Origin of the sequence: Tautonia sociabilis (assembly GCF_003977685.1) — a bacterium.
GTDB classification, from domain to species: domain Bacteria; phylum Planctomycetota; class Planctomycetia; order Isosphaerales; family Isosphaeraceae; genus Tautonia; species Tautonia sociabilis.
On sequence record NZ_RYZH01000005.1, the window covers coordinates 113,446 to 171,116 of the forward strand.

The 57,671-nt window shown below is 69.8% G+C and carries 40 protein-coding genes and 2 pseudogenes (1 of these 42 running past the window's edge); 15 read left to right on the plus strand and 27 right to left on the minus strand.

Annotation, left to right across the window (positions count from 1 at the left end; genetic code table 11):
- Nucleotides 1-1,486 carry the 3' end of an efflux RND transporter permease subunit gene (locus TsocGM_RS04135; protein WP_126724044.1) on the plus strand. The gene continues 1,961 nt to the left of window position 1, outside the view, so only the last 1,486 of its 3,447 coding nucleotides appear in the window; the start codon falls outside the window, past its left edge; it ends in the stop codon at nucleotides 1,484-1,486.
- Between the two features lie 95 nt (nucleotides 1,487-1,581).
- Nucleotides 1,582-1,815, plus strand: coding sequence for a LapA family protein (locus tag TsocGM_RS04140; RefSeq protein WP_126724045.1), 234 nt, complete (start codon nucleotides 1,582-1,584; stop codon nucleotides 1,813-1,815).
- 240 nt (nucleotides 1,816-2,055) lie between these two features.
- On the opposite strand, the gene TsocGM_RS04145 is transcribed toward TsocGM_RS04140, so the two are convergent.
- Nucleotides 2,056-3,651, minus strand: coding sequence for an ATP-binding protein (locus TsocGM_RS04145; protein WP_126724046.1), 1,596 nt, complete (start codon nucleotides 3,649-3,651; stop codon nucleotides 2,056-2,058).
- Nucleotides 3,652-4,045: 394 nt separating this feature from the next.
- On the opposite strand from TsocGM_RS04145, the gene TsocGM_RS04150 reads away from it, so the two are divergent.
- The 3 genes from TsocGM_RS04150 to TsocGM_RS04160 all read left to right on the plus strand — a co-directional run bounded on the left by TsocGM_RS04150 (nucleotide 4,046) and on the right by TsocGM_RS04160 (nucleotide 8,913).
- Nucleotides 4,046-6,331, plus strand: a complete 2,286-nt coding sequence (locus tag TsocGM_RS04150; RefSeq protein ID WP_126724047.1) for an OPT family oligopeptide transporter — start codon at nucleotides 4,046-4,048, stop codon at nucleotides 6,329-6,331.
- Nucleotides 6,332-6,435: 104 nt separating this feature from the next.
- Nucleotides 6,436-8,421 carry a bifunctional serine/threonine-protein kinase/formylglycine-generating enzyme family protein gene (locus TsocGM_RS04155; protein ID WP_126724048.1) on the plus strand — a complete coding sequence of 662 codons (1,986 nt, stop codon included), beginning with the start codon at nucleotides 6,436-6,438 and terminating at the stop codon, nucleotides 8,419-8,421.
- 3 nt (nucleotides 8,422-8,424) lie between these two features.
- Nucleotides 8,425-8,913 (plus strand): formylglycine-generating enzyme family protein, encoded by a 489-nt coding sequence (locus tag TsocGM_RS04160; RefSeq protein WP_126724049.1) that lies wholly within the window; start codon nucleotides 8,425-8,427, stop codon nucleotides 8,911-8,913.
- Here the strand turns inward: TsocGM_RS04160 and TsocGM_RS04165 are convergent.
- Nucleotides 8,882-9,493, minus strand: coding sequence for a hypothetical protein (locus TsocGM_RS04165; protein WP_126724050.1), 612 nt, complete (start codon nucleotides 9,491-9,493; stop codon nucleotides 8,882-8,884). The genes TsocGM_RS04160 and TsocGM_RS04165 overlap by 32 nt on opposite strands.
- 213 nt (nucleotides 9,494-9,706) lie before the next feature.
- On the opposite strand from TsocGM_RS04165, the gene TsocGM_RS04170 reads away from it, so the two are divergent.
- The 5 genes and pseudogenes from TsocGM_RS04170 (at nucleotide 9,707) to TsocGM_RS04190 (ending at nucleotide 15,929) form a co-directional block, all read left to right on the plus strand.
- On the plus strand, nucleotides 9,707-11,800 hold the full coding sequence (locus TsocGM_RS04170; protein ID WP_126724051.1) for a S46 family peptidase: 2,094 nt from the start codon (nucleotides 9,707-9,709) through the stop codon (nucleotides 11,798-11,800).
- 229 nt (nucleotides 11,801-12,029) lie between these two features.
- Nucleotides 12,030-12,323 (plus strand): redoxin domain-containing protein, encoded by a 294-nt coding sequence (locus TsocGM_RS04175; RefSeq protein ID WP_126724052.1) that lies wholly within the window; start codon nucleotides 12,030-12,032, stop codon nucleotides 12,321-12,323.
- Between the two features lie 12 nt (nucleotides 12,324-12,335).
- A pseudogene (locus tag TsocGM_RS04180) lies at nucleotides 12,336-12,890 on the plus strand (redoxin domain-containing protein); the annotation flags it as partial.
- A 53-nt stretch (nucleotides 12,891-12,943) separates the two neighbouring features.
- Nucleotides 12,944-14,194 (plus strand): hypothetical protein, encoded by a 1,251-nt coding sequence (locus tag TsocGM_RS04185; RefSeq protein ID WP_233578277.1) that lies wholly within the window; start codon nucleotides 12,944-12,946, stop codon nucleotides 14,192-14,194.
- A 388-nt stretch (nucleotides 14,195-14,582) separates the two neighbouring features.
- A complete protein-coding gene (locus TsocGM_RS04190) occupies nucleotides 14,583-15,929 on the plus strand; it encodes a Gfo/Idh/MocA family protein (RefSeq protein ID WP_126724054.1) in 1,347 nt (448 codons plus the stop codon).
- Nucleotides 15,930-16,022: 93 nt separating this feature from the next.
- Here TsocGM_RS04190 and TsocGM_RS04195 read toward each other — a convergent pair whose 3' ends face one another.
- The 7 genes from TsocGM_RS04195 to TsocGM_RS04225 all read right to left on the minus strand — a co-directional run bounded on the left by TsocGM_RS04195 (nucleotide 16,023) and on the right by TsocGM_RS04225 (nucleotide 22,900).
- Nucleotides 16,023-17,018, minus strand: coding sequence for a methyltransferase domain-containing protein (locus TsocGM_RS04195; protein WP_126724055.1), 996 nt, complete (start codon nucleotides 17,016-17,018; stop codon nucleotides 16,023-16,025).
- 26 nt (nucleotides 17,019-17,044) lie between these two features.
- Entirely contained in the window at nucleotides 17,045-17,989 is a 945-nt protein-coding gene (locus TsocGM_RS04200) for an FkbM family methyltransferase (RefSeq protein WP_126724056.1), read from the minus strand.
- Entirely contained in the window at nucleotides 17,970-19,235 is a 1,266-nt protein-coding gene (locus tag TsocGM_RS04205) for a glycosyltransferase family 4 protein (protein ID WP_126724057.1), read from the minus strand. Before TsocGM_RS04205 ends, TsocGM_RS04200 begins: the two co-directional genes overlap by 20 nt.
- Nucleotides 19,232-19,639: a hypothetical protein gene (locus TsocGM_RS04210; RefSeq protein WP_158633372.1), complete on the minus strand. Its 408-nt coding sequence runs from the start codon at nucleotides 19,637-19,639 to the stop codon at nucleotides 19,232-19,234. The genes TsocGM_RS04205 and TsocGM_RS04210 overlap by 4 nt, the downstream gene beginning before the upstream one ends.
- Before the next feature lie 90 nt (nucleotides 19,640-19,729).
- The gene (locus TsocGM_RS04215; protein WP_126724059.1) at nucleotides 19,730-21,004 is read right to left on the minus strand and encodes a glycosyltransferase family 4 protein; all 1,275 of its coding nucleotides are present in this window, start codon (nucleotides 21,002-21,004) and stop codon (nucleotides 19,730-19,732) included.
- Nucleotides 21,001-22,125 carry a glycosyltransferase family 4 protein gene (locus TsocGM_RS04220; protein WP_126724060.1) on the minus strand — a complete coding sequence of 375 codons (1,125 nt, stop codon included), beginning with the start codon at nucleotides 22,123-22,125 and terminating at the stop codon, nucleotides 21,001-21,003. Before TsocGM_RS04220 ends, TsocGM_RS04215 begins: the two co-directional genes overlap by 4 nt.
- A 100-nt stretch (nucleotides 22,126-22,225) precedes the next feature.
- A complete protein-coding gene (locus TsocGM_RS04225) occupies nucleotides 22,226-22,900 on the minus strand; it encodes an adenylate kinase family protein (protein ID WP_126724061.1) in 675 nt (224 codons plus the stop codon).
- Between the two features lie 159 nt (nucleotides 22,901-23,059).
- On the opposite strand from TsocGM_RS04225, the gene TsocGM_RS04230 reads away from it, so the two are divergent.
- The gene (locus TsocGM_RS04230; RefSeq protein ID WP_126724062.1) at nucleotides 23,060-23,719 is read left to right on the plus strand and encodes a histidine phosphatase family protein; all 660 of its coding nucleotides are present in this window, start codon (nucleotides 23,060-23,062) and stop codon (nucleotides 23,717-23,719) included.
- Between the two features lie 95 nt (nucleotides 23,720-23,814).
- Here TsocGM_RS04230 and TsocGM_RS04235 read toward each other — a convergent pair whose 3' ends face one another.
- Both TsocGM_RS04235 and TsocGM_RS04240 read right to left on the minus strand, forming a co-directional pair.
- Entirely contained in the window at nucleotides 23,815-25,023 is a 1,209-nt protein-coding gene (locus TsocGM_RS04235) for a M28 family metallopeptidase (RefSeq protein WP_158633373.1), read from the minus strand.
- Nucleotides 25,024-25,299: 276 nt separating this feature from the next.
- Nucleotides 25,300-33,351 carry a tetratricopeptide repeat protein gene (locus tag TsocGM_RS04240; RefSeq protein ID WP_148114864.1) on the minus strand — a complete coding sequence of 2,684 codons (8,052 nt, stop codon included), beginning with the start codon at nucleotides 33,349-33,351 and terminating at the stop codon, nucleotides 25,300-25,302.
- Between the two features lie 439 nt (nucleotides 33,352-33,790).
- Here TsocGM_RS04240 and TsocGM_RS04245 point away from each other — a divergent pair, with 439 nt between their 5' ends.
- Nucleotides 33,791-34,840: an alpha/beta hydrolase family protein gene (locus tag TsocGM_RS04245; RefSeq protein WP_126724065.1), complete on the plus strand. Its 1,050-nt coding sequence runs from the start codon at nucleotides 33,791-33,793 to the stop codon at nucleotides 34,838-34,840.
- A 210-nt stretch (nucleotides 34,841-35,050) separates the two neighbouring features.
- Complete coding sequence (locus TsocGM_RS04250) at nucleotides 35,051-36,487, plus strand: sigma-54-dependent transcriptional regulator (protein ID WP_126724066.1); 1,437 nt, start codon at nucleotides 35,051-35,053, stop codon at nucleotides 36,485-36,487.
- Nucleotides 36,488-36,575: 88 nt separating this feature from the next.
- Here the strand turns inward: TsocGM_RS04250 and TsocGM_RS04255 are convergent, their stop codons facing one another.
- From TsocGM_RS04255 to dnaK, 16 genes are all read right to left on the minus strand, one after another.
- Nucleotides 36,576-37,478: a DUF3179 domain-containing (seleno)protein gene (locus tag TsocGM_RS04255; protein WP_126724067.1), complete on the minus strand. Its 903-nt coding sequence runs from the start codon at nucleotides 37,476-37,478 to the stop codon at nucleotides 36,576-36,578.
- The gene (locus TsocGM_RS04260; RefSeq protein ID WP_126724068.1) at nucleotides 37,475-39,283 is read right to left on the minus strand and encodes a CRTAC1 family protein; all 1,809 of its coding nucleotides are present in this window, start codon (nucleotides 39,281-39,283) and stop codon (nucleotides 37,475-37,477) included. Before TsocGM_RS04260 ends, TsocGM_RS04255 begins: the two co-directional genes overlap by 4 nt.
- A 294-nt stretch (nucleotides 39,284-39,577) precedes the next feature.
- Entirely contained in the window at nucleotides 39,578-39,745 is a 168-nt protein-coding gene (locus TsocGM_RS25775) for a hypothetical protein (protein WP_158633374.1), read from the minus strand.
- A 192-nt stretch (nucleotides 39,746-39,937) separates the two neighbouring features.
- Nucleotides 39,938-40,951 (minus strand): DUF1559 domain-containing protein, encoded by a 1,014-nt coding sequence (locus TsocGM_RS04265; protein WP_233578281.1) that lies wholly within the window; start codon nucleotides 40,949-40,951, stop codon nucleotides 39,938-39,940.
- 425 nt (nucleotides 40,952-41,376) lie between these two features.
- Nucleotides 41,377-43,494 (minus strand): fused MFS/spermidine synthase, encoded by a 2,118-nt coding sequence (locus tag TsocGM_RS04270; protein WP_126724069.1) that lies wholly within the window; start codon nucleotides 43,492-43,494, stop codon nucleotides 41,377-41,379.
- A complete protein-coding gene (locus tag TsocGM_RS04275) occupies nucleotides 43,494-43,832 on the minus strand; it encodes a spermidine synthase family protein (protein ID WP_126724070.1) in 339 nt (112 codons plus the stop codon). Before TsocGM_RS04275 ends, TsocGM_RS04270 begins: the two co-directional genes overlap by 1 nt.
- A gap of 118 nt (nucleotides 43,833-43,950) precedes the next feature.
- On the minus strand, nucleotides 43,951-44,943 hold the full coding sequence (locus TsocGM_RS04280) for a DUF1559 domain-containing protein (RefSeq protein ID WP_126724071.1): 993 nt from the start codon (nucleotides 44,941-44,943) through the stop codon (nucleotides 43,951-43,953).
- A 179-nt stretch (nucleotides 44,944-45,122) separates the two neighbouring features.
- On the minus strand, nucleotides 45,123-45,932 hold the full coding sequence (locus TsocGM_RS04285; protein ID WP_126724072.1) for a choice-of-anchor M domain-containing protein: 810 nt from the start codon (nucleotides 45,930-45,932) through the stop codon (nucleotides 45,123-45,125).
- Nucleotides 45,933-46,016: 84 nt separating this feature from the next.
- Complete coding sequence (locus TsocGM_RS04290; RefSeq protein ID WP_126724073.1) at nucleotides 46,017-46,469, minus strand: hypothetical protein; 453 nt, start codon at nucleotides 46,467-46,469, stop codon at nucleotides 46,017-46,019.
- A complete protein-coding gene (locus TsocGM_RS04295) occupies nucleotides 46,453-47,580 on the minus strand; it encodes a DUF1559 domain-containing protein (protein ID WP_126724074.1) in 1,128 nt (375 codons plus the stop codon). The genes TsocGM_RS04290 and TsocGM_RS04295 overlap by 17 nt, the downstream gene beginning before the upstream one ends.
- A gap of 355 nt (nucleotides 47,581-47,935) precedes the next feature.
- The gene (locus TsocGM_RS04300; protein ID WP_126724075.1) at nucleotides 47,936-48,313 is read right to left on the minus strand and encodes a hypothetical protein; all 378 of its coding nucleotides are present in this window, start codon (nucleotides 48,311-48,313) and stop codon (nucleotides 47,936-47,938) included.
- Nucleotides 48,314-48,566: 253 nt separating this feature from the next.
- A complete protein-coding gene (gene clpB / locus TsocGM_RS04305; protein WP_126724076.1) occupies nucleotides 48,567-51,227 on the minus strand; it encodes an ATP-dependent chaperone ClpB in 2,661 nt (886 codons plus the stop codon).
- A gap of 133 nt (nucleotides 51,228-51,360) precedes the next feature.
- Nucleotides 51,361-51,720, minus strand: coding sequence for a hypothetical protein (locus TsocGM_RS04310; protein ID WP_126724077.1), 360 nt, complete (start codon nucleotides 51,718-51,720; stop codon nucleotides 51,361-51,363).
- A gap of 51 nt (nucleotides 51,721-51,771) precedes the next feature.
- Complete coding sequence (locus TsocGM_RS04315) at nucleotides 51,772-52,467, minus strand: Uma2 family endonuclease (RefSeq protein WP_126724078.1); 696 nt, start codon at nucleotides 52,465-52,467, stop codon at nucleotides 51,772-51,774.
- 58 nt (nucleotides 52,468-52,525) lie between these two features.
- Nucleotides 52,526-52,933, minus strand: coding sequence for a hypothetical protein (locus tag TsocGM_RS04320; RefSeq protein ID WP_126724079.1), 408 nt, complete (start codon nucleotides 52,931-52,933; stop codon nucleotides 52,526-52,528).
- A 417-nt stretch (nucleotides 52,934-53,350) separates the two neighbouring features.
- A complete protein-coding gene (gene dnaK / locus TsocGM_RS04325) occupies nucleotides 53,351-55,318 on the minus strand; it encodes a molecular chaperone DnaK (RefSeq protein ID WP_261341619.1) in 1,968 nt (655 codons plus the stop codon).
- Nucleotides 55,319-55,780: 462 nt separating this feature from the next.
- Here dnaK and pheA point away from each other — a divergent pair, with 462 nt between their 5' ends.
- Entirely contained in the window at nucleotides 55,781-56,959 is a 1,179-nt protein-coding gene (pheA, locus tag TsocGM_RS04330; protein WP_126724080.1) for a prephenate dehydratase, read from the plus strand.
- 291 nt (nucleotides 56,960-57,250) lie between these two features.
- Nucleotides 57,251-57,595 (plus strand): annotated as a pseudogene (locus tag TsocGM_RS04340) (DUF4058 family protein); the annotation flags it as partial.
- Nucleotides 57,596-57,671 lie beyond the last annotated feature (76 nt).

Sequence of the window (57,671 nt, forward strand, 5' to 3'; positions counted from 1 at the left end):
GGCCGTCGTTCGCCGCCTCTCCAAGATCGCCCGAGAGATCCCCGGCGTCGCCCACACGATCGACATGGTCGGCTACTCGGCGCTCAACGGCACGAATCTCTCCAACGTCGGCTCCATGTTCATCGTCCTGGAGCCCTTCGAGGAGCGGGCCGGCCGCCCCGAGCTCTCCGCCGACGCCGTCCTGCGCACCTTCGCCGCGAAGTCGTCCCAGGAGCAGGAGGCCATCGTCAGCGTCTTCGGCGCCCCGCCGGTCGACGGCCTCGGCAGCGTCGGCGGCTTCAAGCTGATGATCCAGGACCGGGGCGACCTCGGCCCCGACGCGCTCCAGGGGGCCGTCGCCAAACTCGTCGACGCCGGGAGCGAGCAGCCGATGCTCGCCGGCCTCTTCTCCAGCTACCGGGCCGACGTCCCCCAGTACTTCATCGACATTGACCGCGACATGGCCCGCTCCATGGGCGTCCCGCTCAACAACATCTTCGAGACGCTCCAGATCCAGCTTGGCTCCCTCTATGTGAACCAGTTCACGAGATTCGGCCGCAACTGGCAGGTCAACGTCCAGGCCGATGCCCCCTACCGCCTCCGCCCGGAGCAGATCGCCCGCCTCAAGACCCGAGGCGCCGACGGCAAGATGGTCCCCCTCGGGGCCCTGGCCTCCGTCCAGGAGATCGGCGCCCCCACGATCGTCGAACGCTACAACATGTTCCCCGCCGCCGCCCTCAACGGCGCTCCCGCCCCCGGAGCCAGCTCCGGCCAGGCGGTCTTCCTCCTCGAGCAGCTCTCCGACCGGGAGCTGCCCCAGGGCATGGGCTCGTCCTGGACCGAGCTGACCCTCCTGCAGAAGATGGAGGGAGACACCGCCCTGTTCGTCTTCCCCTTCTGCGTGCTCTGCGTCTTCCTCGTGCTCGCCTTCCAGTACGAGAGCTGGAGCCTGCCGCTGGCGATCATCCTCATCGTGCCGATGTGCCTGCTCTGCGCGATCGCCGGCGTCTCTCTCGCAGGGATGGATAACAACATCTTCACGCAGATCGGCCTCGTCGTGCTCGTCGCCCTGGCCTCGAAGAACGCCATCCTCATCGTCGAGTTCGCCCGGGAGAAGGAATCCGGCGGCATGCCGCGCCGGGAGGCCGCCATCACCGCCTCGGTGCTTCGCCTTCGGCCGATTCTGATGACCTCCTTCGCCTTCATCCTCGGCGTCGTCCCGCTCGTCCGGGCCGTCGGCGCCGGGGCCGAGATGCGCCGGGCGCTGGGCACCGCCGTCTTCTCCGGGATGCTCGGCGTCACCGCCTTCGGCATCCTGCTGACCCCGGTCTTCTACGTCGTCATCCGGATGCTGACCTCCGGCCGAAGTCCCTCGTCCCCCTCCCCGGCCTCCGGATCGGTGGCGACGGTCCCCGCCGCCCCGGTCCCGACCGACGCGAACGGAGTCGGCGACGGCGACCGCGACGGAGACGGCGACGGCAACCGCGGTCTCCTCCCTTCCCCTTAAGCCTCTCCCCTCCCCGGGTCGATCCGACCCGGGGACCCGTCCCCGGCGCTCGTCCCGGGGCCCTTCGCACTGGAACCGGATCCGGAGCCGGATCGATGCGCCACGTCGATCTCGCGATCGTCATCCTGCTGCTCGTCGTCTTCGTCGCCTTCGCCCTGGTCAACCGGGAGACGGTCGACGTCCAACTGCCGTTCGTCGAGGCTCGCCTCGCGGCGCCGCTGTTTCTCGTGATGCTGGGCGTCTCCGTGCTCGGCATGTTCACCGGGGGCACGGTCTTCGGGTTCGTCCGCCACTCGATCCAGCGAACATCGAACCGGCGTCGGGATTGATCGGGGAAGGATCCGAATTCGGACAATGAGTTGTCAAGGCCTGGGCCTTGGATACGCCGCAAGGTTCGTGGCAACAATTCCTTGCTTGCGAAGCGGGATCCAGGACCGTTCATCGGTGAAGCATCGAACGGCGTGGAACAGCCAGCCGGGGCGCTCGGGACCGGCGCTCGACTGGCCGACCGCCCGAGTCCCTGGGATGGAGGGCGGGGACCATTCGTTGCGTTCCGGCGTCCCTCGTGATCACGACGGGGGGCGGGGAGACAACAGGGCGAGGGCGTCGGCGAGGGCGTCGTCGGAAAGGGGCTTGGTAAGGAACAGGTCGAAGCGGGGGTCGGAGGAGGAGGAGGGGGGGGAGCCGGGGCGCTGGGCGGGAGAGAATCCGGTGAGGGCGACGATGCGGGGCAGGCCGGCGCGGGGAGGGGCACCGTCTTCTCCGGCCCGAGGGCGGAGGAGAGAAGCGACTTCAGCGCCGTCGATGTCGGGGAGGTCCAGGTCCAGCAGGACAAGGTCGGGGGGATGGGAGGCGGCCTCGGCGAGCGCGGAGGCGCCATCGAAGGCGACGCGGACCTCGTGGCCTCGCTGCTCCAGCAGAGAGGCGAGCAGGCGGGCGGCGTCGGGCTGGTCGTCAACGACGAGGATTCGGCGAGGGGAGCAGGTGATGGCCGGCGAGGAAGCGTCCGGAACGGGAAGGGCCGGAGAGTCGGCCAGGGGGAGGCGGACGGTGAACGTGCTGCCGGCGCCGGGGCCGTCGCTCTGGGCGGTGATCGTGCCTCCGTGACGTTCGACCAGGATTCGGACTAGCGCCAGGCCGATCCCCAGCCCCTGGGCGCGATTGCCAGGGGCCTGGGCGAAGAGATCGAAGAGGTGGGGGAGGAACTCGGGGTCGATGCCGGCGCCGTTGTCCCGCACCTGGATCACGGCGGAGTCCCCCTCTCGGCCGGCCGAGAGGTCGATCCTGCCGCCGGTCGGGGTGTACTTGGCGGCGTTGGTGACGAGATTGACGATGACCTGCTGCAGCCGAGTCGGATCGGCCTCGATGGCGAGGTCGGCGGGGGGAGGGGAGACAGTGAGCGAGTGCCGGCGCTCGGCGACGATCGGTCGAGTGGCCTCGACCGCCGAGGCGATCGCCTCGGAGAGCAAAACGCGACGGGGCCGGATCTCCAGGTCTCCTCGGGTGATCCGGGCGACGTCGAGCATGTCGTCCATCAGCCGGGTCATGGTGTCGACGCCTCGGCCGATGACCTCGATGGCGTCGGCCAGGTCTTCGTCGTCCGGGCGGGTCATGCGGGCCAGTTGCAGGGCGACGGCGATCGTGCCGAGCGGGTTGCGCAGCTCGTGACCAAGGACGCCGAGGAACTCGTTGAGCCTGCGGTGCGCCAGGCCGAGCTGCTCGGCCTGGTCGGCGACGAAGGCGGAGACGGCGGCCGAGACGGCGTCGTCGAAGTGGACGCCCAGGGCCACGATCTCCTCAAGGCTGGGGTCGCGGCCGAAGGCGTCGCGGAGGTGTTCCAGGACGACGACGCGGAGCAACTGGTAGTCGGCGACGACCTCCCCCAGCTCCCAGCCGGCCTGCCAGCGGAAGCGGCCGTGTTCAGAGGCTCGGCGGCGGGGGTCGTCGGGCTGGACGGGGTCGGGGGCGGAGAGTTCCTCGCCGAGGGCTCGGAGGAAGGCGGGGAGGTGGTCGCGCAGCTCGGCCCGATGGGCGCCAGGGCGGCCGTGCCCCTGGGCCGTGGCGCGGTCGGACCAGCTCTCAATGATGGCGTCGGCGTCCCGGACCAGGAGCAGGCCGACCTCGACATGGTTGCGGTCGCGGATCGCCTCGGTGCTCGCCGCCATCGAGTCGTTGGCCTCATTGAAGGGAGCGAAGAGCCCCTCCGTGGGCGTCGACGCTCGGGATCGGGCAGGAGGGTGCCGGCCGGGACCGACACAACGGAGTCGGTATGAGCTGGGCGACCTCGACATCGACACGTCGTCGCCCGGCCTCGACCGAGATCTGGAGTCGTTTCATCGTACTCTGATCGGCCAGCCCTGGGAATACCCCCTGGGTCGATCAGGCCGGACGGCCTCGGCGGGGCCGAGGACTGGGCGGAGAGGGAGGGCACCGGGTAGACTCAGCCGAGCGCGGAGGCCCTCGACGGCCCCCCTCTCCGCCGCGAGCCTCGAGCTCGCCCCCATCGATCGAGCCGATCGCGACCCCGCCCTCCTTTCGACCTCGCAGCGGAGCCCCCCGATGGCAGTCCAGCCCCCCCCCGAGGCCCTCCCCGGAGGCCCGATCGGCCCCGAGCCGGCCGGTGACGGCGTGCGGCCGTATGTGCCCGACGAGGCAAGGATGCCCGAACTGACGATCTCCGCCGTGCTGCTGGGCACCGTGCTGGGGATCATCTTCGGGGCGTCGTCGCTGTACCTGGTGCTTCGGGTGGGGATGACGGTCTCGGCCTCGATCCCGGTGGCCGTGCTGTCGATCACCCTCTTCCGGGCCTTCTCCCGGGCGTTCGGCACCAGGAGGGCGACGATCCTTGAGAACAACGTGGTGCAGACCGCCGGCTCGGCGGGGGAGTCGATCGCCTTCGGCGTCGGCGTGACGATGCCAGCGCTGCTGATCCTCGGCTACGACATGGAACTGGCTCACGTCATGCTCGTGGCCGGCCTCGGAGGATTGCTGGGGATCCTGATGATGATCCCGCTGCGCCGGGCGTTCATCGTCCGCAAGCATCGGGAGCTGAAGTACCCGGAGGGGACGGCCTGCGCGAAGGTGCTGATCGTCGGCGAGCAGGGGGGGGCCAGCGCCCGCACCGTGTTCGCCGGGTTCGGGCTGGCGGCGGCGTACCAGTTCCTGATGCAGGCGATGCGGCTCTGGGTCGACATCCCGAGCCGGGCGATCACCGGGTTCAAGGGAGCGGTGGCGGCGATCGAGGTCTCGCCGGCCCTGCTGGGAGTGGGCTACATCATCGGGCCGAGGATCGCCAGCATCATGGTGGCCGGCGGCGTGCTCTCGGCCCTGGTGCTGACGCCGACGATCGCCTACTTCGGCGACGCCTCCCCCACGGCGATCGCCCCCGCCGTGGCGCCCATCTCGGCCATGGAGGCAGGGGACATCCAGCGAGACTACATTCTCTACATCGGCGCCGGCGCCGTGGCGACCGGCGGAATCATCAGCGTCTTCCAGGTCTTACCGATGATTCTCGGCTCGTTCGCCGCCGCCTTCCGGGACATGACCGCCCGGGGGAAATCGGCCGAGGGGAACGGCGCGCCGTCGGGGGCCGGCCGGAGGAGAACCGAGCACGACCTGCCGATGTGGCTGGTGCTGCTCGGGTCGATCGGGCTGGTGGGGGCGATCTCGGCCTCGACGCTGATCCCCACCGACACGACGGGACGGGTCGCCGGGGCGGTCCTGGTGGTCCTCTTCGGCTTCCTGTTCGTGACGGTGTCGTCGCGCTTGACGGGCGAGATCGGCTCGTCGTCGAACCCGATCAGCGGGATGACGGTGGCGACCCTGCTGCTGACCTGCCTAGCGTTCGTGCTCCGGGGTTGGGTCGGGGCCGAGTACCAGTTCGCGGCCCTGTCCATCGCGGCGGTGGTCTGCATCGCCGCCTCGAACGGAGGGACGACCTCGCAGGACTTGAAGACGGGATTCCTCGTCGGAGGCACGCCGAGCAAGCAGCAGTGGGCGATCCTCGTCGGGGCGTTGACCTCGGCGATGGTCATCGGCGGCACATTGCTGGTGCTCAACGACGCGGGGACGATCTACTCAACCAAGGCCGAGTACCAGCGGGAGATCACCGTCGACCCGAGCACGCTGGACGAGACGGCCACGGTCGATGGCACCGAGTACAAGGTCTGGAGGCTCCGGGACGGCATCCAGGGCGGCAAGTACCTAGTGGCGATGGACGCGACGCGGGGGGACCAGACACGCATCTACGTCGACCCGGCGATCAACGGCCGGGTGGACCAGACCGACGACGGTCGGCGGGTGTCGAAGTACAACGCCCCAAAGGCAACGTTGATGGCGACGATCATCGACGGGATCATGGGAAACACCCTGCCCTGGGGCCTGGTGCTGATCGGCGTCTTCATCGCGATCGTCCTTCAACTGGCGGGGGTGCCTGCCTTGCCGTTCGCGGTGGGGGTGTACCTGCCGCTGTCGGCCTCGGCGCCGATCTTCGTCGGGGGCATGGCTCGGGGGCTGGTCGACTGGCTCCGGGGGGCATCGCCGGAGGAATCCGACAGCAGCCCGGCGGTGCTCATGTCCAGCGGCTACATCGCGGGGGGGACGATCACCGCAATCGTGATCACGATCATGCTCACCTTCATTCCCGGCGTGGGAGGCCTGCTCGACGTCCCCGGCCGCTTCCAGACGCCCCCCTCCTGGGCGGAGGAGCCGTGGCTTGCGCTGGGGGCGTTCGGGGTGATGGCGGGCTTGCTGGTGCTGGTCGGTCTGGGCGTCATCCTCAGGGACCGCGAGCCGAAGGCGGTCGAGGAGGGAACGACCGGGAGGTTCGAGGCACCGGAGGGGTGATCGCCCGATCGTGCCCCCTGGGCCGGCCGTCGCCGCCTCCGGGGGCGGCCCGACGGCCAGCCGGTCGCCGAGCACGACCGGCCGCTCGGTGAGAGAGGAAGGCGATGGACGAGACGAGCAGCGATTGCCGCTTCGAACCCTTGAGCTCCCTCTTCAACCGCGTCAGCGAGGCCTGCGAGCGCTTCCGATCCCGCTGGGAGGCCGGCGAGCGGCCGGCCCTGGAGCAGTACCTGCACCTCGCCGACGAGCCGGAGCGTCGCGCCCTGTTCTCCAACCTGCTCGACCTGGAGTTGGAGCTCCGCCGATCGGCGGGAGAGCGGCCGTCGGTGGCGGACTATCAAGACCGGTTCCCCGACCTGCTCGACCTGATCCTGCTCCTCTTCGGCGACGGGTCCTCATCGACCGGGCCGGAACCCACCCCCGCCACGACCGCCGGGAATCTCCCCTGGGCCGACGCCAGCCCGGCCGACTTCGATCAGTTCGAGTTGATCGAGGAGATCGGCCGGGGGGGCATGGGCGTCGTCTACCGCGCCAGGCAGTCGGGCCTCGACCGGGAGGTCGCCGTCAAGCTCCTGCTGCCTGCGGTGGGGGCCGACCCCGCCCGGCTCAAGCGGTTCATCAACGAGGCCCGGATCGCCTCCCGGCTGACCGATTCGCTCATCCTGCCGGTGTACGATGTGCGGGAGATTGGTGGGAACCCGGCCCTGATCATGCCTTTGGTCGACGGCAGCGACCTCGGGCGGCTCGTCTCGGGAACCGCGTCGGAGGTCGAGAACGGCGGCCTGCCACTTCCCCGGTTGCTGGCGATCCTCGACCAGGTCGTCGACGCGGTGGCGACGCTGCACGACCGGGGCGTCTTGCATCGCGACCTGAAGCCTTCGAACGTCCTGGTCGACCGCCGAGATCGGGTCCTCCTCAGCGACTTCGGCCTGGCCCGGCTCGGGCTCGACTCCGACCTCACCTCCCCCGGCATGAGCCTGGGCACCCCCGGCTACATGAGCCCCGAACAGTGGGACGGCTCTCCGGATCTCGACGGCCGGAGCGACGTCTTCGGCCTGGCGGCCACCCTCTACGCATCGCTGACGGGGAAGCTGCCCTTCGGCAGGCAACGCCCCTCCGGCGACGGCCCATTCCCCCCCTCCCCGAGCTCGATCGCCCCGAGGGTGCCGGAGGCGCTCGACCCCGTGCTGCTGAAGGCGCTGGACCCCGACCGCTCCCGCCGTCACGAGTCGGCCCGAGCCTTCCGGGAGGACTGGCGACGGGCCCGGGCTGGGCTCCCCCCGGCCGATCCTCCCCCCGCACCATCGCCGGCCTCGGCCCCGTCGGACGGCCGGGACGGCCGGAGGCGGGAGCGACGGCGGTGGCACCGAGCGCTGCGGACGGCGATCGTCGCGGTCGGGCTCGTCGTGTTGGTGGTCGCCGCCTTCTGGATCGTCGACCGGCTCAACCGTCCGACGACCGTGGCCGAGTCTCCGCTTCCCGCTCCGGATCCGGCTCCGGCCTGGACGATCGAGGTCCGCCTCCAGACCGATCCGCCCGCCGACCGGGCCGTGTTCGTGCCGATCGATCCCGAGACCGGCGTGATCCGGGTCGACCGAGCCGTCTGGGACGAGCCGCGGGGAGGGGCCCCGGCCCGAGCGGCGCTCACCCCCGGGGAGTACATCGTCGAGGTCGCCGCCGGCGATCGCTTCCACGAGGTCCGGCGCCGGGTGCCGAACCGCCAGGAATTCGAGGACCGGATCGTTCGGCCCTACCGCATCGACTGGTGGGGCAAGAACGACGACGGCTCCATTTTCTGGCAACCTGTCGTCATCCCGGGCCCCGAGGTGACCGACGGCATGGCCCGGTTCGACGGCAGCGACCGCTTCCGCATGGGGCAGGACGGGCTCGGCACCTTCTCGACGCCGCACGAGGTGGCCGTCGGCCCCTTCTTCCTCGACACCACCGAGGTCACTCTCGAAGACGTCCGGGCCGTCCTCCGATTCCACCGGCTGTCGGACCGCTGCGTCCCGGATGGCCTGCGCGAGGTCGACCCCGTCTGCTGCATCAACCTCTACCAGGCGATGCAGTACGCGGAGATCGTCGGCTAACGCCTGCCGGACGAGGCCGAGTACGAATTCGCCGCCACCAACGGCGGCACGACCGCCTTCCCCTGGGGCGATTCCCGGGAGGAGCTGGCCGACGGGGCCTGGCCCTTCGGCCCGGCCGGCGAGCCGAGCTTCGACCGGACGGCCACCGACCCGCCGGTCTTCGGCCTTTACTCCAACGTGGCCGAATGGACGGGGTCCCGATACCTGCCCTATCCGGGGGATCCCGTCTTCATGCCCCGCGAGAACTACATCGAGCCCTTCGTCATCCGAGGCGCCCCCGGCCCCGTGATCGATCGGAAACCACCGACGCCACGCGTCGCCCTGCAAGGGCCGCGCTATCGGGCCGCCGCCCGTCCCGAGCAGACCTTCCCGGGGCTCGGCTTTCGGTGCGCCCGCAGCGCCCGGCCCCGGTTCCTCGACCGGCTGGGCCGAGGAACCGGGCCGCTCCCGAGCCGTCGGCTCAATCGGCCGCCGGCCGAGGAAGCTCGCTGACCGTCAGGACGTCGATCGGCAGGCCCTCCTGCCTCGGCTCGGCGATCACCATGTCCGCGTACCGGGCTCCTCCCCAGTGATAGATGTCCAGGATCGGCTCGTCGGCCGCCTCTCGGGCGAGCTCCCGGCCGATCCCCCGCGGTTGCGGCCAGGGCTGGCCCGGTGCCCGGAACAGGACCCAGAAGACCCGGATCGGGATGAACCTCCCATCCGCCGCGAGGGTCCGGAAGTCCTGGCAATAGAGGAAGAAGACGTCGTCGCCGACGACCTCGGGCTCCGTGACGCCGGGGTCGAGGCGGCCGTTGGGCATCCCCTGTTCGTGCCGCATCGACCCAGCCCCGAAGCCGGCTCGGCCGGGCCTCGGGTTGTGGCGGTAGGGCGGCCATTCCTCCTCATCGAGGAACGCATCCTCGCAGAACCCCTGGCCGTCGCACCCGAGCGGGGTTTCCGGGTCGAGCTGGGTGTCGGACATGATCGTCCCCGGCTGGTGGAACAGGCAGTGTTCCGCCGGGTACTCCCAGACGCCGCCCACCTGGGTCCCCGACGTGCTGGTCGCGCAGAGAAAGTTGCCGTGGCTCATAACGTCACCCTCACGTTCTCAGATGCCAAACCGGACGGCCGAGCGTATTCGATCACAACGCCCGCCACAAGCGCCCCGCCCCCGGGTCGGTGGGCAAGGCAAGGCCTCCTTTCGCACCCCTCGGTCGGCATGCGACAATCGGCCGCACGGGCCGGGCCGATCCCCCCGGCCCCTCGCGGCCCCGACCGACGCCGAACGGAAAGGACCCGTCCCATGATCCGGCTCCGACGAAGGATGGCCCTGATCGGCCTGCTCTCGCTCATGACGACAACACCGAGGCTCTCGGCCGACGAGGGCATGTGGGTCTTCAACAACCTGCCCCTGGAGCAACTGAAGGCGACGTACGGCTTCGAGCCCTCCGAGGAGTGGATCTCCCGCCTGCGTTCCTCGGCCGTCCGATTCAACAACGGCGGCTCGGGCTCGTTCGTCTCGGCCGACGGCCTGGTGATGACCAACCACCACGTCGCGGCCGACACGCTCCAGAAGCTGAGCACCGCGGCGGAGGACTACTACCGAGTCGGCTTCCTCGCCCGCTCTCGGGAGGCCGAGCTGCCGGCCCCCGACCTGGAGCTGAACGTCACCTCGGCGATCCGGGACGTGTCCGACCGCGTCAACGCCGCGGTCACGCCGGAGATGTCCGACGCCGAGGCCGCCACCGCCCGCCGAGCCGCCATGGCCGCCATCGAGCAGGAGGCAACAGCCGAGAACGGCATGCGCAACGACGTGGTCACGCTCTACCAGGGCGGCCAGTATCACCTCTACACCTACAAGACGTATACCGACGTCCGTCTCGTCTTCGCCCCCGAGTTCGACATCGCCTTCTTCGGCGGCGACGAGGACAACTTCGAGTACCCGCGCTACTGCCTCGACGTCGCCTTCTTCCGAGCCTATGAGAACGGCCAGCCCGCCCACCCCGAGCACTTCCTGCGCTGGAGCGACGCCGGCTCGAAGCCCGGAGACCTCGTCTTCGTCGCCGGGCACCCCGGCCGCACCAGCCGGCTGAACACGATGGCCCACCTGGAGTACTTCCGGGAGACCGGCTTCCCGTTCCTGCTCGACTTGATCCGCCAGCGCGAGGCCTTCCTCTCGGAGTACAGCCGCCGGGGAGAGGAGCAGGCCCGTCAGGCCAAGGAAGACCTGTTCAGCTACCAGAACAGCCGCAAGGCCCGGCTGGGAGGCTATCAGGGGTTGCAGGACGAGGCGTTCATGCGCCGCAAGGCGGAGCGGGAACGCGCCCTGCGCGACCAGGTTTCCGCCGACCCCGAGATGGCCGCCTCCTACGGGGACGCCTGGGAGAAGATCGCCGGCTCTCGGGCCGTCGCGGCCGAGAACCTCGCCTCCTACAACATGCTGGAGCGCGGCCTGGCCTTCGAGTCCCGCCTCTTCCAGATCGCCCGAACCGTCGCCCGCCTGGTCGCCGAGGACCGGAAGCCGAACGAGGAGCGCCTGCGCGAGTACCGAGCGTCGAACCGCCCCTCGCTGGAGCTGGACCTCTATTCCGAGGCCCCCATCTACCCCGAGTTCGAGGCCGCCAAGCTCGCCAACGCCCTCGACTACTGGCGGCGGACGATGGGGGCCGACGACCCGGTCGTGCACCGGGTCCTCGGCGGCCGGGAACCGGAGCAGGTCGCCCGAGAACTGGTGGAGGGGACCAGGCTCGCCGACGTCTCCTTCCGCAAGCAACTCGTCGAGGGCGGCCTCGAGGCGGTCCAGGAGAGCGACGATCCGATGATCCGACTGGCCCTGGCCGTCGACCCCGAGGCGAGGGCGATCCGAAAAACCTGGGAGGACCGGGTCGAGGGGGTCGAGACCGCCCAGTACGCCCGGATCGCCGAGGCCATGTTCAAAACGCAGGGCGACTCGGTCTACCCCGACGCCACCTTCACGCTCCGCCTGGCCTTCGGCACGGTCAAGGGCTGGGAAGAGGACGGGAAGACGATCCCGCCCTACACGGTGGTCGAGGGCCTGTTCGAGCGGGCCGAGTCGCACGGCAACGTCGAGCCGTACCGCGTGCCCGAGTCGTGGGTCGAGGCGAAGGAAGACGGCCGGCTGGACCTGCAAACGCCGATGAACTTCGTCTCCACGGCCGACATCATCGGCGGCAACTCCGGCAGCCCGGTCGTCGACCGCGACGGCCAGGTCGTCGGCCTGATCTTCGACGGCAACATCCACTCGCTGATCCTCGACTTCGGCTACGACGACACGCTCGCCCGGGCCGTCGCGGTCGACTCCCGGGTCATCGCCGAGGCGTTGCGGTCGGTCTACGGGGCCGAAGCGCTGCTCCGAGAACTGACGGAAGGCCGCTGACCCCCCCCCGGCGGGCCTCCTCCTCCCGGCCCGGCTCCCCTCGGAGAATCAGGTGATCGCAGGCCGGGAGGGGGGGAGACTCGGCGAGGAGGGCCGCCCCGGCTGGTCGGCCCCGGTTCGATCCTGCCGAATAGGGGGGGCCTTCCGGGCGTCCCTGGACCGCTCGGTCTCTTCTCGGGCACGGGTCGCATGGCCCCCCTTCGCGGCACCACGATCAGGAGCGTTTCGCATGATGGATCGGATCGGGCCCGCCGGGCTGGCGGGATTCCTGGCCATCGCCTGGGCGGGAGCCTGCTCGGAAGGGCAAGTCGGGGGCTCGCCCTCCGCGCCGGCCGTCCCGGCTCCGGCCGCCGAGCCCAACGCGCAGGACACCCTCGAGGACGAGGACACCGGCCTGCCGGTCGGGGCCCTCGCCCCGAGCTTCTCGCTCAAGGATCAGGAGGGCAAGCAGCGCTCGCTCGACGAATTCCTGATCGAGGGGAAGACCGTCGCCCTGGTCTTCTTCCGATCGGCCGACTGGTGACCGTTCTGCCAGCGGCAGCTGGTCCAGCTGCAACGCGACCTGGAGGCGATCGAAACCGCCGGCATCCAGGTCATTGGCATCAGTTATGATGACGTGGAGATCCTGAAGGGATTCGCCGAGCGATCGGGGATCACCTTCCCGCTGCTCTCCGACCCGGAGAGCGTCTCGATCGTGGCCGACAACGTCCTCAACGAGCAAGCCCAGGGACGGCTCAAGGGCATCCCTCGCCCCGGCACCTTCCTCCTGGACTCCGACGGCGTGATCCGCACCAAGCTCTTCCTCGAAAGCAACAAGTCGACGATACTTCAACTATGGATCAATAATCCCGAGGGCTGGGCGGTCGCCTCGCCGCTGCTGGAGGCGCCGCCGGGCGAGGGCGTGGAGTCGACGGAAGTCCGGCACCTGGACTTCGAGGTCAAGGTACCCGCCTCCTCCTCCGGGACGACGACGATTCCGGCCGATGCCCTTTACAACGTCTGCGAGCAGCGCCAGGGGGCATGCCTCTTCCTCCGGAAGGACATCCCGATCATCATCGAGGTCGAGGGCCGGGAGGAACCGGGCCGCTGATCGACTCCGGGGAGCGGTGCCGCGCCCGGAGTCGAAAATCTCGGAGCATCGGCATGAATCGATCGCGGACGATCTCCCGGCGCGACTGGCTGGGGGCCGTGGCCGCGGCCCCCTGGCTCGCGAGCAAGGCGGGCGGGGCCAGGACGGACCGGGGGACGAAGTCGGTGGCGGCGGTGGTGACGGTCTACCGCCCGAACAGCCATGCCGACGTGCTGGTGTCCCGCATCCTCAACGGCTGGCGGAACGACGGCGGCCCGGGGCCGGACCTGAGGCTGGCCTCGCTCTACATCGACCAGCCCGAGGCCAGCGATCTCGGCAAGGCGCTGGCCGATCAGCACGGCGTGCCGGTGGTCGAGACGATCGAGGAGGCGATCACCCTCGGCTCGGGAGGCGTGGCGGTCGACGGCGTGCTCTGCATCGGCGAGCACGGCGACTACCCGCACAACGCCAAGGGGCAGCACCTGTACCCGAGGCGGCGGTTCTTCGAGGCAGTGGCGCGCGCCTTCCAGGAGTCCGGGAGCGTGGTGCCCGTCTTCAACGACAAGCACCTCGGCCCGGTCTGGGAGGATGCGCTCTGGATGTACGAAACCAGCCGAGAGCTGGGCATCCCCTTCATGGCCGGCTCGTCGCTGCCGGTGACGTACCGCAAGCCGGAGCTGATTCTCCCAATCGGCGCCGAGCTGGACGCAGCGGTGGCGATCGGCTACGGTCCACTCGAAGCCTATGGCTTCCACGCGATCGAGGCGCTCCAGGCGATCGTCGAGCGCCGACGGGGGGGCGAGGTCGGCGTCCGTCGCGTCTCCTGCCTGGCCGGCGAGGCGATGTGGCGGGCGGTCGATGACGGTTCGATCCCGGCCGATCTGCTCAACGCCGCCATCCGGGCCACGCCGAAGCGATCGGGCCTCGACTGGCGAGCAATCTCCGGGCCTGACGTTGCGCTCTTCCGCATCGATTACGCGGATGGATTCTCGGCAACTGTGCTCATGCTCCAGGGATTCGCGACGGGAATGGGTGTCGCCGTCTCGCCCGCCGGCGGCGAACCGAGGGCGGCGGAGTTCGAGCTACGCGACGATCCGCATTTCCCGCACTTCGCGTTCCTGCTGCACGCGATCGAGCGGATGATCCACTCGGGACGGCCAAGCTACCCGGTCGAGCGGACGTTGCTGACCTCCGGGATCCTGGACCGGGCCCTCTCCTCCGCCTCGGAGGGAGGCCGGGCGATCGAGACCCCCGAACTGGCGATTCGCTACACGCCCGCCGATTACCCGCACGCTCCGGAGCCGCCGATCCCGATGGAAACCTAAGCGAACTCACATTCGCAAACGTTCCCAGCGGACAGGGAGCCCCGCCTCCGGCCCCGGAGCTCGGAGCGCTGTCGGACGGCCGCCGAAGTCGCGGCCGGCGTCGAGGGAACCCAGGCGAGCCCGATCCGCTCGGGCTCGAGGACGGGGAGCTGGCGGGAGCCGGAGGAACCAACCTCGGTGGAGTGAACGAGGCGGCCGGCAAGGATGCGCTTCCCCGAGCCGACGGGTCCGACTCGGACGACCTGGTCGAGCCTCAGGGGCGTCAAAATCACCCCGGTTCTCCCCCCGAGTCGGCCCGGCTCGACGCTTGACGGGCCGGCCAAGGGCGGTTCTGATGATGCCAACGGCCCCTCCTATCCTGACTCGAATCCGAGCGGAGTCCTGCACGATGCGTTCGATCCAGCGCCGCGACTTCCTCCAGGCGTCGGCCGCCAGCCTGGCCACCCTGGGGGCCTCGACCGCCGCCCGAGCCGCCGCCGAACCCCGCCCGTCCGCCGGCCCGAAGGTGAAAAGCCCCAACGACTCGCTGAACGTGGCGGTCGTGGGCGTCAACGGCCGGGGCAAGGACCACGTGCGCGGCTTCCTCGGCCTGAAGGAGCAGGGGGTCCGCCTGGCGGCGATCTGCGACGTGGACGAGGACGTGGTCGGCGGCGTGATGCGGGCCATCGAGTCATCGGAGGGCTCGGCGCCGCAGTATGTCAAGGACGTGCGCCGGCTGCTCGACGACCCCGGCATCGACGTCATCTCCGTGGCCACCCCCAACCACTGGCACAGCCTGATGGGCATCTGGGCCTGCCAGGCGGGCAAGGATGCCTACATCGAGAAGCCGGTCAGCCACAACGTCTGGGAGGGCCGCAAGCTCGTCGAGGCCGCCCGCAAGTACGACCGGATCGTCCAGTGCGGAACCCAGTGCCGCAGCCACAAGGGCATCCAGGACGCGATGGAGTTCCTCCGCTCCGGGAAGCTCGGCACGATCTACATGGCCAAGGGCCTCTGCTACAAGCCGCGCGGGTCGATCGGCCACGGCTCGTTCCAGCCGGTGCCGAAGAACCTGGACTACGACCTCTGGACCGGCCCCGCCCAGTTCCACAAGCCCGGGGACCCCACCGTCTACAACCCGAACATCCTGCACTACAACTGGCACTGGGTCTGGAACACCGGCAACGGCGACCTGGGCAACCAGGGCATCCACCAGATGGACCTGGCCCGCTGGGGGATCGGCAAGGACCACTTCCCCAACACCGTGCAGTCGGCCGGCGGCCGCTACGGCTACGACGACGACGGCGAGACGGCCAACACCCAGACCGTCAACTTCGAGTACGACGACGTCCTGCTCCAGTTCGAGGTCCGCGGCCTACCCACCAACGACGAGATGGGCGTCAAGATCGGCGACATCTTCTACGGTACCGAGGGCATCCTCACCATCACCAGCTACACCAACTGGCAAACCTATTTCGGCCACAAGATGGAGCCCGGCCCCAGCGGCTCCGGCGGCGGCGACCACTACGCCAACTTCATCGAGGCCGTCCGCACCCGAGACCGCTCGATCCTCAACGCCGAGATCGAGCAAGGCCACCTCTCCAGCGCCTTCTGCCACCTGGGCAACATCGCCCTGCGGCTGGGCCGCAAGCTGCACATCGACCCGGCCACCGAGTCGTTCGTTGACGACGAGGAGGCGAACGTGATGCTCCGGCGCGACTACCGAGAGCCCTACGTCGTGCCCGAGACCGTCTGACCCGGTCGCTCGAACCAACCATCGATCCGGCCGGCTCCGCCCTCCCGTCCCGGGCGGGGCCGGCTCATCCGGGATCGGCTCCGGAACGGGCGATCAGGCCGCCCGCACAACCCGGCGCAGCACCGCCTTCAGTCCAGGGTGGCGGTCGGAGAGCCGTTGCAGCCGGCGGGCGATGCCGATCGCCTTCGGCCCAACCCCATCGAGTTCCCGAAGCCGGGCTCGGGCCTCGTCCAGCTCGGCCGAGGTCGCGTGCAGAGCGGCCAGGGCTCGCTCAACCTGGGACTCAACCACCCGCAGGGACTGCTGCGAGGCGTGCCACTGCTGCTCGGCGTGCTCGAGCCGGGCTCGAAGCTCCCAGATCAGTGCGCGAGCCTCCTCGTTGGCCCGAGACAGCGCGAAGACGCGGGCATCCGGGCCGGCGACTCCGGTCGGCTCCGCCTCGGGGAACGGCCCGAACGAGGCGACGAAACGACCGACCAGCTCGGGATGCAGCCAACCCTCCCGGGCCTCGAAGTCTCCCTCCCAGAAGAGCCAGGAGACGAGCGCCTCGGGAGGCAGCGAGGCGCCGACCTCGGGCGGCAGGCTCAGGCCCGGATCACCGTGCAGGCTGTGCAGCTTCGGGTGGAAGGTGATGGTCGATCCCTCGACCTCGACCACCCAGAAGTGGTGCGACAGCCCGACCGGAACCCCGGCCTCGCGCCCTCGGGTCAGCTCAAACGCCATCGACGGCGTCTCGATGTAGCCGGCTCGGGCCACGCGACGCATCTCGGAACACACCCAGATCGGATCGCGCAAATCTTCGAGCGTGTGAGAGCAGGTGCAGAAGTCGAAGTACCCATCGGGGAAGGGCCAGGGCTCTCGGTCGCAGAGGTCTCGGCAGATCCAGGTGGCTTCCGAGAAGCGCTCAAGGGTACCCCCCTGGGGTCCGAGGCCGAGACGGTCGCCGTAGCGGGAACCTCTCGTCTCGTAAGGGAACTTGTCGATCACATAATCGGCCCGGTTGAAGCAGCGGGCCCAGCCCCCCACGTCGAGCACTCGGGCTTCCGGGGCGATCCGGCGGAGGACCTCGGGGACGTTGGCATCGAACATGGGCCGAACCTCGACTCGATCTCGTGTCAGCCGGCGCGACGGCTCGACAGGAACCGGGCGACTCGGAGAGCGCCGCGCCCCAGCCGGGACCGACCGGCCTCGGCCCTCCGGAGGCGATCGAGTTCCTCTCGGAGCGCTCGCTCCCGGGCCTCGGCTCGGGCCAGCAGCTCCCGGGCCTCCCAGGCGACGAAGCGGGCATGCTCCAGGCCGTCCCGGGTGCCGAGCAATTCGTGTTCGAGGGCGCGGCGGGCCTCGGCGACCTCGAAGGGGATGAATCGATCCGAGGTCCATCGCGGCGCGGCCAGGCGGGGGAGCAGCGCGGCGTCCTCCTCGCGGAGGTAGTAGCGGTTCACGCCGTCGAAGGCGGCGAACCGATAATTCGAGGCCAGGAGGACCGGCTCCCAGGCTTCGGGGATCACGGTCGCCTCAACAACGACGGCTCGGGGACGCCAGCGTTTCCAGTCTCCCCCCCGGATGACGGCGGCCTCGTGGCCCTCGGCGTCGATCTTGAGGAAGTCGATCGTGCGATCGCCGACATAACGCTCGCAGAGATGAGCAAGCGTAACTACAGTTACCGGGCGCTCGACGCAGGAATAGCCGTCGGCGCGGAGGCCGATGGCGAAGTCGACGTTCAGCGTCGCCATCCCCAGGGATTCGATCGGCTCAACGAGGGTCATCGTGCCCTCCCGATCGGAGACGGCGATCGGGAGGTTCACGTCCCGGACTCGCTCCGCCGCGAGGCGATCAAAGACCTGGGCGACGGGCTCGACATTCACGCCGCTCCAGCCTCGGTCATAAAAATGCCGGGTGACGGAGTGCAGGGTGGGGTGGTTGGCGCCGATGTCGACGTAGAAGCCGTCTACCACCCCGGGGAAGAGGCGGTGCAGCAGGATGTCCTCGCCGTACTGGGCGTAGGAGATCCAGAACGGCCCCTCGGACTGGATCGAGGGATCAGCAGGCGTTTCGGGCATCGTCTCGCCTCCAGTCCCAGGCGTTGCGTCGGGCCCAGGCGGCCGAGAGGGCCTGCCACTTGCGATCCGCCAAGGGGGCCCAGTCGAAGCAGGATCGCAGGCGAGGGCGGTCGGCCCGGGCGGAGGCGACGGCGGATCGCCAGTCGGCCAGCAGTCGGTCGGCGACGGCGAAGGTCCCCTCCGGGTCGTCGAGCGGGCAGAAGTGGGCGCCGGGGCAGTCGGAGAACAGGCTCGCCGTCGTCTCCAACCGGCCGAGCAGCACCGGGGTTCCGCTGGCGAGCGCCTCGAGGATCGGCAAGCCGAACGCCTCGACATCGGAGAGCAGAACGAGCGCCCGGCTGGAGGCATAGGCGGCCCGCAATTCGGATTCGCTCACATATCCGCGCAACTCAACGGCATGCCGGATCGCCTCGGGGATCAGACCGGCCGAGGCGTCGCTCCGGTTGCCGATGACGACGAGCCGGTACTCGGGCCGGCGTTCGAGGATCCGGGAGAATAGGTCGATCACCCGATCGAACCGCTTGCGAATCTCGGCTAGATCGCCCACGAACAGCAGCCGAGGGGGGCGGTCGGCCGGGCCGGCGGCGAAGGCGTCGAAGTCGCAGCCCAGGGGGAGCGTGACGCAGTTCAGGCGGCCGGGGGCAAGGCGCCGGAGGGCGGCGCGCTCGGCCTCGGAGTCGGCCAGCACGACATCGGCCCGGTCGAGCACTCGGCGGTGGACGGCGGCGACATTGCCCTCCTGCTCGGGAGACATGGGGACGGTCCAGAGCGGCTGATCGTGCGGGGTGTAGCAGAGTGCGGTGCGATCGTCGAGGTGGTCGAGCACCGCCCGGCCGGTGGCGGCGTTGGCAAAGCCGACGAGCTCGACCGCATCCCATCGATCATTCGAGAGAATCTCAGGCAATTGTACATTCAGGGGCTCGATACAATCCGGCTCGAACCGATGGGGGCCGACGAGCATCGGGAAGCCGAGCGGCGCCGCGAAATCGTGCACGCGGCGGAGCGACCTCGGGTCGCGGTCGTCGATCGCGAAGGTGAAGGCGATCCGGTCCCGGAGACGAGTCGACAGCTCGATGATGGCCCGGCCGATGCCGGAGTACATCTGGTTCGTGGTGGGGATGGCGACGAGCACGCGCATCCGGTCGGTGCGTCGCCGGAGGGCCGGCCTCCCGGTCGCGATCGAGTCGCGATGGGGAGCGGGCGGGAAGCGTCGTCGCCAGAAGGGTGGGGCGTGGGCGCTGCTCATGGCCGAACCGCCGTCGCCCGGGAGGGGGATCGCTCGCCGACGTGGGGAGAGGGCAGCCCGTCGGCCCGTCCCGGTCGTCGAACCGGCGACGGCTCGGCGGGAGCCGGGGCCGAGGTCGGGGTCGTGGTCGGGGAGGAGGCGAGCCGGTCCTCGATGGCGGCCAGGCGACGGGCCATCGCGACATAGTCCCAGCCGAAGGCATCCGAGGTGGCCACGCGCCGGGAGAGGGCGTCGACCTGGGCGGAGAGCTGGTCGATCTGGTCCTGGAGGTCTCGGTAGATCGCCTCCTGGCGGAAGAACATCGGGCGGAGGATGCGGCGGAGCAGGCGGCGGGCGAGCCCGAACACGCGCCTGGGGCCCTTCGCGTCGTCGACGCCGGCGTTGTAGAAGGCGAAGTCGCGCATGGGAGGGGAGGGAGCCTCTCGGGAGGATGAAGTGAGCAGGACTCCGGAATCCGGAAACCGGAATCCGGGGGACACGAGCCCCAGGACTCGTCAGGCGGCCTCGGCGACGAGGGATTCGGCCAGGCCCTCGGCGAGGAGGGCGAGGCGGACGACCTCGGAGGCCGCTCCGGGGGGGGAGGCTCGGGGGGAGTCGGCGGCGTCTCGCAGGAGCGCTTCAAGGCGGGGGGCGATGACGTCGATGTGGAAGTCTCGCCAGGTCGAGGCATGGGCTCGGTCGGCGATGGGGCGGGGGTCGATGCGCCACTCGAGCAGGTCGAGAAAAGCGCGGGCGAGGTCCTCCGCCGTGGGCTTCACCTTCAGGCAGTGGACGCCGTGCACGAGCCACTCGGCCAGGCCGCAGCTCTGGGAGATGATCGGCAGGCAGCCGCCGTGCGCGGCGGCCTCGATGGGGCCAATGCCGAACGGCTCTCGCTCCCAGGTGGGGAAGGCGAACGCCTCGTAGTCTCGGTAGCGCTCGATCAGCGAGGCGTGGTCGAGCGGGCCGAGGAAGCGGACGCGGTCCTCGACCTCGTGCTGTTGCAGGAGGGCGGGGTAGTGATTCTCGTCCACGTCGGCCTCGGCCCCAAAAAAATCAATCTCGACCGACCATCGGGAGCGCTTGACGATGCCGGCGGCCTCGATAAGCAGATCGATTCCCTTGTAGGGGGTCAACCGGCCGGCCGAGACGACCCGGAGCGGGCCGTTCCGGATCCGTCGGCGAGGCACCGGGCGGGGACGGCCATCGACCCAGTAGGGAAGAAGCTCGACCCGGCCGTTGAGCGGGACGCCGAGCCCCTCAATCTCCTCGACGAGCCGGGAGCTAACGGCGATGAACGTGCCGCGAGCCTCCGCGCCGAACCGCTCGGCCAGCGCGGGCACGACGCGCCCCCAGACGGAGCAGCAGTACGAGGGGACCGAGTCGCCGAGCTGCCAGGCCCAGGGCACTCCCAGGTGGTTCAGGGCGGCGATCAGGCCGAGGCCCCCGAGCCCGGTCAGGTTGTGCACATACGCCACGTCGGGCCGGAAGTCGGCGACGGTCTCAGCCAGGGCGGCGACGTTGGGGGCGTGAACGAGCCGGGAGCGGACGTCCATCAGGCGCTGGACGACCGCCGGCCGACGGGCCATGGCATGACGGTTCCAGATATCGGCGATCGTGAATCGGCGGAGGACGTGATCCTCGGGGGGCACGAACCCCCGGGCCGAGGCGGTGAGAACGAGGACCTCATGGCCCAGGCGCCGGAGGGCGTCGACGGCCTGGGCGCAGGCAAGCTCGTAGCCGCCGACGACTTCGGGAGGGTAGAAATTGCTCAGGACGAGGATCTTCATGACGCGAGGGACCTCCGCCCCGGGGCCGATTCGAGCAGTTCGTCGTAGAGGGCGGCGAGCTTCGCGCCAGCGACCTTCAGATCGAAGGCGCGGAGCACCTGGCGGCGGGCCTCTCGGCCAACGCGTTCAACCGTCTCGGGCTCGGATGCCAGGCGGCGGAGCAGGGCGGTCAGCTCGTCCAGCGAGTCGAAGAGATAGCCGCTGCGGGCGGGGGCGATGAACTCCGGCATGGCGGCCACCCGGGAGGCGATGGGGACCGTCTCGCAGCTCATGGCCTCCAGCAGGGTCAGGCCCATCAGCTCCGGAGCGCGGTAGCGTCGGCCGTAACAGTCGACGTAAACCGAGGGCAGGACGTTGCACCAGGCCCGAGCGTAGAGGTCTCGGACGGCGTCGTCGTCGGCGTCGGTGACGAAGGTGACGTCCTTGCCGGCGGCCAGGCGACGGAGCAGGGCGAAGTAGTCGGGGTCATACGGCCGGCCGCAGACGGTCAGCGGCAGCTCGGGGGGGAGGGCCCGGATCAGGCGATCAATCCCTTTGTGCGCAAGCAATCGTCCGACATAAAGGACCCGGTCCCTTGTCGGCCGAGGCTCGGGGGGGGCGAAGCGATCGGCGTCGACGCCTCCTCGAATGACGACGATCGGCGTGGGGGTGCGGAACAGGGAGGCGCCGAAGTCGGAGTAGGCGACGATGCGGTCGGCCAGCTCCAGGCTGCCGAGCGAGGCGCCGAGCCAACTGGAATGGCCGCCGTGGTCGGAGGCGCAGACCGGCTTGCGCTGTTGTCGGGCCGCGAGCAGGCCGAACTCGCCGGACCGGCTGAAGGCCATGTGGACGTGGACGAGGTCCGCGTCGGCGATGGCCTCGGGAAGGTCCCAGGAGACGGCGTCGAGCGGGTCCTTCGGGCGAGCTCCCACCGGGAGGACGCGGAGGGAGACGCCGGGCCGTAACGGCTTCCGCGCCGGGGAGACGCCGTAGGAGATCAGCTCGACCCGGTAGCGGCCTCCGGTGGCCTCGACCAGCCCCGCGGCCATGTTGGTCGCGTAGCGCTCTCCCCCTCCAAGGCAGGAGGCCTCGTCGAAATACAACGGGGTGAGGAAAGCGACCGTCCGTGTCGCATCGGCCATCGCGTCCGTTCCCTCGGCGCGGCGGGGCGGGTCGGTTCGGGTGGCGCTCCCCCGAGCCGGGGCCGGTCATACCGCCATCGGCGGCGGCGGTCAAGGCGGATCACTTGGCCGAAGCGGGCTGGGGCTGGGAGTTGGGCTCGGGGATGAAGCCGGGGGGTTCGGAGATGTGCCGGCGGTCCGTCTCCAGCTCGCAGAGGCGCTGGACGATGTCGGAGTGCACCTTCAGCGGGGTCTGCGAGGCGTCGATCTCGTAGATCAGCGCCGGGTCGTAGAACCGGAGGGTCTGGATCGTCTCCTCGTTGTAGACCTGGAGCCGGCGGCGGACGACCTCCTCGTTGATGTCGTCGAGGCGGTTCTCGCGGAGGGCCCGGGCGGCGAGGCGGTCCTTGGCGGCCTCGATGTCGGTGATCTTCAGGTGGAAGATCTGCAGGACGTCGAGCACCGAGTCGAGCATCTCGGCCTGTGCGAAGTTGCGCGGCAGGCCGTCGAGCACCAGGGTGGTGCTGCCCGGGGCGATCTCCTCCTGAAGGGTCAAAATCTGGACGTGACGCTTCCAGATGCGGATCGTCAGCTCATCGGGCACGAGCAGGCCGCGGGAGGTGTACGAGACGACCTCTCGGCCAAGCTCGCCGTGTTTGGGCAGCCGCCGGAACAGGTCGCCGCTGGAAATGTGCACCACACCCGGCAAGTGGCCGAGGACGACACCCTGCGTCCCCTTGCCGCTCCCCGGCATGCCGAAGAGGAGGATCGTGCGAAACTTGGGGGAGACGACCATAAGAGCAACCTCGCTCGGGGGAGCAGGGTGGGGACCGGCGAACGGCAAGGGTGGGCTCGAACGCGGCTTCCGAGCTATGATCGGAAGCGGCCCGAATCCGGCCACCCCCGCCGTATCCCGACCCCATCCTACCCCAAGCGCCCCGAGATCCCAACCATCATGACGATCGACCGCCCCGCCGACACCCGACCGACCCGGGTCCTGCTGCTGCGCCACGCCCAGACCTCGGCCCCCGACCGCTTCCATGGCGCCGAGTCGGACGTGGGGCTTGGGCCCGAGGGCTGGCTTCAGGCCCAGGAGGCCGCCGAGGCTCTGGCCGGGCTGCGGCCGGGGGCGGTGTACTGCTCGGCCATGCGCCGGGCCAGGGAGACCGCCGGACCGATCGCGGCCGCCTGCGGCCTGGACCCGATCGTGGTCCCCGAGCTGCATGAACGGCGCATGGGCCCGCTTTCGGGCTCGCCGATCGCCGAGGTCCGAGCCGAGGTCGACCGCTTCATCGACCGCTGGGGCACCGGCGACCACGACGCCGCCCACGAAGGGGGGGAGTCGTACCGAGCGATACGGGATCGGGTCGTCCCGCCGTTTGTCTCCCTGGCCGAGAGGCACCCGGGAGAGACCGTCATCGCAGTGCTGCACGGGGTGGTCATTCGCGTGCTCATCTCAGCACTGATCGACGGCTTCTCGCCCGCCGACTACCGGAGGATCGCCATCCGCCACGTCGCCGTGAACGACCTCCGGTTCGACGGCGAGACCTGGAGGGCCGAGGCGCTCGACCTCGAGCCGACCGCGCTGCTCGGCTCGGCGAGCGGCCTCCCGTAAGGAACGACCGCGGCCGGGGAGACGGGCGAGCGGGAGTGACCGCCCCCCTTACGGCGAGGAGGCCGTGTCGAGGTCGCCCCAGGTCAGGTCGGCGATCAGCGGGAGGGCCCCGGGGACCGTCCGCCGGATTCGGCGATCGAGGCGCCCTCGGCGACCGGCCGGTATCGGTCGGCCCAGGCCAGGATCAGGCGGATCGCGAGGAGGCCGGCCCGGCCCATCGCCTCGCGGTCGACCAGCTCGGGCAGGTCTCGGGAGGAGTGCATCGCGGAGGAGTGGCCGACGACGTCCCCCAGCAAGGTCAGGGCCGGCAGGCCGGCGGCGGCGAAGGGCTCGTGGTCCATGCCGGCCCCAAGGATGCGAAACCGCTCGGTCGGAACGGCGATCGAGTCGGCCACCCGCTCGGCCATCGCCACGGCCGACGCCTCGCCAGCCAGCCGAACGCGGTCGCCGGCCCCCACGCTGTCCAGGTTGATGAGTAGCGAGGGCCGCTCGCGAAGCCACCACTCGTGCCGCTGGAGGAACGCCCGAGCGCCATCCAACCCGACCTCCTCGGCCCCCGAGGCGACGAAGGCGACGTCGACCCCCTCCTCCCCGAGCGGCGGGAGTACCCGAGCCAGCTCCAGCAGCACGGCCAGACCCGAGGCGTTATCCAGCGCCCCCGGGCTGCGGTTGCCCGAGGCGTTGACCATCAGCGCGGCCAGTGCCAACAGGACCATCCCCCCCGCGGCCGCCATCGGCGAGGGGCCGATCAGATCGGGGGCAATCGCCTCGACCGCCGCCATCGTCGCCAGCGCGAGACCTCCCGAAGTGGCCGAGAGCACCATCGCCACGCGGACCCCTGTGGGCAGTCGCTGCGACTTCGAGTCGTAATGCGCCACCAGCACCACCCGAGAGGGCGCCGGCTCCTCGTGCTCGATCGGCCAGGAAACCAGGTTCTCGGACCAGACCCGGGATCGCCAGCGATTGGCCAGCGACCGGGTGACCATCCAGGGGGCGTTGACGAGCCAGGACGCCGCGAGGAACGGGGCCGGAGCGAGCCCCGGTCGGATCCTGGCCATCACCATCACCAGTCCGACGACCACCAGCGCCGCCGCTCCCAGGACGGCGAGCAGGCTGCCGTACCTCCTCGCCTCGACGCCGACCGGGAACCGCTCCCGAACCGCCGGCCTCCCCGCCCTCGCGAGGGCTCGCTCGACCAGCCGAGCGGCCAGGCGCTCTCCCGGAGAGCCGACCGCCCTCGGGAAAGCCAGCCGACGAGAGAGCCGGAGGGCCCGATCGGGGTCGAACTCGGGGGCGGTCGTCATGTGGATCTGGTTCGGTTCGAGAAGAGAGCGCCCGGCGATTCGGAGGGACGCTGGCCCTCGAGATCGATCGCTGATAGGCGATGGGAACCGCATCGGAACCCGGCCCGGCCTCGGGCCGCCAGGAGCAGACACCCGAGAATCGGCCTCAGCCGTCCGCGATCCAAGGCCCGCGTCCACCCCGATCGAACTATGCCACGCCTCCTCGCCCCGGGCAAACGACCCGCCCCGGGTCGGCAAGGCCAGGCCCGGGGCGAAAGGAGGAACCGAACCGTCGGATCAGTACGCCTTGTCGACCTGCACTCCCTTGCCGGTGTCCTGATAGCGCTGCTGGAGGCGCTCGATCTGGCGAAGCTGATTGGCGCTGTTCTGCAAGCGGAGGTTCTCCTCCAGGGACGGCTCGGCCGTCGAGGCGGGGCTCTCGGCGGGCGCCGAGGGCGGCTCAGGAGCGCCGACGGGGGAAGTGCCTCGATAGAAGGCGTACTGGTCCCCCTCGCGGCGGGCGACGGCGGTGACCTGGCCGCGAACCCCCTCGGCCACGAAGACGCCTCGGAGATCCGTCTCGCCGCTGAAGAACCGCTCGTTGCCCGAGCCGATCACGCGGACCTGCACGTCGGGCACCAGCTCTCCGGTCTCGGCCAGGCGGACGGTCACTCGGACCCGGCCGGCCTCCGGCTCCTCCAGCACGTCCAGCTCCAGCGGGCTGACCAGCGCGATCCCCGAAGCGTAGCGGTCGTCGCCTCGGATCATCACCAGGTAGGCCCCCTCCGACTCGAGCGGCAGCGGGATCGGCGTCTCCTTCGCGTCGAAATCGGCGCCGTCACCGAGCGGAACGGTCGTCTCCACCAGCGGCGTGATGCCGGCCAGGTCGATGCCCGCGATGTCGTCGAGGTTGCGCCGGGTGAGATAGAGCCGCATCAGGTCGACCGGGTAGACGGTGACGGCGGCCTCCTTGATGTTGCGCGATTCGAGCGGGACGGTCGGGCCCTCGGGCTCCTCCTCGTCCTCGGGGGCCCCGGCGACGAGCAGGGCGCGGACGGCGCCGTCTCCCCGGCCGGCGGCGGCGAGGCCGGCGACGTCGGAGGGGCGGATCAGGGTGATCTCGGGCAGCTCAAGCTCCTCTCGGGTGAGCTGGCGGATGGCGCCGGCGGCGTCGGTGAAGCGGTCGGCGACCTGCTCGTAATAGGAGACGGCCTTCGCCGCGTCCCGTCGGGCGTGGTAAATCTGGCCGAGGATGTACAGGGCCTGCCACTTGTTCGGGCTGGGGACCTCGGCGCCGGAGTCGTCTCGGTAGGTCGCGTTCGCGATCGTCTCGGCCACGGCGATCGCCCGGTCATACTGGCCGAGGCGGAAGCGGCCGAGGGCCTCGGAGTAGCGGAAGCTGTCCAGGTACTCGCTCGACCCGTACAGGCCGGCGAAGCGCTCGGCCAGCGAGACGACGGTTTCGTGATCCTTCAGATCCAGATACGTGTTGACCAGCGCCAGGCTCGCCTCGTCGGCGATGGGGTTGGCCGGCGACTGGGCGAGGAACGCCTGGACCAGCCGGATCGACTGGAGCAGCAGTTGCGGAGGGGCGAGGTCGGCCTCCAGCAGGGCCGAGCGGAGGGCCGGATCGCTGCCGGCGTCCACCGCGAGGCGGGCGAGCACCTGGGAGAGGCCAAAGAAGTCGCTCTCGATCGAGGCGGTGTTCGGATACGCCCGCCAGAGGTCGAGCAGGTAGGCGACCGCCTCCAGCGGTTTGCCCCGCTGGCGAAGGGCCTCGCCGACCCGGGCGTCCTCCAGGTAGCTGGCCTCGGCGGTGGCCCGCCAGACGAGGAAGGCCCGCTCATCTTCGCCGATGTCGCGGTAGGCGCCGCCGACGGCGAGGATCTCGTCGAACGGGATCACCACGTCGGGGGCCTTCTCGCGGAGGATCTCGAAGAACTGGACGATCGGCCTGGGGTTCCCCAGCGCGATGTGAGCCGAGAGGAGCATCCGGGCGGCGTCTCGGGCGACGTCGTCCCGCAGGGTGTAGCCGGACCAGAGCGCGCCGAGCGCCTCGGCCGCCTCGGCGAAGCGGTCTTGCCCGAAGAGGGCCTGGCCCCGGGCATACAGCTCGTCCGGGGTGGGACGATAGGAGTCGGTCGGGGCTTTGCCCGGCTCGAGCACCGTCAGGTCTCCCGGCTGGCCGAGGTGGTAGCGGCCCGGCTCGTAGGCGCTGCGGAGCGTCGGAGGCAGGGCGCGATAGGAGCCGGGGAGGAAGCCGAAGACCTCATAGGACGACGTGCCGGGATATTGATCCGGCGCGAAGTAGAAGGTGAGCACGCCGTCCGTCACCTCGAAGTGCGAGGCTCCGGTCTGCACCGAGCCCTCCACGAGCGTCGCGCCGGCGGGAAGAGGCTCCTCCAGGACGAGGAAGTCGCGCTCCCACCCCGGCTCGCCGGAGCGGGTCACTCGAGCGGCCGACACCTCGACCCGGGCCCGGCCGCCGAGAGCGACCTGCGTCACCTCGTTGCGGAAGGTCTGCGGGTTTACCGCCACGGAGAATCCCGAAGGGAGCGTCCGGCCCTCGAACTCGGGCTCGGCGGCGAGGAACACGCGGCGGTCGATGAAGGACGAGCGGTCTCGGCGGTCCTGGTCGGGGCCGAACTCCCGGGTGAAGCCGGCCAGCGCGACGGAGTAGCCGAAGGTGCCCCGCCCCTCGATGTCGAACCGGACTCGGTTGCGGCCGCTCGGGTCGATCGCCTTGCGGGGAACTCGGACGGAAACCCCCTCGGCCCGGCCGGAGACGTCGGCGCGATGGACTTCCTGGTCATTCACCGAGACGACCAGCCGGTAGTCGTCTCCCGAGGCCTCGGCCTCGCCGTAGTAGCGGCCGAGGGCCGCCACGGCCGGGCCCTTCGCCTTGTGCGGATCCCAGCCCAGGCCGATCCGGTGGGCCATCAGCCAGGCAACGGCCTGCCCCAGCTCATCGGCGTCGGGCCGGCCCCGGGAGTAGGCGAGGGCGGCCAGGGCCGTGACCTCGGCCGTCCCCCGGAAGAAGGGATGGCGGGAGTCGGCCTCCCAGGAACGGAGGATCTCGCCCCCCGGCTCGGCGGGAGCGGCCTTCGACCGGGGACCGAGCACGCCGATGACCTCGGAGGCGAGGCTCGACCGATCAAGGTTCGCAAACGTGAGCGCCAGAAAGGCGAGGCCCGGGTTGGTGAGCTCCTGTCGGTCTCGGTTCAGCCGGTTCGCCTGCTCGAAGCTGGCGCGGCCTCGGGTGCTGAGGGCGAACAGGAGGGCGGCGCGGGTGTCCCGATCGGAGGCATCGACCCGGGCGAACTCCTGCTCGATCCACGAGGCGGCCCGGTCGGCCACGCCGGGATCGCTGAGCAGGCCAAGCGGCTCGGCCGAGGAGAGCGCCCACAACGCATAGCCCGACGTCAATCGATCGCTCGCCCCTCTTGCCTCGGGACGGCCGGGCACCCACGGCCAACCGCCATCCTCGTTTTGCAGCGCGACCAGCTCGGCCGCCAGGCCCCGGATACGGTCGGTCAGCCGCTCCGCCTCCGGCGCCTCGGCGCCTCCGATCCGGCGGAGGTAGGCCAGGGCCGAGGTCGCCGCGACCAGGTCGGAAGCGCGGTCGGCCACCGTCTCGGGGGTCGGGAAGCAGATGCGGAAGACCGCGTCGTCGGCCGCCGGGCGGCCAAGCCAGAACTGCTGGCCAAGGGCCAGCTCGATGAGCAGACGGCGGGTGGAGGAGGAGAGCGTGATCAGCATCTCCGGCGCCTCGTACCGCCGTCCCGCCGGCAGCTCGACGAACACGGTGGCGTCATCGTCGCTCGACCCGGAGGCCGAAGCGATCGCCCGGACTCCCCAGGGACGCACCGGGACGGTGGCCCGGATCTCGTCGCCCCGGTCGCCGGCCCGAGCGGTCAGGGTCAGCTCGACCTCGGCGGCGTCGGGAACCTCGAACGGGTCGAACAGGACCTCGGTCACGCCGTCGCCGTCGACCTCGATCGTCTTCGGGTCAACCTGCTCGCGCCCGGACGCATAGGAGGACAGTCGGACGTCGATCCGTCCCTTCACGCCCGAGTGATGCACCCGGGCGAGGAAGCGGGGTTTGTCCCCCTCGGTCAGGATGCTCGGCGTGCGCAGCTCGACGAAGAAGTCCTGCGTCACCAGCAGATCGGCGGTCGTCTCGCCGGCCAGGGTATCGGCCGCGGTGACGCCCCGGGCGGTGAAGCGGTAGCGCGAGAGGGCCGTCGGGGCGGTGATCGTCACCCGGGCGGTGCCGTCCTCGCCGGTGACGATGGACGGATTCCAGTAGGCGGTTTCGGTGAATTGCTCCCGGGTCATCGGCGCTCGGCCGGCTCCGGCATCCATGCCGAAGCGGAAGCCCAGGGTGGTTCCGGCGGCCAGGGGCCGGCCATTCGGGCTGTCGAAGAAGGCCTCCGACTTGGCGGCCTCCTCCAGACGGAGGCCGCCCGCCCGCTGATCGGCCCGAAACACGCTCGCCCCCCGTTGTCTCCGGGAGGCCCGACCGAGCATCTCGCCCATCCGCGGCTCGAACCCGGGCATCGGGGCCGCCTCAGGGGCTGGGAGGGCCTGCCGTTGCTCCATCATCTGCCCCTGCCCTCCGGCGTAACCTCCCATGCCTCCCATGGCCCCCATGCCGGACACGCCATCCGTGATCCCGGCGTAATCGAAGGCCTCGGCCGCCCGGTCTCGGGCGGCGTCGAGTTCCCGTTCGGCCAGGGCCTCGAGCTCCAGACGCTGCTTCTCCTCGAGCAGGGCGTCGGCGATCGCCTCGGTTCCTGGATCATATCGGAAGGTGTTGGTCGCCTCGGTGGCGAAGGCGCCGGTGCGGGTCTGGTCGTGGAAGAAGGGGCCGATGGGGGGCAACGGGTCGTCGAAGAGGCGGAGCAACGCGCGGTCGACCAGGGCCAGCGCCACCTCCGCCCGGACCGGCCGGCCGAGCTGGTCGGTGGCGGTGATGACAACCTCCAGCTCCTCGCCAGGGCCGACGGACTCCCGGGAGGGCTCGACCGTCACGCGAAGGTCCCGAGCCAGGGTGATGTCCGCCTCGGCCCGGTGGAACTCGGTGCCGGCCATCCGGGCGGCGGCGAGCGTGACGTTCGGGAACTGGGCGTCGACGGCTTCCCAACGGATCGGGTTGTTCCCCTCGTCGAGGGAGACGACCTTGTAGTCGAGGATGCGGTCGGCCTCCCACGTCAGCAGGGCCGGGCCGCTCCCCGAGCGGTTGAACAGGTTCACCTCGGCCGTCTCGCCGACCTTGAAGGCCAGGGAATCGGCCAGGATGCGCAGCTTCTCCTCGTCTCCGGAACCGGAGATCGTCAGGATGCGATCGGCGAGAATCGGATTGCCGAAGCGATCGGTTCCCGAGGCTCGGAGGACGTAGGTGCCCCCCTCGTCGTCGTCGATCGAGAGGGCCAGCGCCGCCTCTCCGGTCTCTTCGCTGGTGGTCAGGGTCTTCGTCTCGACCGGGCGTTCGGCCACGGTTCCCTGCTGGGTGACCCGCTTGAGGATGGCCACCTCCAGCTCCTGGCCGGTCGGCTCGCCGAGGGCGTCGATGGTGCGGGCGGTGAGGTGGAAGGGCTCGCCGTCGAGGTACACGTCGCGAGGGGTCGACAGGTCGATCCGGAACGCTCGCACGGCCAGCGTGGCGGCCGAGACGGCGGCCACGCCCTCTTGCGGAAGCTGGGCGACGACCCGGAGCGGCTGCTCCTCGCCGAAGCCAGTCGTCTCGAACGAGAACTCATATGCGCCGGCCTCGTCCGTCTCTCCGGTCAGGGTGCGGCCATCGGGCAGGCTGACCATGATCGTGCGGCCCGACACCGGCGCCCCGTACTGATATCGGGCGACGGCCTTCCCCTCGACCGTCTCGCCCCGGAAGTAGACCGAGCGGGGGAACTCGATCGCCAGGTCGACCTTCTGAAGCTGGTACGCCTGCACCTCGAACGACCCGGAGAAGCTGCTCTTGCCCGGCTGGTAGAGGCGGATCTGGTACGTGCCCACCGGGGCCGAGGAGTCGACGGGCACCGTCTCGTGGAAGGTGCCGAACTCGGAGAGCGTTACCGACTTCTCCAGGATCCGACGGCCCCGGCTGTCGACGATCTCCAGGCGGTAGGTTTCCCCGGGGGCGTGGTGGTACTGGCCGTCGACCACTTCCCGGACGACGCCGCGCAGGGCGACCTCCTGGCCGGGGCGATAGGCGGGGCGGTCGGTCGAAAGGTACGCCCTCGGGCTGAGCCCCTGCGCCACCGTCTGCGGCACACCGAGCCCGGTGCCGGCGACGTGGGGGCCGTCAACGATCAGGTACGACAGGCCCAGCCCCGGCTCGACCGGCTTCGGCCAGCTCGCCAGCAAGACGCCGTCGGCTCCCGTCCGCTCCTCCAGGAGAATCTCTCCCCCCTGGGCAACGAGCACCCGGGCGCCGGCTCGGCCGGAGCCGTCGGTCATGTCCTGCGCGAAGACGAGGAGCTGGTCGCGAGAGGTCTTGACGATCGCATCCAGATCGCTGCCAACGACGAGCGTCGTGGCCTGGAGCTTCTCCTCGTCGCTGACCCTGACGACGTGGACTCCGGGCACGCTCACCTTGTCAAGCGCGTACTTGTGCTCCATCGGCACATACTTCGTATACTCCGGCACCTCCACGGTCCATTCGGCATCCGGGGCCACGAGGCCGATGTCGAGCGACTCGACGCGATCGAGGCTCTCCTTCTTGCGGAAGTACGCCTCCGCGTTCAGGGCGTAGGCGCGGAAGGTGAGCGTCGAGATGTTGCGGGTGGTGATCTCCAGCGTGGGCACCTCTCCCGACCGGAAGGCGCGGGGGGTCACGACGGTCAGCTCGGTCGACTCCATGACGGCGATCCGAAGCCGGGCCTGCGACTGCCACGGCTCGACCGACACCCGCTTGTAGCGCTCGATCGCCTGCTCGGGCTGGTTGCGCTTTGTCTCCAGGACCTCTCCGATGCGGAACTGCGCATGGCCGGCCGGCTCGGTGCCGGGGAACTTGCCGACGAGGGTTTCCCAGGAGGCGATGGCCTCGTCAAACCGCTCCTGGGTCGCGAAGCTCTGGCCGATCCGGAAGAGCAGCTCCGGCACCCGAGCATCGAGCGGGTTGGCGGAGACAAACTGCCGCCAGGAGGCCCGGGCCTCGTCGAAGCGCTCCTTGCGGAACTGCTCGTCGGCGATCATCAACTGCGTGTTCAGGATCTCGCGCTGGGCGTCGGCCGACTCGGGGCCGTCGGGGTACTGGGCGAGGTAGCCCTTGAAGGCGTCGATCGCCTCGGCGAAGCGCCCCTGGTCGCGGAGCAGCTCACCCACCTCGAAGGCGATCCGCATGCGGGCCTCGGCAAACGCCTCCTCGGCCTCGTCCCCCTCGGGGCGGAAGCGGTCCTCGCCGAGGAAGGCGCGGTAGACGTCCAGCGCCCGCTGCGTCTGCTGGCGATCCCGGGCCGCCTCGGCGATCCAGAGAACGGCCTGAGGGGTGAGCCGGTGCGACGGGTAGTCGTCGAGGAAGCGATTCAGGGCCGCGATTCCCAGCTCGACCTCCTCGTCGGAGGCCTGGGGAGATGGCAAGCCGTGGCTCCGGGCGACGAGGATCAGGGCCTCGGGCCGGATCGCGTCGGCCTCGTCGCCGCCGGCCTTCTCGAGATCTCGGGCCAGGTCGGTCGCCGTCAAGCGAGCGGGCAGGGGCTGGCCAGAGTCGAGCTGGGCCTCGGCCAGGTGGAGCCGGGCCTGGAGGCGATCGTCGCCGTCGGGGTACTCGTCGAGGTACGACTGGAACTCCGACACCGCTCGGCCCGGGTTGCCGGCCTCCTGGCTGGCCCGGCCCATCCGAACGAGGATGCGGGCGCGGAGGCGGTCTCCCTTGGCCAGCGACCTCGCCTGCTCGAGCAGCGCGTGCGCTGCCTCGGGGTCGGGCTGAGCGGTGGGGCCCTCGGGCTCGAGCAGGTCGTCGGCGAAGGCGATGTAGACGCCGGCCAGCTCGTCCTTGCGTCCGGGGTCGAGCAACACCTCCACCTGCGCCCGGGCCAGCGCCTCGGCCTGCTCGGGGCGGTTAGCAGCAAGTTCCGTGGCGGCCAGCTCGGCGCGGAGCTTGGCGGACCATCGGCCGTCGGGGTCGGCCTCCAGGGCGTCCTGGAGCGCCTGCCGGGCGGCGTCGGGCCGGCCGTCCAGCCGGAGGGCGATCCCCCGGATCAGCGCGGCGTATGAGCGTCGGGCCGCGTCGGCTTCCTCGGCCGCCCCCCAGGAGGCGATCTCCTCGGCCGCTTCGGCGTACCTCCCTTCCTGCAATCGGGCGACGATCCCGCCGGGCAGCTCCGGCGCGATCGGCTCGACCACGCGAGAGGCCTCGGGCACCCGAGTCGAGGCCGACGCCGGATCGGCGTCGCGTCCCTCCTGTTGTGTTGCGAAGACGGCGACGGCCCCCGAGAGCCCCAGCGCCATCCCCAGGGCGACGACCGTTCGGACCCGAACTCGACCTCGACCTCGACCTCGACCGTGGCCGTTCCTCATGGCGGACGCTCCGTGACCGACGAATTCCGGGGAGAGGGGATCGATCCATCTCGCGGGGCCGATTGGCCCGGCGACGCCCGGGGCGCGGCCGTCAGTGTACCACGACCCTTTCTATCAGAACGTCCCGGGGCCCGAGCTTCTTAGGAGGGAGACGCCCCCGGGCTCCGGCGCGTTCTGGCGATTCTCGAATCCGCGGCCCGTTGCGAGCGGCCGGGCGGTGCCGTACAACGTCGAGATCGAATCGCCGAGAGGGAGCCCCACCGCGATGATCTCGCCGCAGTCACAATCGCCATCCGGCGCGCCGAAGCCGCCGAACTACCCCGACCACACCAACCTGATGGTCGTGATCAATGGCGAGGGGCAATCGCTCCCCGTCTCCTCGCCGGCCGACTGGGCCGTGCGCCGCGCCCACATCCTCGCCCATTGCCAGGAGGTGATGGGCCTAATGCCGGGAGGAGAGCGCCGGGTGCCGCTGGAGGCGGAATACGGCGAGCCGGTCGCCGAGTCAAACTTCGACCGCATCCACGTGACCTTCGCCAGCGAGCCCGGCGACCGCGTGCCGGCCTGGCTCCTCGTCCCCCGCCAGGATCCTCCCGAGGGGGGCCTGCCGGCGATCATCTGCCTGCACCAGACCATCCGGGTGGGCAAGGACGAGGTGGTGGGAATCGAGGCCCGGCCGAACCGATCACTGGCCAAGGAGCTGGCCGAACGCGGCTACGTCGTGCTCGCCCCCGACTACCCGAACTTCGGCGAGTACCAGGTCGACCCCTATGCCCTGGGCTACGCCAGCGCTACGATGAAGGGCATCTGGAACCACATGCGCGGCGTCGACCTGCTGGCGAGCCGGCCGGAGGTGGACCCCCGCCGGATCGGGGCGATCGGCCACTCCCTGGGCGGGCACAACGCGATCTTCCTGGCCGTCTTCGACGACCGGATCCAGGCCGTCGTCTCCTCCTGCGGGTTCAACAGCTTCCCCTATTACTACGGCGGCAAGCTCGCGGGCTGGTCGCACGCCGGGTACATGCCCCGGATCCGGTCGAAGTACGGAACGGACCCGGCCCGGATGCCCTTCGACTGGCCGGAGCTGATCGGAGCCCTGGCCCCCCGGCCGTTCTTCACCAACTCGCCGCTGCGCGACGCGAACTTCGAGGTCGAGGGCGTCCGCGTCTGCATCGCCTCGGCCCGGCCGGTGTTCGAGCTGCTCGGCGCCGCCGACCGGCTGGTCGCCGAGTACCCCGACGACGAACACGACTTCCCCCCCGACGTCCGGGAGCGGTCGTATGCCTTCCTCGACCGCCACCTGGACCGGGGGTGATCGCATGAGCACGCGACGGGGATGAAGGGCCTTGACACCGGGGGGCCCGGGCCCCATAGTCGTGAAATCGCACCGCATGACGCGCAGCCGGGCGGCCAGGGTTGCTTCAATCCATCCGCCCGTCGCCGGGCCGGGGCAGGAGTGCCTCGGCGGCGAGGACGGGCCCGATCTGGTCGGGTCCGGACGCCTGCCCAGCCGGGGAGAGGCGCCATGGATCGACGCATCCTCGTGGTCGACGACAGCGAGCTGACCTGCCAGCAGCTCTCCCTGCTGCTGGCCCGGCCCGACCGCCGCATCAAGGTCGTCACCGACGGCACCGAGGCACTGGAACGCCTCGTTGACGGCAAGTTCTCGCTGGTCATCATCGACCTGTACCTGGAGGGCAAGGGGATCGAGGGGATGGAGCTCATCCACGAGATCCGCCGCCGCGACCTGCCCGTGACGATCATCGTGATGACCGCCCACGCCTCCATCGACGCCGCCGTCGAGGCCATGCGCGAGGGGGCTTACGACTTCGTCACCAAGCCGATCGACCCCGACCAGGTCCAGCTCCTCGTCGACCGCGCCCTGGCCGACCGCACGCTGCTCGACGAGGTCAACGACGCCCGGGACCGCCTCCGCCAGCGGTTCGGCTTTCACAACCTGCTGGGCACCAGCCCCGGCATGCGCGAGGTCTTCCGTCGCGTCGAGCGCGTGGCCTCGGCCAACTGCAACGTGCTGATCACCGGAGAGACGGGCACCGGCAAGGAACTGGTCGCCCAGGCCCTGCACCACGCCGACGCCACCCGCACCGGGCCGATCATCGCCGTCAACTGCGCCGCCCTCCCCGAACCGCTGCTGGAGTCCGAACTCTTCGGCCACGAGCGCGGCGCCTTCACCGGCGCCGACCGCCGCAAGCAGGGCCGCTTCGAGCTGGCCGAAGGGGGCACGCTGTTCCTCGACGAGATCGGCGAACTGCCGCTCGGCGTGCAGGCCAAGCTCCTCCGGGTCCTCCAGGACGGCACCTTCGAGCGCGTCGGCGGCAGCGAGACGCTCCAGGTCAACTCCCGAATCCTCGCCGCCACGAACGTCGACCTCCAGCGCGCCGTCGACGAGGGCCGATTCCGGGAGGATCTCTTCTTCCGGCTCAACGTCGTCACCGTCGCCTTGCCCCCGCTCCGCGACCGGATCGAGGACCTTCCCCTGCTGGTCGACCACTTCCTCGACCGGCTCCGCGAGCGCGGCTACCCCGAGAAGTCCTTCTCCCGAGACGCCCTCAGCCGCATGGCCCGCTACGACTGGCCCGGCAACGTCCGGGAGCTGGAGCACCTGGTCGAGCAGTTGGTCATCACCGCCCCCGGCGAGGTCGTCCGCGCCGAACACCTGCCGCCTTACCTCACCGGCGGCCCGGACGACGAGCCGCTCGACCTGGGCTTCGACATCCGCCGCCCCCTCCACGAAATCACCCGGGAGCTGACCGATCGCGTCGAGCGCCATTACCTCCGAGCCGTGCTCGAGCGCTACCGGGGACGCATCGACCGCTGCGCCGAGCACAGCGGCCTCTCCCGCCGCAGCATCAGCGAGAAGCTGCGCATCCACTCCATCGACAAGGCCGACTTCAAGCCGAGAGCAGCGTCGGCCCGCCGCGGCGTGGCCGTCGGAGACTGAGGGGCCCGGCCGGTGGGAAGGCCGGAGTCGGGCAGGCCCCGACCCTGACCTCCCCAACCCGATGGGCGGTCCTCCCCGAACTCCGGAATCACTCCTCCGGAATCGGCTTCGAGCGGTCGTTGCCGACGAGGACGAGCGTGTCGGGGTGAGCCCGTCGCCACGATCGCCAGGGGCCGCGCTCGACCTCGGCGTATTCGGGCATCGTCTTGCCGACGTATTCGCCGTTCACGCAGGTCAGGGCGGAGCCGTCGGCCTCGGGCAGCCAGAGACTCTTGGTCTTGCGGTCGTAGAACAGGGGAATCTTCTCCGATCCGGTCGAATAGCCGGTCGTGCCCAGGGTCACGGGCTGGCCGTCGACCTCCCGGCGGTAGACGTGCACCGAGTCGGGCCCCCGGGCATAGACGACGGCGATGGGGACCTCGCCGTCGAAGTCGTTGACCACCTCGACCTTGGAGATCGCTCCGATCGGGTAGGCTCTCGGCCCGGACTCCAGCGCCACGCCAGCCACCTCGTTCTGACTGCCGATGTTCGAGGCGATCTCGCCGTCGGGCTCCTCCAGGATCGGGTAGTCGACTCCCGGGATCGAGTCCCGGCCGAAGCCCCCCTGGAGGATCTGGGGGTCAAATGCGGCGTCGGTCACGTCGTAGAACTCCGGGGTGGTGCCGTCGCCGACCGAGGCCCAGAGTAGCTTGCGGCCGTCCTGCTCATGGTGGAACTGGGCCGGCCTCGCATTGTACTCCTTGCGGTAGTTCAGCCCGAGGTAGCCGACCGGCGCCGACTGGTCGAGGTCCTCCATCGCCAGGCGGTACTCTTGCACCTGCTCGTACAGCTCCTCTCCCACGAGGGTCCAGAGCAGCGCTCCGCCGATGCCAACGACCGCCACGGCGATCAGCACCCGCACCAGCCGGCGCGACCCGGCTGGCGGGGAGGGCGGGGGAGTCGGGCAGGGGGACGAGGGGGGCGGGGTCGAGTCGTTCGGTTCCTGACTCATGCCGGGGGGCCTCCGGTCGGGGGATCGGTTCGTCCGGCCGACGATCCTCGGTCGAACGGCAGGGATTCCAGCGTCGGTTCCCCCTGCCGGATCGTCAACTGGGCGTTCAACGGGGGGCGGTCGAATCGAGCTTCGGTGCCATCAGGCCAGCGGACCCGGATCGCGTCGATGGACTCCGAGTCGCCAAGGCCTACGTGCAGGCGGACGTCCGAGGCGGCCATGATGCTCCCTCCCCTCCGGACAAGTCCGACCTGGGAACGGCCGCCGGCCTGCACCTCGACGAGAGCGCCCAGCGCCTCGGTGTTCGGCTTCCGGCCGACCAGCCGGATCGTCACGGCGGCCCCCGTCCGGGTCCCCTCGTTGATGAGCACCCGCAGGGGACCGTCGATGGTCGTCATCACCAGGTCGAGGTCGCCGTCGTTGTCCAGGTCGCCCGAGGCCAGGGCCCGGCCCGACCGGCAGGACTCCAGCGCCGGGCCCCAGAGAGCGGTTGCGTCCTCCATCCCGCCGCCGTCCCGGTTGCGGAGGAGCAGGGGGGGCATGTCGTACCGGGCGTCGGGGACGTCGGGATAGACGTGGCCGTTGGCCTGGAACAGGTCGGGGAAGCCGTCGTCGTCGAAGTCCCCGAGAACCAGGCCCCAGCCAACGAAGCCGGCGGAGAGGTCCCAAAGGGAGTAGGTCCCCGAAACGTCCTCGAAGACCCCGTCGCCGAGGTTGGCGAAGATGCGGCTCCCCTCCTGCCGGAAATTGCTGATCGCCAGGTCGAGCCGGGCGTCGCCGTTCACGTCGGCCAGGTCGATCGCCATGCTCCCCTCGGCGATGCCGTAGGTGTTGTACGCCACGCCAGCGGGCTGGCCCACCTCCTCGAACGTGCCGTCTCCCCGGTTGCGGAACAGCTCGTTGGCCTGGGTGTCGTTGGTCACGTACAGGTCGGTGTCGCCGTCGTCGTCCAGATCGGCCAGCAGGGCCGACATTCCCTTTCTCGGCGCCCGGGCAAGACCAGCGGCCTCGGTGATCTCCTCGAAGGTGCCGTCTCCCCGGTTCCGCCAGAGCCGGTCGCCCTGGCCGGGTAGGGTGGCCGGCCCCTGGAAGACCGGGTGGCCGGGCAGGTAGTCGTTCGGCGGGGGAGGGTTCAGGGGATCGACGTCCAGGTAGTTCGCCACATACAGGTCCGGCCAGCCGTCGCCGTCCACGTCCCCCCAGGAGGCCGAGACTCCCCAACACGGATCGCCCAGGCCGGCGGCCTCGGTCGCGTCCTCGAAGGTGCCGTCGCCTCGGTTCCGCCAGAGGGTGTCGGGGCCATGCTGGAGGACGAGCAGGTCGGGATCACCGTCGGCGTCGTAGTCGGCCACGGCGGCTCCCTGAGCCCAGCCGGTGTGCCTCAGCCCGGACGACGCCGAGACGTCGACCCAGGCCCCGGGCCCGTCGTTGCGGAACAGCCAGGGACCGCCCGCCGGCCGGACGCCGCCGTCGCGGACCTCGCTGCCTCCGGCGACGAACAGGTCGAGGTCGCCGTCCCCCTCGAGGTCGAGCAGGGCGACGCCCACTCCCAGCGAGTCGAGCACGCAACGCTTGGCCGGGTCGCCGCTCCTCGGCACCACGTCGAGCCCGAACTCAGACGCCCGGTCGACGAACCAGGGGCCGACCGCCGGCCTCGGCCGGGAGGAGGGCTCCGGGGGCCGAGCCTCCTCGATCCGGGTCGTCCCCCCGCAGCCGACCATCCCCGCGCCGATCGCCGCCAGCGCCAGGACGGCGACCGCCCCGGACCCTCCGCGCCAGCGGCCTGCTCCGCGGCGATGATTCATGACGCCTGGTCCCCTCTCGCCGTCATGTCGAATCGAACCGCCCGCCGGAGCGGACGGCTGAGGGCTGATGCGAGAGGGCCGGTGATCGAGGCTGAAGCGGAAGCTGCAGCTGAAGCCGGGCGGAATCTCTGCTCCGGCAGCTCGCGAAGAACTCCCAATCGCCCCGAGACAATCGAGGGGAGCCGGCTCCCCGATCGAGCCTCCGGGGGGATAAATGCGGGAGTCGGGGGCGATTCAAGGCCGGCCTCAGCCATCAACCATCGATCATCCTGGATTCCCCCCGGAGGGGAGCCGTCACTGGCCGCCGTACTCCTTGGTCGCTTCCTTCTGGGCTTCCTCGAAATCGATCTGATCGACCTCGACCGGAGGGGCCTCCTCCTCGCCACAGCCAGGGAGGACCGGGATGACGCCGAGCGCGGCCAGCAGGACCAGGGCGAGGGAACAGCGTCGGTTGTCTCGCATGTCGGTGAGCATTCCTTGGGGTGGAAACCTGCGGAATCGGAATCGGAACGGAACGGAACGGAACAACCCGGCCCGCATCCCCCGAAGTCGGCCGGATCGGCCATCCGGGAGATTCGGGCCGGGAGGGTCGGAGACCGACTCGAGGCCGATCCGACCGATTCGGATCGGATCGGCCCCGAACCAATCGATCAATCAGTACTGGTCGGCGCTGATCACCTCGCCACCCCGACGGGTGGACAGGCCCATCCAGGTCATCTGGGCGACCGACTCCTTGAAGAACTTCACGCTGCCGTCGCACATCACGGCGTTGGCGCCGCCGGGGTGGTAGGACGAAGCCGGCTTCATGATGTACCACCAGTTGTGGGCTCGGCAGCAGTGCTGGTTCGGCGTCCGGATGGAGTTGAACCAATTCCGCCAGATCGAGCCCTCGACCCAGGAGTACCCCTTGTACCGCCACGAGCCACCCCAGGGGATCGGACCGGTGTCCCAGGGAATCTGGTTGCAGGCGGCCACGGCCTCAAGGATGGTCGACGAGTCGCTGGTGGCAGCGGCCTGGACGCAATCGGAAACCTTCGTACGAGCCGCTCCGACGACGAGCGGGCCGTTGGCCACCTCGGCGCAGGCCAGGGTGTTGCTCGTGCCGTCCCGGATGTCGGCGATCTTGATCGGCTGGATCGCCGGACGGGCACCGTTGATCCGGATCGAGCTGTCGTCGTCATACGAGCGGCCGAAGACGCCGTCCCAGCCGGGGGCGGTCGGGTACCAGGTCCCCGAGTTCCAGGCGTAGTTGGTCGCCCAGAACTGGAATGAGTCGCTGGCGTATTCCGTGTAGATCTCTGACGGACAAACGTAGGTGCTAATCCTCGTCCGGCCGACAGTGATCGTCGCCGGCTGGGTCCAGATCCAGCGCTGGCCCAGGTTGAAATTGAAGGAGTCGTAAATCGCGTTCTGCTCCACAAAGGGCAGCAGCGCCACCTGCGGCGACATCCCACCGGGCATCTCGCCCATCGGGAACGATCCCCAGGTGGACTCGTAGTTATGCAGCGCCAGGCCAATCTGCTTGAGATTGTTGGTGCATTGAGCACGCCGGGCCGCCTCGCGGGCACTCTGCACCGCCGGCAGCAACAGGGCGATCAGCACGCCGATGATCGCGATGACCACGAGCAGCTCGATCAGCGTGAAGCCGCGTCGATTGCGCTGTGTCACGAATTCGCTCTCCGTGATAATGGGTCCCCATTCCGCCGACATGAGCGCACGCATGCCATTCCGAGTAACGGCTGCCAGGCGAGGATCAACTCATGCGAGCTGAACGGGTGAATTCGACCGCGCGGAATGAGAGAAGAATCGATTCAATCAGTCAGGCGAGAACTCGGGCCGAATGGCGGTGATTGAGGAGAGTACCTCCGCCGAGCGTCCACGATCGATTGTCGCGGCCCCGAGCGCTGACACCATAACGGGAACCCGTGGGTAGGACAAACAAAAAACGAGCGGATCATCCCAAATCAGGCGATTTTTCTCCGCATTCGAAAACAAATCCCCTCGCCCCGGGCAACCGGAGGAGCGTTGGAGACCGGACCACCCACCCTTCCGGGAATCTCGGCACATCCTGGAGATCGGCTCGGGTCGGCGGGTCATCGACCGATTGAATCAAGCAGCTGGGCCCGCTGCCAGACCCGGCGCCGGTAGGACGGCTGAGGCGGTCCTTCGGGCAGGGCCCGGAAGACCTCGTCAACCAGGGCCAGCAGGCGCCCCCCGACAAGGAGGCGATCGTCTCGCTGCCGGATCGGCGCTCGGAATTCGACCCGAGGATGCTCATCCGTGTTCAGCAACGCTCCCGGATCCGGGGCCGGCCAAGAACCGATCCGGAGCCGTCGCAGCGCCGTCGCGGAGCCGAGGTACACGTCGGAATCCTCCAGCGCCGCTCCGATCGCCGGCAGGACCGCCTCGACCCGATCGTCCTCCACCGCGACCGGCCGATCCGACCCGACCAGCGCGACCATCCCCTTCTCCGCCTCCAGCGCCCCCCACCACAGCGAAGCGTGGGGGAAGACGCTCGCGAAGCTGTCCGAGATCATCATGAACTCCTCCCGGCCCAGCTGGTACAGCGGCAGCCACTGGCAGAACAGCCCCCCCTCGGCCAGTCGATCGCGGACCACCCGGTAGAAGTCGGTCGTGTACAGATACCCGGCCTTGCTCTCCCACGGAACAAACAGATCGGAGACGATCACGTCATAAGAATCCCGAGAAGCGAGCAGGTCATGCCTCGCGTCGTCGACCCGGATCTCCACCTTCGGGTGGTCGAGCACGCCGAAGTTGGCGTCCTGGAACAGCCGGGCCGCCTCGACGACCTCCGGGATCAGCTCCACCACCCCGACGCGCTCCACCTCCGGCACCAGGACCGCCGGGCCAGCGGTCAGTCCGGTCCCCAGGCCGAGGAACAGGACCTCCCGGGGGTCCGGGTGCAGCAGCAGCGGCAGGAGCCCCTGGCGGTACTCCCGGACGGTCGCCTCACCGGTCGAGCCGAGGCCGTAATGCAGGTCGTGCCTCAGGATCCGCACCCCCGGCCGGGCGTCGACCACCTCGGTTCGGCCGTACGGCCCCTCCCACGACGCGACGATCCGAATCCTCGGATCCGCGGGCAGCGTCCGAATCCGGGCGGGCACCTGCACCGTCGAGGCGATCCACCCCAGCAGCAGCAGTCCGGCGAAGAACCCTTCCGCCACCGACCTCCTCAACGCGACCAGCAGCCCCAATCCCGCCAGGCCAAGTCCGCCGCTGGCGACCCCGAATGAGGCCCACAATCCAGCCGTCGGCAGCAGCACGAAGCTGGCGACCAGCGCTCCGACCGCCGCGGCGACCGCGTTGGCCGCCGAGAGCCAGCCAACCACACTCCCGCTGGCCTCCCCCTGCCGCTCTCCCCAGCGACCGCTCCCCGCCGCCTCCCAGCAGGCCGGCAGCGCCAGCCCGAGCAGGGCCACCGGAGGTGTCACCACCAGCGCCACCAGCCCGCCCGCGCCCAGCAGATACGTCCACCACGACGAACCGCTGGAAAAGTATTCCAGGCCCGTCAGCACCGAAAACAACGCCACCGACCCCGCCACCCCCGCTGATCCCACAACCATCGACCAGGCGACAATGAGCCTCGGCTCCCACCGACTCCGCACGTTCGCGTAGACCGCCGAACCAATCGCCAGACCGCCGATGAACGAGGCCATCACCAGACCAAATGTATACGTGCTATTATGAAAGGTCAGGGCGAACATCCTCGTGTAGAGGACCTGCAAGGCCAGCGTCCCGGCCCCCGAGACCGCCGCCATCGCCACCCAGGGCCTCAGGTCGGAGGGTGGAACCCCCTCGGACTGCCGCCGTCCCCTGACCGATCGGGGGACGGCGACCCGATCCGGCTCGTCCCAGGCCGGCATCGCGCCTCGGCGAGCCATCGCCAGGGCGAGCAGGCCGCACCCGGCGGAGATCGACGCGGCCATAGTCCCGCTGCCCCTCACACCGACCTCCACCAGCAGCACGGCCGTTGCCGCGACCACTCCCAGCAGGGCGCCGGCCGTGTTCAGGGCGTAGGCGCGGGCCACGTCGCCGGCGCGGGAAAGCCGACGCGGAGAGACCGCCTCGGCCATGAACGGCAAGGTCGCGCCGAGGGCGGCCGTCGCCGGCAACAGAATCAGCACGCAGGAGAACGCCCGCAGCGCCGTCCGAGCGAGGCCTGGACCGGGATCCAGCCAGCCGCCGGCCATCAGGCCATCAGGCCGCCGGACAGCTCGAGCAGGGTCGGCACCAGGGCGGCCCACGCGGCAACCAGCAGCTCGCAGGCGCCGTAGCCAACCAGCGGGCGAACCGCTCGGGTCAGCCGGGCCGCGACCGCGGAGCCGATGGCCAGCCCGGCGAAGTAGGCGGCAAGCACCACCCCGGCCGCCTGCACCGTTTGGCCCAGTCGCAGCCCGATCTGTCGCGACCAGGACACCTCATAAATCAGCGCCGCCGCCCCCGAGGCGAAGAACAGCCCAAAGGCCGCTCGCCTCGCCAGCGGAACCCTGACCACCCTGGGCCGCTCGAGTCGGTCGGGATCGGTCATCGCTCGCGGTTCGCCTCCGGCTCGTCTCGCCCAGCGGAAGGGCCACACGCCGCGTCGGATCGCGGAAACGACGATCCGGGAACGGGCCAGGCCCCTGGGCCGGGTGCGGGGTGGGATGTCAGTACTGGTCGGCGGAGACGACCTCCCGACCCTTGCGCGTCGCCAGCGCAAGGAAGACCTCCGGAGTGATCGAGTCCCGGATCAAGTGGACCGAACCATCGGCGTACAGGAAGTTCACCCCACCCGGGTGGCGGCTCCAGTAGTCCTCCGGGTGGGCTCGGGGGTGATTCGGAGTCCGGGGCGGATCCGCAACCCCAACCGTGCTGATCACCATCGAAAACGCAGGGTGCGGGAACGACTGAAACCTCGGGTCGCCCCCCTGACTCGGCGGTGTTTTGAAGTTGTAGCCATGAGGAGTCCGAGCCGTCCAAGTCACGGGGGAGAGATTGAAACTCCGCTCGCCGACACAGAGCGTCTGGCTGGTCCCGTCCCGGATGTCGGCGATTCGGATGCGGCTGTTCAGGAAGAAGATGCCCTGGCCATCATCCGGACCAATCTCGCCAATGCCGTTGCTGCCGATGTAGTTCCCGGTACTCACCTCGGTAATTGTCATCGTGTCCCCCTCGTCCCGCACCGGCACCAGTGCCACCTCGTCGTCCGACGGGCAGATGAACGACCTGACCCGACTCCGCCGAATCGTCTCGTTCTGCGGGAAGTCAACCGAAAGGTCGAAATTGATCGCATCATACAGCGGTCCCTGCTCCACCTGGTTGAGCACCATGCTCCCCCAGCCCCAGCCTGGCCATCCCGCCCAGGCGTCGTCCTGCTGGAAGCGATCCACCCCCAAATGGCCATGGTCGTGGTCGTCCTCCTCGAAGTAGGCAACCCAGCCAGGGGGAAACGCACCGTGGTTGTTCTCGTAGTTATGCAATGCGATGCCGATCTGCTTCAGATTATTGATGCACTGCGCCTTGCGGGCCGCCTCGCGGGCCGCCTGCACGGCGGGCAACAGCAGGGCGATCAGCACGCCAATGATGGCGATGACCACCAGCAACTCGATCAGCGTGAAGCCGGGGCGACCCCCGGTCCTCGGGGCAGCGGGGAGACTCATCGGAAAACTCCTGGAGACGCGAGGAGGGACCAATCCGTCCTGAATTCCTGTCCAAGACGTCGTAGAATAGTCCTGCGACGGGGCGGTTTGCCGACCGCCCCGCCGCCCTCGCGCCACCTCTGCCTCACGGGCGCGGGGCCTCGGCGTAAGGGCGTTTGTGAGTGCCACCTCCCACGCCCTTACGCCGCCGTTTCCTCCTCGACCCGTCCGCGTGCCCGCCGGACGAGAACCGAGCCAAGCACCCCAACGGCCCCCAGGCCCATCATCGCCAGGCTCGCCGGCTCGGGAACAACCGGCGAGGCCAGCGGTCCCACATTGAACCGGAAGGTCGCCGTGTCGCTGAGCGTCCCCAGGGTCCGGTGCGTGCCGGTGGCGGTGATCGTCAGGTCGTAGACCCCCTCCGTGGAGAAGCCGAAGTTATAGTGATCGTGCCCCCCGATGGAGCCGATCGTCAGCACATCGGTACCGTCGATCCCATCGATCGTGTCCCAGAAGACGGTCGTCCCCAGCCCGGTCTGAAACAGGGCGAACGCCCCGGGGCCGGAGAAGCCGGTCAGCGAAAACGAGAAGCTCGACCAGTCGCCGGAGGTGAGCTCCTCGGTCGCGATCCCAACAAACGGCAGCAGCGGGTTGTTGCTCTGGGGAAGAATCCAGACGGGGTCCCCCGCCGAAAGACCCAAAAACGGCAGCGCAACCGGCGCCGACAGTTTCGCATCGTCCGAGACGAGCACCGTGACCTCGGACGGGTCGTACTCATACGCCTCGTCGTCCAGGCCGGGCCCGAGCACCGCACCGTTGAGCACGGCGTTGGAGCCGAAGTGATAATGCAGGTGCAGCTCGTCGTTGTCCTCCAACGCGACACCGATGTCGGCGTGGCCGGCGGAGTAGATGTTCTCGAAGGCCGCCGACGCCGCGGGGCCGCCACGCAGCCCAAACGCCGCGATCGCGCCGATCGCCAGCGCCGTCTGAGTTCCGATCCGAAGACTCATCGTCGCAAAACTCCTGAAAGAACCGCGGAACGGTGCGGAAACCGGGGGCCCCTTGGCAGGCCCCAGCGCCTGGGAGTCGCCCGGCTAGCCGGCCGGACGCATCTCCTCGACGCTGGCGACCCATCCCCGGTCGGTGACGAGCTCGCGCGTCTGGTACTCGACGCCCTCACCCGTCCAGTGCGAGAAGCGGCAAGAGCCGCCCTTCGGCTGGCCCGCCTCAAAGCGGGGCAGCTTCGCCTCCAAGAGCCGCAGCAGAACAGCCCCCGGAAGTTCGTGGCCCTCCGGATCACCAGACATCCCCGAAAGGTCCAGAAGCCGGTCGGCCCCCGGAGCGTGGTAGATCCAGAGCGTGTAGGGCATGGGGTGGTCGTGTCGCTCGCAATACAACAGCTCGGCCCCGGTCGGCAGCCGGCGCGTCACCTCCTCCGGAGCAGGGGCCTCGGCGGGCCCCCCCTCCCCGGCGCCACAGCCAGTCGGAACGGCCGCGGCCAGCAACAACACCCACACCGCCCCCATCCGCTTAGAAACGGCTCGCATCAATCACCTCGCCGCCATTGCGCGAGCCAAGCGCCCACCAGACCGCATTGTCGACCGTCTCCTTGATGAACCGAACGCTCCCATCCCCCAGCAAAACGTTGATCCCTCCCGGATGCTCGCTGCTGGGGGTCACAATGATCTCGCCGGTCGACTCGCCACCGTAAAGATGACAATTGCGCTCGTTAATATTCATGACATGCATGTATGTCGACGCGGTGTGGCCCCACCCCGAGATCCAGGCTCGGCCGTGGTAGACCGTCCAGTTCGGGTCGGCAAGCGTCACCGAGCCGCAGTACTGTTGCCATCGCGCAAGCGTCCGAGACCGGCTGGCGTCCCCGGCGCAGTAGGATCGCGTCGGCTCGGGAGTTCTCAGCGTGCCGAGATAGTCCGAAGGGTCCTCGGCGCGGGTGATTAACCGCTCGGCGACCGCGGCCGTCATGCTCAGGCCGTCTCTCACATCGCTCAGGTGCACCGCCGGAGTGTGCCAGTCCGTCGGCGCCACCGGATTGACCAGGCCGATGAGCCCGTTGTGCGTCGACCGCCCGCTCCCTGCGACGGTCGTGCCCGAGGCATACGGCACCCAGCCGACATTCCCGGCATAATTCTCCGGCGCCAGGTGAGCGGTGCCCATCGTCGTGGTCGTGACGAACTCGTCGGACGGGCAGAGAAAGGCCGAAATCGTGGTCGCGCCCGCCGTGGCATTCGGGTGCCTCGCCGAGAGCGTGGCGCTGTAAATGGCCAGCGCGCCTCCGCAGGAGTCGGCCATGCCGATGTCGAAATTGATGGCCGAGGCGGTCGCCTGCTGCTCCAGGAAGGGCAAGAGGCGGGCATGCCAGCTCACCAGACCGTTCTGACAGCCGCCGCCGGGAGCCGGACGAGCGGCGGTGGTGGTCATCGGAAAGCAGCCGAGGGCGGCCTCGTAGTTGTGCAGCGCCAGGCCAATCTGCTTGAGATTGTTGGTGCATTGAGCACGCCGGGCCGCCTCGCGGGCACTCTGCACCGCCGGCAGCAACAGGGCGATCAGCACGCCGATGATCGCGATGACCACGAGCAACTCGATCAGCGTGAAACCGTCCCGGCGATCAGCCCGGGAAGGAGAAAACCTCAGCATCGTCGATGCTCCGGGGGAGTCGGATCGGGGTGGGCCGCGACCGGACGTTCGGGCGCGGCGGGGCACCCGGCGGAACGATGCGATGTTCGGGGCCGTCGGGTCGATCGCCCGAGGCCGAAGGGGCGCCGTCGCCCGAGGGGCGAGGGGCCGGGCCGATCGAAACCGGGCGGGCCGCGCCCGAATCCGCCCGCCGTGCGACGGGACGCACGGACCGAAGGGGCCGATCCGAGGGCGGAATGGCGTCCCGGGCCACGGCTCCGGGGAGCGAGCCGGCCGGTCGGCCGCGACGGCGCGCGGGGGCCGGCACGATCGCCTCACCCCGGCCGGGAGGCCTCGGGCACGGGCACCCGGCCGATCAGACGAGGATGGTGGGAGGGGCCCGGGTTCTGGGCCGGACGGAAACCGTCGCTCGCTCGGACGGTCGGGGGGAGGGCAGGGGAGAGAACCCAGGGCGTTCCTGGGCCCGAGGCGGATCGGCCAAGGTCCCCTGGTGATTCAGCGAGAACTCGCAGGAGGGGCAGTCGCTGGCGCAGGACGACCGCACGGGGCCGCCGTCGTGGAGGCCGGCGACTTCCTCCGAGGCGCCGTCGTGGCCCGCGGAGCAGGAGGGGGCGCTCGGGCTCCCCGACTCCCGGCTCGGCACCCCATGCGAGTGGAGCCCCTGTGCGAGCACGACCGCGAGGCCGTACAGGCAGGAGAGCCACCAGCGTTGTCGGGCCAGCCGATCGGTCATGCCAGGGTCGGTTCCATCCGAGGGAACGCGGGAGGGAACAAGGGCCGAGCGCTTGCCGAATGTGAGTCAATGGTGTGCCAACGCCTCGCTCCCTGTCAAGCGGGAATACCCTCGAAAACCGGAGGTTGAGAAACGAGGGCCGATGATCGAGAACGGCCGCGGGCCGACGCCGGGAAGCCATCGGCTCCTTGGCGTCGGCCCGCGGCCGATCGATCCCAACGTGATGTCGACGATGCTCAGCCCGGCGCCCGGCTCAGGCACCCGCGGGGGTCGCGGCCTCGACGGGGGTGAAGGTAAACGTGTCGCGCTCCTCGTCCCAGTCGATCTGCACGGTGGAGCCGCGGGGGATGGAGCCGTCGAGCAGGCCGGTGGCGATCGGGTTGGCCAAGCGCTTCTGGATCACTCGCTTCAGCGGCCGGGCGCCGAAGGTGGGGTCGAACCCCTCCTCGGCGAGCTGCCACTTCGCCTTGGCCGTGACCCGAAGCGACAGCCCGGCGTCGGCCAGCAGCCGCTCCAGCCGGGCGAGCTGGATGTCGACGATCTTCGTCAGCTCGCTCATGCCGAGCGGGTGGAAGATCACCGTCTCGTCGATCCGGTTGAGGAACTCGGGCAGGAACTCGCGGCGGAGCACCTCCCGGACGGCGGCCTGCATCTCCTCCTCGCGGTCGGCGCCGGCCAGCTCGGCGATCACCTGGGAGCCGAGGTTGGAGGTCATGATGATGACCGTGTTCCGGAAGTCGACCGTGCGGCCCTGGCCATCGGTCAGGCGGCCGTCGTCGAGCACCTGGAGCAGAACATTGAACACATCCCGATGCGCCTTCTCGATTTCGTCCAGCAGGATGACCGAGTAGGGCCGACGGCGGATCGCCTCGGTGAGCCGGCCCCCCTCCTCGTAGCCAACGTAGCCGGGAGGAGCGCCGATCAGCCGGGCGACGTTGTGTCGCTCGCCGTACTCGGACATATCAATGCGCACCATCGCCTGTTCGCTGTCGAAGAGGAACTCGGCCAGCGCCTTGGCCAGTTCGGTCTTGCCCACGCCGGTCGGGCCGAGGAACAGGAACGAGCCGATCGGCCGGTTCGGGTCCTGCAAGCCGGCCCGGGCGCGGCGGACGGCCTCGGCGACGGCGTGCACCGCCTGCTCCTGGTTGACCAGCCGCTGGTGGATGTGGTCCTCCAGCTTCAGCAGCTTCTCGCGCTCGGTGGCCAGCATCCGGCTCACCGGCACGCCGGTCCACTGGCTGACGACCTCGGCGATCTCCTCGGCGTCGACCTCGTCCTTGAGCAGCCGACGGCCCTCCTTGGCTTGGCCGTCGGCCTCGGCGTTCGCCTCGGCCTCGGCGATCCGGCGTTCCAGCTCCTTGCGCTCGGCGTCGAGCTGGGCGAGGGCGCGGTAGCGGTCCTCGCCGGGCAGCTCGCCGCGCTGCTGCATCTGGCGGAGGTCGTCGTAGGCTCGGCTGAACTCGACCTGGATCTGCGCCAGCCGCTCGCGCATGCCGTGCACGTCTCCCAGGCCCGACTTCTCCAGCTCCCACTGACGGCGGAGGTCTTGTAACTGCTTCTCGATCTCGGCGATCTGGCCCTCGATCTCGGCCAGCCGCTCCTGAGCGTGCTCCTCCTGCTCCCCCTGGAGCATCCGCTCGGCCAGTTGCAGTTGCAAGAGCTTGCGTTGGAGCACGTCGATCTCGGTCGGCACCGACTGCTGCTCCATCGACAGCCGGCTGGCGGCCTCGTCCACCAGGTCGATCGCCTTGTCGGGCAGGAAGCGGTCGGTGATGTAGCGGTCGGACAGCTTGGCCGCGGCCACCAGTGCCGAGTCCTTGATCTTGACCTTGTGGTGGACCTCGTACCGCTCCTTCAGCCCTCGGAGGATGGAGATCGTGTCCTCCACCGACGGCTCGCCGACGAACACCGGCTGGAAGCGGCGTTCCAGCGCCGGGTCCTTCTCGATGTGCTGGCGGTACTCGTCCAGCGTGGTGGCGCCGATGCAGCGCAGCTCTCCCCGGGCCAGTGCCGGCTTGAGCAGGTTGGCCGCGTCGACGGCCCCCTCGGCCTTGCCGGCGCCCACGACCAGGTGCAGCTCATCGATGAACAGGATCACCTTGCCCTCGGAGGAGGTCACCTCCTTGAGCACGGCCTTGAGCCGGTCCTCGAACTCTCCCCGGTACTTCGTCCCGGCGATCAGGGCCCCCATGTCCAGGGCGATGAGCTTGCGGTCGCGCAGCGTCTCGGGCACGTCTCCGGAGACGATCCGCTGGGCCAGCCCCTCGACGATCGCCGTCTTGCCCACGCCCGGCTCCCCGATCAGCACCGGGTTGTTCTTCGTCCGACGGCTGAGCACCTGGACGACGCGGCGGATCTCCGCGTCCCGGCCGATGACCGGGTCGATCTTGCCCGACCGGGCAAGCTGGACCAGATCCCGGCCGTAGCGCTCCAGCGCCTGGTACTTGTCCTCGGGGTTCGGGTCGGTGACGGCCTGGCCGCCGCGGACCTTCTGCAAGGACTTGAGAATGTCCTGCTCGGTGACTCCCAGCGCCTCCAGCACCTCCTGCGCCCGGCTCTTCACCCGACAAAGGCCGATCAGCAAGTGCTCGACCGAGACGTACTGATCCTTCATCCGGTCGGCCTCGGCCTGGGCCGCCTCCAGGGCCTGGGCCAGCTCGGGGCTCATCGTCGTCTCACCGCCGGAGACCTTCGGCAGGGCGTCGAGCCCCTGCTCGGCCGCCTTGCGGACCTGGCCCGGATTGACCCCAAGCTGCTCCAGGATCGCCTTGACGACGGCCTGGTCCGGCTCCAAGAGCGCCGCCAGCAGGTGCATCGGCACCAGCCGCTGGTGCGATCGCTCCTGGGCGATCGACTGGGCCTTCTGCACCGCTTCTTGACTCTTGAGCGTCAGCTTGTCAAATCGGAATGCCATGATCCACTCCCCCTCTTCCGGCCGGCTCGGGACCACGATGCCCGGAGGCGGTCGGACCGAATGTGTGTCGAATCGCTTGTCCGAGACAATACGACGGTGGCTCCCCCGTCGTTCGCCGGAATCCGCCCGGAATTCAAGGAGATTCGCCCAGCAATGCGGGCGGCACCTCACGCGGCCACTCGAACGCCAGGCAGCGCTCCAGCGCCTCGGCCCAGGCCCGGTCCGGGTCGGGCCCGGCGGCCGGATCCATCGCGTGCCAGCCGCCGCCGGGCTGGCCGGTGTCCTTGCGCACGACCAAACTTGCCAGGTCCGGCAGCCCCGCCCGCCGGCACCGCGCCGAGAGCGGGATGAGCAGCTGTCGGTGCAGGTGCCTCCGGTTCAGCGGCGGCCCGGCCCGGCCGGCCAGCTCGGTGTAGGTCACCGTGCGCCCCATGCGGATCGCCTCCCGGAGGACGGGCCAGGCGCGTCGGATCAGGGTATCGAGGTCGGTCATGTCCCGATCGCCTTGACGATCGACCGATCGATCGATCGATCGATCAATCGATCAGCCCGCGAGGATCGCGTCGATCAGCCGATGCGACCCCGGCAGCGGCTCTCCCCAGAGCCACGACACGTCCAGCCAGAACCCGGGCACCGCGCCCGATTCCCAGCGGCCCGAGCCGAGCCGGATCGTCTCGTAATCGCCCAGCGCCAGGCGATGCACGATCAGGACCTTGTCCCGGTCGTCGACGTAGACGATCTCCGGGATCCGGGCCTCCCGGTACACCGCCGCCTTGCGGTCCAGGTCGTGCGAGCAGTTGCCGGGCGAGAGGACCTCGACCACGAGCACCGCCTCCCCCATCGCCAGGCCGCTCGGCGGCAGCGGCTCCGCCCCGGCGGGCGCAACGAAGACGTCCGGCTCCAGGTCGCGATCCGGGGCCACCCGCAGGACGGCCGGCCCGGTCAAGACCCGGCCCCGCTCACGCTCGTGGCAGAAGGCCGAGAGCAGCACGTACCAGAATCCGACCAGTTCCTGATGCCGGACGCTCACCGGGGAGGGCATGTAGACGGTCCCGTCGATGAACTCGCAGTAGCGGTCCTCGGGCGCCCGGAGGAAGAAGTCCCGCTCGGTCTGGCCCTCGATGGTCACCAGGGCGTCGGCCTCGATCGACGAGCGGTCGTACCGGGCCCCGGGGGGCGCCGGCTCGAGGTCGGGGAGCCGCTGCCGACGGACGGTCTCCAGATCGGCGGGGGATGCCATCTCCTCCTCCTGCTCGGTTCGACGCGACGGGATCAGGGCCGGCCCGGTTCGGCCCGGCTCAGAAGAACGGGTCGTCCGGCCAGCCGTCGTGGTCCCGGGCGGCTCGGTAGCGCTCGAACCAGAAGCGGACGTCCTCCGACTCGGCCTCTCCCCGGGAGACGTAAATCTCCCACCAGGCGGCCGAGGGGCGGAGCAGCTCGCCGGAGTCTCCGCGGCGGGGCTTTTGGATGATCAGGGCGGAGAGGTCTGGGTGCCCTTGCTCGACGCAGACGGCCTGAAGGGGCCGGAGCCGGCGGGCAAAGACGGTGCGGGGAGATTCCTTGATCTCCAGCTCGTCACCGCAGCGCCGACAGAGATCGTCGTAGGTGACCCAGTTACCCCGGCGGCCGGCGCGGGCGTCCTCGGACAGCTCCCGAGCGATCCGGACGAGCAACGAGTAAACCGGCCGAGCGTCGTCGAGGGACATCGCCATCCTCCCGGGAACCGGGGCGAAGGGGCCCGGCCCTCCGACTCGGAGGGTCCGGGCCGTTGGGCTGGGGGGCGATCGCGATCCGGGGCCTCGGCGATCGGTCGGGCCACGTGGACGGCCGAGGAGCGGGAGGGCCGGGATCGCGCCGAGGGGTCCGGAATCGGGCCCGCCGGTCGACGGCCAGGGCCTCGACCGGACCCCGGGCGACGCGATCGCCGCCCGGGCCGGCCGGGGCCTCCCCGGCGGGGACCGGCCCCGGCTTCCCTCCCACTATCGCCGATCGGTCATCCCCCATCAACCGGCGCGGCCGGCCCATCGCCAGGGATGGCCGCCGACGGACCCGGCGGACCGGGCCGCATCGGGCGGACGGGGCCCGGCCGATGCGGCCCGGGACGACCTCCCGGCGGCCGGGGGTCACTTCTTCTCTTCGAACTCGACGTCGATGACGTCCTCGGGAGCCTGGCCGCCCCGGGAGCCGTCGCCGGAGGCCTCGGGGCCCGGCCCGGCGGCGCCGGGGCCGGCCGCGCCGGCGCCGGCCTGCCCGGCGGCGGCGTACAGGTGCTCGGACATCGCCCGGCTGGCCTGCATCAGGGCATCGATCGCCGAGCGGATGGCCGAGACGTCATCGGAGCCCTTCACCTCGTTGACCTTGGCGATCGCCGCACGCACGGCCGAGACGTCCCCCTCGGAGAGCTTGTCCTTGTTGTCAGCGATCAGCTTCTCCATCCGGTAAACGTGCTGCTCAGCCTCGTTGCGGGCCTCGGCCAGCTCTCGGCGCCGCTTGTCCTCGGCGGCGTGGCTCTCGGCGTCGCGCCGCATCTTCTCGATCTCCTCCTGGCTCAGACCGCCGGAGGACTGGATCGTGATCTTCTGCTCCTTGTTCGTGCCCTTGTCTCGGGCCGAGACGTTGAGAATCCCGTTGGCGTCGATGTTGAACGTCACCTCGATCTGGGGGACGCCCATCGGGGCCGGCGGGATGCCGTCGAGGTTGAACTCGCCGAGCAGCCGGTTGTCGGCGGCCATCGGCCGCTCTCCCTGGAAGACCTTGATCGTCACGGCCGACTGGTTGTCGTCGGCGGTGGTGAAGGTCTCCTTCTTCTCGGTCGGGATGGTCGTGTTGCGCGGGACCAGCACCGTCATCACCCCGCCCTTGGTCTCCAGGCCGAGCGACAGCGGGGTGACGTCCAGCAGCAGCAGGTCCTTGACGTCCCCGGTCAGCACCGCCCCCTGAATCGCGGCGCCGACGGCCACGACCTCGTCCGGGTTGACCCCCTTGTGCGGGTCCTTGCCGAAGATCTCCTTGACGATCTGCTGGATGCGGGGCATCCGGGTCGAGCCGCCGACGAGCACCACCTCGTCGATCTCCGAGGCCTTCAGGCCGGCATCCTGCATCGCCTTCTGCACCGGGCCCTTGCAGCGCTCGAAAAGGCTGTCGGTGAGCTTCTCGAACTCGGCCCGAGTGATCGACATCATCAGGTGCTTCGGGCCGCTCTGGTCCGCCGTGATGAACGGCAGGTTGATGTCGGCCTGGGTCTGGAAGGAGAGGTCCTTCTTGGCCTTCTCGGCGGCCTCCTTGAGGCGTTGCAGCGCCATCTGGTCCTTGCGGAGGTCGATCCCCTGCTCGCGCTGGAACTGCTCGGCGATGTGGTGGATCAGCGCCTCGTCCCAGTCGTCGCCGCCGAGGTGGGTGTCGCCGTTGGTCGAGAGGACCTCGAAGACGCCGTCGCCGACGTCCAGGATCGAGATGTCGAAGGTGCCGCCGCCGAGGTCGAAGACGGCGATCTTCTCGTTTTTCTTCTTATCCAGGCCGTAGGCCAGCGCCGCGGCGGTCGGCTCGTTGATGATCCGGGCCACCTCCAGGCCGGCGATCTGGCCGGCGTCCTTGGTCGCCTGACGCTGCGAGTCGTTGAAGTAGGCCGGCACGGTGATGACGGCCTTGCGCACCTTATGGCCGAGGTAGCTCTCGGCCGCTTCCTTCAGCTTGCGGAGAATCAGCGCCGAGATCTCCGGAGGCGTGTACTCCTTGCCCCCGGCCCGGACCTTGACATAGTCGCTGGGCCCCCCCACGACCTCGTAGGGGACCATTTTCTCCTCGTCCTGAACCTCGCTGTGCCGACGGCCCATGAAGCGCTTGATTGAATAGATCGTTCCCTTGGGGTTGGTGATGGCCTGGCGCTTGGCCGGCTCGCCGACCAGCGTCTCCCCCTTGCTGGTGAAGGCCACCACCGAAGGGGTGATTCGGCTCCCCTCCTGGTTGGCGATGACCGTCACGTCACCGCCCTCCATCACCGCGACCACGCTGTTGGTCGTGCCCAGGTCGATGCCGATAATCTTCTCGCCTTCCGCCACGTCGATGCTCCTTTCCGGCGTCTCCGCCGTGATCGCCCGTCCGGCCCTGGGGCCCTCCCCATCGCCCGCACCCGTCCCGCCCGGCGGGCGATCGGGCACGCGGCCTGCGGGCCGTCGTTGCCTCCCTCAACTGCAAGGGAGATACCGTCCCCGAGAAACGCCCCGGAATCCGCGACACAACGCCAGGCGATCAAATGGGTTTCATCGAACCAATCCACGGCCACCCGTGGCCGGACTCGCGCTCCGAGCGCCGAAATGGCAGGAGGCGGCGGCCGCCGCTTTCCCGAACCCTGCCGAATTGGCAGCAAGTCTCCCCTGGCCGCGACGGACCTCCCTGTCCCGGATTGTAGTCGATCCCACCCGGGGGCGAAAGCGGCCGGGGGGAAAACGCTTGACAACGACCGCAAATCACTGTAATCACTTCAATCATCTTGGGTTAAGTCCAGACTCCTCGCCCCGGTCCGGGGCTCCTCGACCCGCGCCGCGAGACCGCCGATGCCGACGAAGCCCCCCGGCGCCCCCTCCCCCGATGCCAGCGCCTCGGATCGCCGGGGGCGCGGCCGCGCCGACTCCAAACGCGCCCCCACCCTCGCCAGCCTCCGCGCCGAGATCGACCGCATCGACAAGGAACTCGTCGCCCTGCTCAACCGCCGCGCCGAGATCGCCGCCCAGATCGGCCAGGTCAAGGAGCGAGACGGCCTGGAGGTCTGGTCCCCCGCCCGCGAGGAAGAGGTCATCCGCAAGGCCCTCGCCCAGAGCCGAGGACCCCTGCCGGCCCAGACCGTCCGCCTGATCTTCCGCGAGCTGATGAGCGGCTCCCGCTCCCTCCAGCGCAGCCTCCGCGTCGCCTGCCTCGGCCCCAAATATAGCTACAGCCACCTCGCCTCGATCGCCAAGTTCGGCAACGCCGTCGAGCACGTCCCCGTCGGCTCCATCGCCGCCGTCTTCGAGGAGGTCAACCGCCGCCACGTCCAGTTCGGCCTCGTCCCCCTGGAGAACTCCACCGACGGCCGCATCTCCGACACCCTGGAGATGTTCGCCCGCCACTCCGGCCTGAAGATCCGGGCCGAGGTGAAGCTCCGCATCCACCATTGCCTGCTCGGCAAGTCCCCCTGGGCCGACGTCCGGCGGGTTTACTCCAAGGCCCAGGCCCTCTCCCAGTGCCGCCACTGGCTGAGCAAGAACCTGCCCCAGGCGGCCCTGGTCGAGGTCGTCTCCACCGCCCACGCCGCCGAGATCGCCCAGCGCGAGCAGTTCTCCGCCGCCATCGCCAGCCGCACCGCCGGCGAGGCCTACGGCCTGGACATCCTCGCCGAGAACATCGAAGACCAGCTCTACAACGTCACCCGCTTCGCCGTCATCGCCGAGCAGTCCGAGGCCCCCACCGGCCGGGACAAAACCACCCTCTTGCTCCGCATCTCCAACCAGGCCGGCGCCCTCTCCAAGGTCCTCGCCCCCTTCGAGAAAGCCGGCCTGAACCTCACCATGATCGAGTCCTTCCCCGCCTCCGCCGAAAACCTCCCCGGCCGCGATCCCTCGTACCTCTTCTTCCTCGACGTCGAGGGCCACGCCGACGACCCCGCCGTCTCCAAAACCCTCGACGCCGTCCGCAAACGCTGCGAACGCCTCGAAGTCCTCGGCTCCTACCCCCGGGGTGACTGCGTCGAGAGCTGATCGCCCCGGTCCCAGCCGGTCGACAGTCATCCCAGAGGCGGCAGAGGGAAGAAGGAAGAAGGCAGAAGACAGAAAGCAGGAAGGCAGAAGGAAGAAGGCAGAAGACAGAAGGCAGGAAGGCAGAAGGAAAAAGGCAGCCGGCGGATCTCCCCCGCTCGGTCGGTAGATCGGTCGGTAGAATGGAACGGCCGACGCCCTCCGACGCCTCGGGAGCCCCTCGACCATGGCCCGAAGCCCCTTCCCCGGCATGGACCCGGGCCTCGAACGAGATGATCCGGGGGGGTCAACCTCGTCGAGATCAACCTCCTCCGCGCCGGGACCCGCGTCACCCTGCTCGCCCCGGAGTCGTTCCCGGAGGACGATCGGACAACCTCCCAGGTCGTCTCCTGGCGAGCCCGGCGCCCGGAGGCGGTCGAGGTCGACCGAGTGCCGCTCCGAGAACGCCTCCCCATCATTCCCATCCCCCTCCGACCGGAGGATCCCGACGTGCCGCTCGACCTCCAGGAGCTGATCGACCTGGCCTTCGAGAACGGCCGATCCGGCGGGATCGACGACCGGGCCGAGCCCGACCCGCCCCTCTCCCAGGAAGACGCCGCCGGGGCCGACGGCCTGCTCCGGGGCCGGGGGCTGCGGTAGACATCCCGGCCGCGATCGACGATAGAAAGAGAATCAGGACGGGGCAGGGCAGGGCAGGGGGCGTCCCCGGATCGAC

Excerpts from the sequence above, each read along its gene's own strand:
- TsocGM_RS04260 (WP_126724068.1), bottom strand. The coding sequence starts at position 39,283 with ATGAATCATCGCCGCGGAGCAGGCCGCTGGCGCGGAGGGTCCGGGGCG.
- clpB (WP_126724076.1), bottom strand. The coding sequence starts at position 51,227 with ATGGCATTCCGATTTGACAAGCTGACGCTCAAGAGTCAAGAAGCGGTG.
- TsocGM_RS04285 (WP_126724072.1), bottom strand. The coding sequence starts at position 45,932 with ATGAGTCTTCGGATCGGAACTCAGACGGCGCTGGCGATCGGCGCGATC.
- TsocGM_RS04150 (WP_126724047.1), top strand. The coding sequence starts at position 4,046 with ATGGCAGTCCAGCCCCCCCCCGAGGCCCTCCCCGGAGGCCCGATCGGC.
- TsocGM_RS04185 (WP_233578277.1), top strand. The coding sequence starts at position 12,944 with ATGAATCGATCGCGGACGATCTCCCGGCGCGACTGGCTGGGGGCCGTG.
- pheA (WP_126724080.1), top strand. The coding sequence starts at position 55,781 with ATGCCGACGAAGCCCCCCGGCGCCCCCTCCCCCGATGCCAGCGCCTCG.
- TsocGM_RS04310 (WP_126724077.1), bottom strand. The coding sequence starts at position 51,720 with ATGACCGACCTCGATACCCTGATCCGACGCGCCTGGCCCGTCCTCCGG.
- TsocGM_RS04205 (WP_126724057.1), bottom strand. The coding sequence starts at position 19,235 with ATGAGCAGCGCCCACGCCCCACCCTTCTGGCGACGACGCTTCCCGCCC.
- TsocGM_RS04270 (WP_126724069.1), bottom strand. The coding sequence starts at position 43,494 with ATGGCCGGCGGCTGGCTGGATCCCGGTCCAGGCCTCGCTCGGACGGCG.
- TsocGM_RS04315 (WP_126724078.1), bottom strand. The coding sequence starts at position 52,467 with ATGGCATCCCCCGCCGATCTGGAGACCGTCCGTCGGCAGCGGCTCCCC.
- TsocGM_RS04200 (WP_126724056.1), bottom strand. The coding sequence starts at position 17,989 with ATGCCCGAAACGCCTGCTGATCCCTCGATCCAGTCCGAGGGGCCGTTC.
- TsocGM_RS04230 (WP_126724062.1), top strand. The coding sequence starts at position 23,060 with ATGACGATCGACCGCCCCGCCGACACCCGACCGACCCGGGTCCTGCTG.
- TsocGM_RS04280 (WP_126724071.1), bottom strand. The coding sequence starts at position 44,943 with ATGAGTCTCCCCGCTGCCCCGAGGACCGGGGGTCGCCCCGGCTTCACG.
- TsocGM_RS04300 (WP_126724075.1), bottom strand. The coding sequence starts at position 48,313 with ATGACCGATCGGCTGGCCCGACAACGCTGGTGGCTCTCCTGCCTGTAC.
- TsocGM_RS04190 (WP_126724054.1), top strand. The coding sequence starts at position 14,583 with ATGCGTTCGATCCAGCGCCGCGACTTCCTCCAGGCGTCGGCCGCCAGC.
- TsocGM_RS04295 (WP_126724074.1), bottom strand. The coding sequence starts at position 47,580 with ATGCTGAGGTTTTCTCCTTCCCGGGCTGATCGCCGGGACGGTTTCACG.
- TsocGM_RS04215 (WP_126724059.1), bottom strand. The coding sequence starts at position 21,004 with ATGAAGATCCTCGTCCTGAGCAATTTCTACCCTCCCGAAGTCGTCGGC.
- TsocGM_RS04255 (WP_126724067.1), bottom strand. The coding sequence starts at position 37,478 with ATGAGTCAGGAACCGAACGACTCGACCCCGCCCCCCTCGTCCCCCTGC.
- TsocGM_RS04210 (WP_158633372.1), bottom strand. The coding sequence starts at position 19,639 with ATGCGCGACTTCGCCTTCTACAACGCCGGCGTCGACGACGCGAAGGGC.
- TsocGM_RS25775 (WP_158633374.1), bottom strand. The coding sequence starts at position 39,745 with ATGCGAGACAACCGACGCTGTTCCCTCGCCCTGGTCCTGCTGGCCGCG.
- TsocGM_RS04245 (WP_126724065.1), top strand. The coding sequence starts at position 33,791 with ATGATCTCGCCGCAGTCACAATCGCCATCCGGCGCGCCGAAGCCGCCG.
- TsocGM_RS04250 (WP_126724066.1), top strand. The coding sequence starts at position 35,051 with ATGGATCGACGCATCCTCGTGGTCGACGACAGCGAGCTGACCTGCCAG.
- TsocGM_RS04235 (WP_158633373.1), bottom strand. The coding sequence starts at position 25,023 with ATGACGACCGCCCCCGAGTTCGACCCCGATCGGGCCCTCCGGCTCTCT.
- TsocGM_RS04320 (WP_126724079.1), bottom strand. The coding sequence starts at position 52,933 with ATGTCCCTCGACGACGCTCGGCCGGTTTACTCGTTGCTCGTCCGGATC.
- TsocGM_RS04165 (WP_126724050.1), bottom strand. The coding sequence starts at position 9,493 with ATGAGCCACGGCAACTTTCTCTGCGCGACCAGCACGTCGGGGACCCAG.
- TsocGM_RS04290 (WP_126724073.1), bottom strand. The coding sequence starts at position 46,469 with ATGCGAGCCGTTTCTAAGCGGATGGGGGCGGTGTGGGTGTTGTTGCTG.
- TsocGM_RS04155 (WP_126724048.1), top strand. The coding sequence starts at position 6,436 with ATGGACGAGACGAGCAGCGATTGCCGCTTCGAACCCTTGAGCTCCCTC.
- TsocGM_RS04195 (WP_126724055.1), bottom strand. The coding sequence starts at position 17,018 with ATGTTCGATGCCAACGTCCCCGAGGTCCTCCGCCGGATCGCCCCGGAA.
- TsocGM_RS04145 (WP_126724046.1), bottom strand. The coding sequence starts at position 3,651 with ATGGCGGCGAGCACCGAGGCGATCCGCGACCGCAACCATGTCGAGGTC.
- TsocGM_RS04140 (WP_126724045.1), top strand. The coding sequence starts at position 1,582 with ATGCGCCACGTCGATCTCGCGATCGTCATCCTGCTGCTCGTCGTCTTC.
- TsocGM_RS04170 (WP_126724051.1), top strand. The coding sequence starts at position 9,707 with ATGATCCGGCTCCGACGAAGGATGGCCCTGATCGGCCTGCTCTCGCTC.
- TsocGM_RS04175 (WP_126724052.1), top strand. The coding sequence starts at position 12,030 with ATGATGGATCGGATCGGGCCCGCCGGGCTGGCGGGATTCCTGGCCATC.
- TsocGM_RS04220 (WP_126724060.1), bottom strand. The coding sequence starts at position 22,125 with ATGGCCGATGCGACACGGACGGTCGCTTTCCTCACCCCGTTGTATTTC.
- TsocGM_RS04275 (WP_126724070.1), bottom strand. The coding sequence starts at position 43,832 with ATGACCGATCCCGACCGACTCGAGCGGCCCAGGGTGGTCAGGGTTCCG.
- TsocGM_RS04225 (WP_126724061.1), bottom strand. The coding sequence starts at position 22,900 with ATGGTCGTCTCCCCCAAGTTTCGCACGATCCTCCTCTTCGGCATGCCG.